Origin of the sequence: Bradyrhizobium jicamae, assembly GCF_018130695.1 — a bacterium.
Classification (GTDB): Bacteria; Pseudomonadota; Alphaproteobacteria; order Rhizobiales; family Xanthobacteraceae; genus Bradyrhizobium; species Bradyrhizobium jicamae_B.
In genome coordinates, this window is record NZ_JAFCJX010000035.1 from 1 (window position 1) to 57,671 (window position 57,671).

At 64.5% G+C, this 57,671-nt stretch carries 48 protein-coding genes and 1 pseudogene (1 of these 49 running past the window's edge); 21 read left to right on the plus strand and 28 right to left on the minus strand.

Annotated features, from left to right (window positions below):
- Positions 1-60: 60 nt before the first annotated feature.
- The 4 genes from JQ604_RS35070 to JQ604_RS35085 form a co-directional block, all read right to left on the minus strand.
- Positions 61-999 (minus strand): tripartite tricarboxylate transporter substrate-binding protein, encoded by a 939-nt coding sequence (locus tag JQ604_RS35070; RefSeq protein ID WP_212365302.1) that lies wholly within the window; start codon positions 997-999, stop codon positions 61-63.
- A 51-nt stretch (positions 1,000-1,050) separates the two neighbouring features.
- Positions 1,051-1,422 carry a dimethylsulfonioproprionate lyase family protein gene (locus JQ604_RS35075; RefSeq protein WP_212365303.1) on the minus strand — a complete coding sequence of 124 codons (372 nt, stop codon included), beginning with the start codon at positions 1,420-1,422 and terminating at the stop codon, positions 1,051-1,053.
- A 28-nt stretch (positions 1,423-1,450) separates the two neighbouring features.
- Positions 1,451-2,092 (minus strand): RraA family protein, encoded by a 642-nt coding sequence (locus tag JQ604_RS35080; protein WP_249159114.1) that lies wholly within the window; start codon positions 2,090-2,092, stop codon positions 1,451-1,453.
- A 345-nt stretch (positions 2,093-2,437) separates the two neighbouring features.
- Positions 2,438-3,946 carry a flavin-containing monooxygenase gene (locus JQ604_RS35085; protein ID WP_212365304.1) on the minus strand — a complete coding sequence of 503 codons (1,509 nt, stop codon included), beginning with the start codon at positions 3,944-3,946 and terminating at the stop codon, positions 2,438-2,440.
- 76 nt (positions 3,947-4,022) lie between these two features.
- Here JQ604_RS35085 and JQ604_RS35090 point away from each other — a divergent pair, with 76 nt between their 5' ends.
- From JQ604_RS35090 to JQ604_RS35100, 3 genes are all read left to right on the plus strand, one after another.
- Positions 4,023-4,658 (plus strand): TetR/AcrR family transcriptional regulator, encoded by a 636-nt coding sequence (locus tag JQ604_RS35090; protein WP_212365305.1) that lies wholly within the window; start codon positions 4,023-4,025, stop codon positions 4,656-4,658.
- Between the two features lie 139 nt (positions 4,659-4,797).
- Entirely contained in the window at positions 4,798-5,895 is a 1,098-nt protein-coding gene (locus JQ604_RS35095; protein WP_212365306.1) for a helix-turn-helix transcriptional regulator, read from the plus strand.
- Between the two features lie 209 nt (positions 5,896-6,104).
- Positions 6,105-6,740: a hypothetical protein gene (locus tag JQ604_RS35100; protein WP_212365307.1), complete on the plus strand. Its 636-nt coding sequence runs from the start codon at positions 6,105-6,107 to the stop codon at positions 6,738-6,740.
- 63 nt (positions 6,741-6,803) lie between these two features.
- On the opposite strand, the gene JQ604_RS35105 is transcribed toward JQ604_RS35100, so the two are convergent.
- On the minus strand, positions 6,804-7,004 hold the full coding sequence (locus tag JQ604_RS35105) for a hypothetical protein (RefSeq protein ID WP_212365308.1): 201 nt from the start codon (positions 7,002-7,004) through the stop codon (positions 6,804-6,806).
- The gene (locus JQ604_RS35110) at positions 7,001-8,011 is read right to left on the minus strand and encodes a 2-dehydropantoate 2-reductase (RefSeq protein WP_212365376.1); all 1,011 of its coding nucleotides are present in this window, start codon (positions 8,009-8,011) and stop codon (positions 7,001-7,003) included. Before JQ604_RS35110 ends, JQ604_RS35105 begins: the two co-directional genes overlap by 4 nt.
- A gap of 216 nt (positions 8,012-8,227) precedes the next feature.
- Between JQ604_RS35110 and JQ604_RS35115 the strand changes: the two genes are divergently transcribed.
- Together JQ604_RS35115 and JQ604_RS35120 are read left to right on the plus strand one after the other, a co-directional pair.
- Positions 8,228-8,812 (plus strand): YidB family protein, encoded by a 585-nt coding sequence (locus JQ604_RS35115; RefSeq protein WP_212365309.1) that lies wholly within the window; start codon positions 8,228-8,230, stop codon positions 8,810-8,812.
- Positions 8,813-8,845: 33 nt separating this feature from the next.
- On the plus strand, positions 8,846-9,124 hold the full coding sequence (locus tag JQ604_RS35120; protein WP_212365310.1) for a GlsB/YeaQ/YmgE family stress response membrane protein: 279 nt from the start codon (positions 8,846-8,848) through the stop codon (positions 9,122-9,124).
- A gap of 136 nt (positions 9,125-9,260) precedes the next feature.
- On the opposite strand, the gene JQ604_RS35125 is transcribed toward JQ604_RS35120, so the two are convergent.
- Positions 9,261-10,043: an SDR family NAD(P)-dependent oxidoreductase gene (locus tag JQ604_RS35125; RefSeq protein WP_212365311.1), complete on the minus strand. Its 783-nt coding sequence runs from the start codon at positions 10,041-10,043 to the stop codon at positions 9,261-9,263.
- Between the two features lie 240 nt (positions 10,044-10,283).
- Between JQ604_RS35125 and JQ604_RS35130 the strand changes: the two genes are divergently transcribed.
- From JQ604_RS35130 to JQ604_RS35140, 3 genes are read left to right on the plus strand one after another with little or no spacing between them, the layout of a single operon-like run.
- On the plus strand, positions 10,284-11,351 hold the full coding sequence (locus tag JQ604_RS35130; RefSeq protein ID WP_212365312.1) for an acyl-CoA dehydrogenase family protein: 1,068 nt from the start codon (positions 10,284-10,286) through the stop codon (positions 11,349-11,351).
- 18 nt (positions 11,352-11,369) lie between these two features.
- Positions 11,370-12,530, plus strand: a complete 1,161-nt coding sequence (locus JQ604_RS35135; protein WP_212365313.1) for an acyl-CoA dehydrogenase family protein — start codon at positions 11,370-11,372, stop codon at positions 12,528-12,530.
- 37 nt (positions 12,531-12,567) lie between these two features.
- Entirely contained in the window at positions 12,568-13,368 is an 801-nt protein-coding gene (locus JQ604_RS35140) for an enoyl-CoA hydratase/isomerase family protein (protein WP_212365314.1), read from the plus strand.
- Between the two features lie 107 nt (positions 13,369-13,475).
- Here JQ604_RS35140 and JQ604_RS35145 read toward each other — a convergent pair whose 3' ends face one another.
- From JQ604_RS35145 to JQ604_RS42075, 5 genes are all read right to left on the minus strand, one after another.
- Complete coding sequence (locus tag JQ604_RS35145) at positions 13,476-15,587, minus strand: acetate--CoA ligase family protein (protein WP_212365315.1); 2,112 nt, start codon at positions 15,585-15,587, stop codon at positions 13,476-13,478.
- Between the two features lie 117 nt (positions 15,588-15,704).
- The gene (locus JQ604_RS35150; RefSeq protein ID WP_212365316.1) at positions 15,705-16,457 is read right to left on the minus strand and encodes a hypothetical protein; all 753 of its coding nucleotides are present in this window, start codon (positions 16,455-16,457) and stop codon (positions 15,705-15,707) included.
- A 3-nt stretch (positions 16,458-16,460) separates the two neighbouring features.
- A complete protein-coding gene (locus tag JQ604_RS35155; protein WP_212365317.1) occupies positions 16,461-17,255 on the minus strand; it encodes an enoyl-CoA hydratase in 795 nt (264 codons plus the stop codon).
- Between the two features lie 24 nt (positions 17,256-17,279).
- Positions 17,280-18,488 (minus strand): ABC transporter substrate-binding protein, encoded by a 1,209-nt coding sequence (locus JQ604_RS35160; RefSeq protein ID WP_212365318.1) that lies wholly within the window; start codon positions 18,486-18,488, stop codon positions 17,280-17,282.
- A gap of 138 nt (positions 18,489-18,626) precedes the next feature.
- Positions 18,627-26,126, minus strand: coding sequence for an Ig-like domain-containing protein (locus tag JQ604_RS42075; protein ID WP_212365319.1), 7,500 nt, complete (start codon positions 26,124-26,126; stop codon positions 18,627-18,629).
- A 336-nt stretch (positions 26,127-26,462) separates the two neighbouring features.
- On the opposite strand from JQ604_RS42075, the gene JQ604_RS35170 reads away from it, so the two are divergent.
- Both JQ604_RS35170 and JQ604_RS35175 read left to right on the plus strand, forming a co-directional pair.
- Positions 26,463-27,200, plus strand: coding sequence for a thermonuclease family protein (locus JQ604_RS35170; protein WP_212365377.1), 738 nt, complete (start codon positions 26,463-26,465; stop codon positions 27,198-27,200).
- 56 nt (positions 27,201-27,256) lie between these two features.
- Positions 27,257-28,726: a M48 family metalloprotease gene (locus JQ604_RS35175; protein WP_212365320.1), complete on the plus strand. Its 1,470-nt coding sequence runs from the start codon at positions 27,257-27,259 to the stop codon at positions 28,724-28,726.
- Positions 28,727-28,879: 153 nt separating this feature from the next.
- On the opposite strand, the gene JQ604_RS35180 is transcribed toward JQ604_RS35175, so the two are convergent.
- Positions 28,880-29,275, minus strand: a complete 396-nt coding sequence (locus JQ604_RS35180; protein ID WP_212365321.1) for a c-type cytochrome — start codon at positions 29,273-29,275, stop codon at positions 28,880-28,882.
- Between the two features lie 79 nt (positions 29,276-29,354).
- Positions 29,355-30,644: an MFS transporter gene (locus JQ604_RS35185; RefSeq protein WP_212365322.1), complete on the minus strand. Its 1,290-nt coding sequence runs from the start codon at positions 30,642-30,644 to the stop codon at positions 29,355-29,357.
- Positions 30,645-30,856: 212 nt separating this feature from the next.
- Here JQ604_RS35185 and cyoA point away from each other — a divergent pair, with 212 nt between their 5' ends.
- From cyoA to JQ604_RS35220, 7 genes are all read left to right on the plus strand, one after another.
- Positions 30,857-32,020, plus strand: a complete 1,164-nt coding sequence (gene cyoA / locus JQ604_RS35190) for a ubiquinol oxidase subunit II (protein ID WP_212365323.1) — start codon at positions 30,857-30,859, stop codon at positions 32,018-32,020.
- Between the two features lie 7 nt (positions 32,021-32,027).
- Positions 32,028-34,034 carry a cytochrome o ubiquinol oxidase subunit I gene (gene cyoB, locus JQ604_RS35195; protein ID WP_212365324.1) on the plus strand — a complete coding sequence of 669 codons (2,007 nt, stop codon included), beginning with the start codon at positions 32,028-32,030 and terminating at the stop codon, positions 34,032-34,034.
- Between the two features lie 14 nt (positions 34,035-34,048).
- The gene (cyoC, locus tag JQ604_RS35200) at positions 34,049-34,678 is read left to right on the plus strand and encodes a cytochrome o ubiquinol oxidase subunit III (protein ID WP_212365378.1); all 630 of its coding nucleotides are present in this window, start codon (positions 34,049-34,051) and stop codon (positions 34,676-34,678) included.
- Complete coding sequence (gene cyoD, locus JQ604_RS35205; protein ID WP_212365325.1) at positions 34,675-35,052, plus strand: cytochrome o ubiquinol oxidase subunit IV; 378 nt, start codon at positions 34,675-34,677, stop codon at positions 35,050-35,052. Before cyoC ends, cyoD begins: the two co-directional genes overlap by 4 nt.
- A gap of 209 nt (positions 35,053-35,261) precedes the next feature.
- Entirely contained in the window at positions 35,262-36,035 is a 774-nt protein-coding gene (locus JQ604_RS35210; protein WP_212365326.1) for an SURF1 family protein, read from the plus strand.
- A 25-nt stretch (positions 36,036-36,060) separates the two neighbouring features.
- Positions 36,061-37,380, plus strand: coding sequence for an ATP-binding protein (locus JQ604_RS35215; RefSeq protein ID WP_249159119.1), 1,320 nt, complete (start codon positions 36,061-36,063; stop codon positions 37,378-37,380).
- Entirely contained in the window at positions 37,373-37,906 is a 534-nt protein-coding gene (locus tag JQ604_RS35220; RefSeq protein ID WP_212365328.1) for a response regulator transcription factor, read from the plus strand. Before JQ604_RS35215 ends, JQ604_RS35220 begins: the two co-directional genes overlap by 8 nt.
- A gap of 17 nt (positions 37,907-37,923) precedes the next feature.
- On the opposite strand, the gene JQ604_RS35225 is transcribed toward JQ604_RS35220, so the two are convergent.
- Both JQ604_RS35225 and JQ604_RS35230 read right to left on the minus strand, forming a co-directional pair.
- On the minus strand, positions 37,924-38,574 hold the full coding sequence (locus JQ604_RS35225) for a glutathione S-transferase family protein (RefSeq protein ID WP_212365329.1): 651 nt from the start codon (positions 38,572-38,574) through the stop codon (positions 37,924-37,926).
- Between the two features lie 114 nt (positions 38,575-38,688).
- Complete coding sequence (locus JQ604_RS35230; RefSeq protein ID WP_212365330.1) at positions 38,689-39,069, minus strand: YybH family protein; 381 nt, start codon at positions 39,067-39,069, stop codon at positions 38,689-38,691.
- Positions 39,070-39,907: 838 nt separating this feature from the next.
- Between JQ604_RS35230 and JQ604_RS35235 the strand changes: the two genes are divergently transcribed.
- The gene (locus JQ604_RS35235; protein WP_212365331.1) at positions 39,908-40,822 is read left to right on the plus strand and encodes a hypothetical protein; all 915 of its coding nucleotides are present in this window, start codon (positions 39,908-39,910) and stop codon (positions 40,820-40,822) included.
- A 97-nt stretch (positions 40,823-40,919) separates the two neighbouring features.
- Here the strand turns inward: JQ604_RS35235 and JQ604_RS42235 are convergent.
- The 3 genes and pseudogenes from JQ604_RS42235 to JQ604_RS35250 all read right to left on the minus strand — a co-directional run.
- Positions 40,920-41,122: pseudogene (locus JQ604_RS42235) on the minus strand (IS5/IS1182 family transposase); the annotation flags it as partial.
- Between the two features lie 297 nt (positions 41,123-41,419).
- Entirely contained in the window at positions 41,420-42,361 is a 942-nt protein-coding gene (locus tag JQ604_RS35245) for a hypothetical protein (RefSeq protein ID WP_212365332.1), read from the minus strand.
- A 108-nt stretch (positions 42,362-42,469) separates the two neighbouring features.
- Positions 42,470-43,882: an FAD-binding oxidoreductase gene (locus tag JQ604_RS35250; RefSeq protein ID WP_212365333.1), complete on the minus strand. Its 1,413-nt coding sequence runs from the start codon at positions 43,880-43,882 to the stop codon at positions 42,470-42,472.
- Positions 43,883-43,996: 114 nt separating this feature from the next.
- Here JQ604_RS35250 and JQ604_RS35255 point away from each other — a divergent pair, with 114 nt between their 5' ends.
- Positions 43,997-45,577, plus strand: coding sequence for a winged helix-turn-helix domain-containing tetratricopeptide repeat protein (locus JQ604_RS35255; protein ID WP_212365334.1), 1,581 nt, complete (start codon positions 43,997-43,999; stop codon positions 45,575-45,577).
- 72 nt (positions 45,578-45,649) lie between these two features.
- On the opposite strand, the gene JQ604_RS35260 is transcribed toward JQ604_RS35255, so the two are convergent.
- The 3 genes from JQ604_RS35260 to JQ604_RS35270 all read right to left on the minus strand — a co-directional run bounded on the left by JQ604_RS35260 (position 45,650) and on the right by JQ604_RS35270 (position 48,322).
- Positions 45,650-46,222 (minus strand): hypothetical protein, encoded by a 573-nt coding sequence (locus JQ604_RS35260; RefSeq protein WP_212365335.1) that lies wholly within the window; start codon positions 46,220-46,222, stop codon positions 45,650-45,652.
- Positions 46,223-46,454: 232 nt separating this feature from the next.
- Positions 46,455-47,615 carry an acyl-CoA desaturase gene (locus JQ604_RS35265; protein ID WP_212365379.1) on the minus strand — a complete coding sequence of 387 codons (1,161 nt, stop codon included), beginning with the start codon at positions 47,613-47,615 and terminating at the stop codon, positions 46,455-46,457.
- A 314-nt stretch (positions 47,616-47,929) separates the two neighbouring features.
- Complete coding sequence (locus JQ604_RS35270; protein ID WP_212365336.1) at positions 47,930-48,322, minus strand: winged helix-turn-helix transcriptional regulator; 393 nt, start codon at positions 48,320-48,322, stop codon at positions 47,930-47,932.
- Positions 48,323-48,444: 122 nt separating this feature from the next.
- Between JQ604_RS35270 and JQ604_RS35275 the strand changes: the two genes are divergently transcribed.
- Positions 48,445-49,320, plus strand: coding sequence for an SDR family NAD(P)-dependent oxidoreductase (locus JQ604_RS35275; RefSeq protein ID WP_212365337.1), 876 nt, complete (start codon positions 48,445-48,447; stop codon positions 49,318-49,320).
- 347 nt (positions 49,321-49,667) lie between these two features.
- Here JQ604_RS35275 and JQ604_RS35280 read toward each other — a convergent pair whose 3' ends face one another.
- The 5 genes from JQ604_RS35280 to JQ604_RS35300 all read right to left on the minus strand — a co-directional run bounded on the left by JQ604_RS35280 (position 49,668) and on the right by JQ604_RS35300 (position 56,374).
- Entirely contained in the window at positions 49,668-50,474 is an 807-nt protein-coding gene (locus tag JQ604_RS35280) for a CarD family transcriptional regulator (RefSeq protein WP_212365338.1), read from the minus strand.
- Between the two features lie 413 nt (positions 50,475-50,887).
- Complete coding sequence (gene fdxA, locus JQ604_RS35285; RefSeq protein ID WP_212365339.1) at positions 50,888-51,226, minus strand: ferredoxin FdxA; 339 nt, start codon at positions 51,224-51,226, stop codon at positions 50,888-50,890.
- A gap of 107 nt (positions 51,227-51,333) precedes the next feature.
- The gene (locus JQ604_RS35290) at positions 51,334-51,603 is read right to left on the minus strand and encodes an RNA-binding S4 domain-containing protein (RefSeq protein ID WP_212365340.1); all 270 of its coding nucleotides are present in this window, start codon (positions 51,601-51,603) and stop codon (positions 51,334-51,336) included.
- A gap of 67 nt (positions 51,604-51,670) precedes the next feature.
- On the minus strand, positions 51,671-55,090 hold the full coding sequence (locus JQ604_RS35295; protein ID WP_212365341.1) for a helicase-related protein: 3,420 nt from the start codon (positions 55,088-55,090) through the stop codon (positions 51,671-51,673).
- 459 nt (positions 55,091-55,549) lie between these two features.
- Complete coding sequence (locus JQ604_RS35300) at positions 55,550-56,374, minus strand: DUF3108 domain-containing protein (RefSeq protein ID WP_212365342.1); 825 nt, start codon at positions 56,372-56,374, stop codon at positions 55,550-55,552.
- A gap of 347 nt (positions 56,375-56,721) precedes the next feature.
- Here JQ604_RS35300 and rpmB point away from each other — a divergent pair, with 347 nt between their 5' ends.
- A complete protein-coding gene (rpmB, locus tag JQ604_RS35305) occupies positions 56,722-57,030 on the plus strand; it encodes a 50S ribosomal protein L28 (RefSeq protein WP_212365343.1) in 309 nt (102 codons plus the stop codon).
- 100 nt (positions 57,031-57,130) lie between these two features.
- Here the strand turns inward: rpmB and JQ604_RS35310 are convergent, their stop codons facing one another.
- Positions 57,131-57,671 carry the 3' portion of a hypothetical protein gene (locus tag JQ604_RS35310; RefSeq protein WP_212365344.1) on the minus strand. 179 nt of this gene lie beyond the right edge of the window, so 541 of the gene's 720 nt are visible here — the last part of the coding sequence; the start codon falls outside the window, past its right edge; the stop codon is at positions 57,131-57,133.

Here is a 57,671-nt window from a genome sequence, read left to right on the forward strand (position 1 = left end):
ATCGAGCTGATCAGCTTCTACAAAGAGAACCCTGGACTGCTCAAGCGGTAACCCTGCGGCCTACGCCGAATGGATACCCCAATACGCCACCTGCTTGTCGAAGAACGTCTTGAACGCAGCCCCGTCCTCGAGCAGCAGCGTCATCTGCTGGGTGTCCTTGAGCTGGGCCGAGATCGACGGCTCGCTCAAGATCTCCTTCACCGATTTCGCCATGCCGGCGACGATGTCGGGTGGCGTGCCTGCGGGCGCGAACACGCCCCACCAGGCCAGCGTCTCGAAATCCGGGAAGCCCGCCTCGATCGCCGTTGGCGTATCCGGCAGGATCGGCAGCCGCTCGCGGCCGAGCTGCAGGATCGGGCGCAGCATGTTGGTGCCGAGTTGCGCCGCGACCAGCGCGGCCGAGCCCGCGATCAGATCGACATGGCCGCCGAGGACGTCATTCATCGCAGGTCCGCCGCCGCGATAGGGCACATGCATGATCTCGACACCGGCTTTCTTGCCGAGCACGGTCATCGCGAGATGGCCGAGCGTGCCGATGCCGACGGAGGCATATTTGACCGCGCCGGGGCTCGCCTTGCAGGCGGCGATGACGTCGGCAAAGCTCTTGTAGGGTTTGCCGGCATTGGCCGCGATCACGTAAGGCGCGGTGCCGACCAGGAACACCGGGATCAGGTCCTTCTCGACGTCGACCGGCGGCTTGTCGAGGATCGTCGGGATCACGGCGTGGGAATCGAACGTCACCAGGAACGACGAGCCGTCGGGCGCGCTCTTGGCGACCTGGGCTGCACCGAGCGCACCGGCGGCGCCAGACTTGTTCTCGACCACCACGACGCGGCCGAGCTTGGTTTGCAGATTGGATTGCAGCAGCCGCGCCAGCGCGTCCGTCGAGCCGCCCGGCGGAAACGGCACCACCAGCGTCATGGTCTTGGATTGTGCCAGCGCCGGCGCGGCAACGAAGGCCGCCGACGCCGCCAGCAACGTGCGTCTTGTGATCGTCATCTGTCCCCTCCCGATGATGCCGGCGCGCTCTGTTTTGTTATTGCGCTGCCGTCAGGTCGTCCCAAAACCCGATCCCGGCTTTTTGTATTCCGGCCGCGGCGGGCTGAAGATATCGAGCACGCGCGCGCCGTCAGGTCCAGCCCGCATCGTATGCGGCACATTGCCCGGCGTGCGCCAGAAATCGCCCTTGCTCACGCTGATCTCCTCACTGCCCTGGACGCGGATCGCGGAGCCATCCAGCAGCACGCCCCATTGCTCCTCGGGATGATGGTGCAGCGTGCCCTGCGCGTGCGGCGCCAGCGTCACCACCGAGAGCATGGCCTGCTCGCCGGCAAAGATCCGCGTCGTCACGCCGGCGGCAAGCTCGCGAAACAGGCCATCATCGGGCTTGTCGAGGTTGTGGAATTCACTTTTCTGGCTCATGTCGCTCTCTTGGTTGTCTGCGTATCGGTCAGGATTTGCCGTAAGAGCCCTGGTAGCGGCCCTCGCGGATCGCCTTGAGCGTCTCTTCCTCGCGCGCGATCTGCGCACGAACGGCCTCCAGCAATTTCGGCGCGGACGCAGCGGGGAATGACACCACGCCATCCTCGTCGCCGACCACGAAATCGCCCGGCGAGATCACGGTGCCGCCGACCGAGACCGGAATGTTGATGTCGCCGGGGCCGCTCTTGTAGGGGCCCCGATGGATCACCGCGCGGGCAAAGCAGGGAAAATCGCCATCAGCGAAGGCCGCGACATCGCGGATCGCGCCGTCGATGACGTAGCCCGCGGCGCCGCGCCACTCGGCGATGTTCTTCATGATCTCACCGACCAGCGCGCGCGACTCGTCACCGCCGCCGTCGACCACGATGACATCGCCCGGCCCGACCAACTCGAGCGCGCGATGGATCGCGAGATTATCGCCCGGCCGCGTTCGCACAGTGAACGCGGTGCCGACGAGGCGTCCGCCGCGGTGGAACGGCCGCAAGCCGACGCAGCCATTGAGCCGCGCGAGATTGTCCGAGATGATCGACGTCGGCGCGACCCGAAAAGCCTCGATCAGCGCCTGATCCGGCTTCGGCACACGCGTCATCGCCGTGGTGATGTTATCCATTTGCAGATGCTCCTCCCGCTGTCCCGCGGGCACGCGAACCTGCACCGGTTCGAAGCCCCGCGGAAATTCAATCGCAGAGGATCAGCTATAATGGATTTGGATAGGCCGCGCTCGCGCGAACGCTGCGGTCTCCCATGACCGCAGCGCAGCCGCCGCATCACGCTAAGATTGTGAACCTTGCACCGGCCGTTGGCCCCTTCCCCCTGAAAGGGGGAAGGTTGGGTTGGGGGTCACGCCACGCGCACTGAACTCTCTGGAGAGACATGATCCCCACCCGGCTTGCGCTCGCGCGCAATCCGACCTCCCCTTTTCAAGGGGAGGTAAAGCAACGAGCGAGACGTGGTCCTAGACCGCCTGCCCCGCCGGCTTCGCAGCCGAACCGGCCGCGACCGGCTGTTTCCGCGCGGCCAGGAATTCCAGCGCGCCGTCCTTCAGCGCGCCGAAGCGCAGGGTCACGATATCGAGCGCGTAATTCTGGTAGAGCCGCCATGGCCGCCGCGAGCCCTGCTTCGGCATTTTCGCGATCGCGCGCTGCACATAGCCGGAGGAGAAATCGACCCACGGCATTTCGGTGATCGTGGGATCATTGCGGCGCGGCGTCACTTGCGCGTAGTCGTTGGCCTTCATGTAGTTGAGCAGGCGGCAGACATAGTCGCAGGTCAGGTCGCATTTCAGCGTCCAGGACGCGTTGGTGTAGCCGAACGCGGCGGCCAGATTCGGCACGCCGCTGTACATCAGCCCCTTGTAGTTCAGCGTCTTGGAGAAATCGATTGGCGTGCCGTCGACGCTGACATTGAGCCCGCCGAGCACCTGCAGGTCGAGGCCGGTCGCGGTCACGACGACGTCGGCATCAAGCGTCTTGCCTGATGCGAGCTTGATGCCCTCAGCCGTGAAGGTCTCGATCTGATCGGTGACGACGGAGGATTTTCCGCTCCTGATCGACTCGAAGAGGTCGCCGTTCGGCACCAGGCAGAGCCGCTGGTCCCACGGCTTGTAGCGCGGCGTAAAGTGCGTGGCGACGTCGTAATCCGGGCCAAGCGCGTGGCGCACGCCGCCGAGGATCAGATTCTTGACCTTCTCCGGACTGCGCTTGCAGAGGCGATAGAAATACATCCCGAGCAGCACGTTCTTCCAGCGCGTGATGCCGTAGGCGAGCTTCGCCGGCAGCCGGGCACGCAGCCAGTCGGCGATCTTGTCCTTGTCGGGACGCGCGACCACGTAGGTCGGCGAGCGCTGCAGCATCGTGACATGCTCTGCGGTCTTCGCCATCTCCGGCACCAGCGTCACCGCGGTGGCGCCGCTGCCGATCACCACCACCTTCTTGCCGGCATAGTCGATGTCGTCGGTCCATTTTTGCGGATGCACGACGTGGCCGGCATAGTCGGCGATGCCGGGGAAGTCAGGCGTATAGCCCTGCTCGTATTTGTAGTAGCCGCTGCACATGAACAGGAAATTGCAGGTCAGACGCTCGACCGTCTTCTCCGGCCCGCGCTCGACCTCGACCGTCCATTGCGACTCCACTGAGGACCAGTCGGCGCGCACCACGCGGTGGTTGAAACGAATGTGCTTGTCGATGCCGTTGATCGCAGCGGTCTCGCGCACATAGTTCAGGATCGACGATCCGTCGGCGATCGCCTTGGCTTCCGTCCAGGGCCGGAACGAATAACCCAGCGTGTACATGTCGGAGTCGGAACGGATGCCGGGATAGCGGAACAGATCCCAGGTGCCGCCAATGCAGTCGCGTCCCTCGAGGATCGCGTAGGAGCGATCCGGGCATTTGGTCTGCAGATGATAGCCAGCGCCGATGCCGGAGAGGCCTGCGCCTACGATCAGCACGTCGAAATGCGAGGGCATGCATCGACCTCCCTATCTGACAATCTTCCTTGTCAATATCTTGCATCTGACAATGAGGCGTGTCAATCTGGATTCCATGGCGAGCAGTCGAAATTCGCGCCTCTATGCGGGCATGGCGGCCGAGGAACGGCAGGCGGAACGGCGCCTGCGGCTGATCCAGGCGGCGATCGAGGTTTATGGCGAGGTCGGCTACCGCAACGCGACCGTAAAGGCCGTGTGCGAAGCGGCCGAGCTGACCGAGCGCTATTTCTACGAATCCTTTGCCAACAGCGAAGCACTGCTGATCGCGGCCTATATGCATGTCTGCGACACCCTGCATGCCGACATGGCGGCCGCGGCCGATGCCTGCGCCGGCGATCCCGAAGCGCGGATGACGGCCGCGCTCACGCTCTATTTCACCCGCCTGCGCGAACACCCCCGCCCGGCGCGGGTGTTCCTGCTGGAAATCTCCGGCATCAGCCCGGCGGTCGATGCCGTGAAGCTGACCGTATCACGCACCTTCAGCGAGATCCTGGTGCCGCCGCCCGATATCGCGCCGCACGCGGACCGGGGACAAAACCTGCTGTCGACCGGCATGGTCGGCGCCGTCATCAGCATTGCGCTGCGCTGGGTGTCGAAGGGCTATCCGCAACCGGTCGAGGAGATCGTGGCGGCGACGGCCGCGTTTTGCCGCGTCGCACTCTCAGGTCATTCGCACCGCGGCAAAGTGTGAACCACTTCGCAGATTGACCAATTAAGCTGATTTAACTTGCAAGTCGTCCGCCCGCTGCTTTTCTAGTCATTCTCAGCGAGCGCATGCGCGTGCGGCACGTTTCGCCTCGCGAACCAAGGTTTGATGCTGGAGCATTGGATTGGTTGACCTGCGCAAGCTTGATGATGTGGCCGCACGTCTCAGCGATGTGGTGCTCGATCCCGCGGGCTGGACCACCTTTATGGATGATCTCTGCAGCGCAGTCGGAGCGACCGGCGCGGCGATGCTCCAGAGCGACATCCGCACCGAGGACATCCCGCGCACGGAGTCGGTCACCGAATATTTCAAGAAGTGCTATTTCCCCCAGAACCTCCATCTCACCGACATTCGCGCCGCGCGCGGCGTGCCGCGCTTCCTGGCCGGTGTGGACGTCATCGCGGATGACGACCTGTTCGGGTCAGAAGCTGAGATGATGCGCGACCCTCTCTACACCAGTCTCGGCGAGTTCGGGTTGAAGTGGTTTGCCGCTGTCGGCTTCCGCGCCGGCCCGGCACTGTGGGGCTTGACGATCCAGCGCTCGCCGAAGGAAGGCATGTTCGGGCCCGACGAACTGAAGGCGCTGTCAAGGCTGGCAGGTCGGCTCACCGAAGCCGCGACGCTCTCCACCGCTGTCGGCCGCTCGGCCGTCGCAGGCGTCACCAATGCGCTCGACCTGATCCAGGTCGCCGCCATCGCCGTCAGCCGCTTCGGCGTGATCATCGGCATGAACAACCAGGCGCAGGCTTGCCTCGGCCACGACCTCGCGATCCGCAACAACCGCCTCACGCTGCGCGACCGCCACGCCAATGTCGAGCTGGCGCGATTGATCGACCAGCTCTGCGCGACATCGGACCTGCTGACGATCCCGTCTGCGCCGATCATCCTGCGCCGGATCGACAAGCGCCCGATCGTGATCCAGCTGCAGCCGGTGCCGCCGGCGGCGCGCTCGCCCTTCCTCGGCGCGCGCGCGATCCTGTTGATCCGCGATCTCGAAGGCAACGTCACCTTCGATCAGAATTTGCTCGCCACCACATTCGAGCTGACACCGGCGCAGGCGCGCCTCGCTGCAAAGCTCGCGCGCGGCGACTCGCTCGAGGATGCAGCGGAGGACATTGGCGTCGCGATTGCGACAGCGCGCAACCAGCTCAAGGCGATCTTCCAGAAGACCGGCACGCATCGCCAGGCGGAACTGGTCGCGCTGTTTCACAAGGTGCGGTGAAATAACGTCCTGCAAAAATGCCACAAAAGATGGCGCAGACTGCATAGGCCGCGAATTCCTGAGACATTCCAATAAGACAGCGCTGTGCCTCGTCAGACACAGCGGGAACTTTGTCGCGTGCGGGTCTTGGGAAATCCTGAATTCCGGGGTGACAAGCGGCGCCGAAATGGCGACAATCCGGAAAATCTGTGTCGGTTGAGTCTGTCGCAATGTCCGTGATCCCATCACGACCATCAGCGTGTGCCTTTGCGCTGGCCGCCTGCTTCGTGCTGGCGCCCCTGCATGCGCACGCGCAATGGTGGCGCAGCGCGCCGAAGGACTTTGAGGATTGCGCCGATCTCGCCGAGAAGGCGAAGACCAAGGAAGACAAAACCGCGCAGCTCGCCGAATGCAACGCGAAGTTCGCGGGACGCCGCAAGCTGGGCGGCGGTTACACCTATTACGACTTCATGCAGGACCGCACCTTCGATATCGCCGGTCCCAATCCGACGCCGGACGAGCAGAAGAAGATCGACCAGGAATATACCGGCTATCTCGAAGGCCAGCGCCGTTCGAAGATCGCAGCCGCGCTCAACGCCAAGCAGTTGCAGCTGCAGGAGCAGCAACAACAACAGCCGCCTCCTGTGCCGCAGCCGCCGATCCAGCAAGTGTCGCTGCGGAGCGAGACCGAGAAGGTGCCGGTCCCGGTCGCAAGCCCGGTCAAGCAGGCCGCACGCATCAAGGCAGCGCAATGCGCCAAGAACGCGTTCTCCTGCGAATGGCCGCGCCTGTCGCAGAGCATCGACGACATCAAGAAGCTGTTCACCTCGCAGCCGTCACAGAGCAAGCCCGCCAAGCGCGGCTAACCGCCCTGCCCCACCTTTCTTCCGTGATCCCGACGGCAGGCTGCTCGAACTGTACGCGGAGATTTAACGCTGTATCCGACGTTGCTTGTGGTGGCGTGGCGCGACCCGCTTGACGACAGGCTCACTCGTCGCGGCGGACGACGCCGCGCGCTGCTCCTGCAGCCGCGCGTCATAGCCGGGGGACGGGACCACCGTCGGCGGCGCGGCATGCGCGGACGCGGTGACTGCGGCGAACGCGATGCAAGCGATGCAAATCTTCTTCATGATGTGCTCCCGCGAATCTGCTCCGGCGACAGGCCCGGCGAGCCCTTGCCGTCGGCTTCGGCTTTCTTCACCAGTTCAACGATGCGCCGCGACAGCGGCGCTTGCAATCCGCGGCGCGCGGCCATCTCGGTGATCACGCCCTGCAGATAGTCGACCTCGGTGCGGCGGCCGCGCTGCAGATCCTCCCACATCGAGGAGCGCGCCTCGGGATCGATCTTCATGGTGCGGCCGAGCAGCATCTCGAACAACGCATCCGGCAGCCGCAGCAGCGGCGGCATCCAGCCCGATGGCAGCGGTGTCGGCGACACCGGCGTGATGCCCTCGGCGCGGATCACGGCCAGCCCCTCCGTCATCTGGTCGGCAAACAGTCTTCGCCAACTGCGCTGCGCGAGCTGGCTTCGCAGCGGGATGTCGGAGAGCGCATTCAGCGCGTTGTTGAGATTGACGATCAGCTTGCCCCATTGCACGCCCTCGAAATTGTCGGTGGCGCGCATCGTAAGGCCGGGCACCGAAAGCGCTTCTGCAGTCCCGGCCTCATCCTGCGCGACCACGATCTCGCCCGACGTCGAGCGATGGAAGCGGCCTTCGCCGAGCGAGACCACGTTGAATGGCACCATGCCGCCGAGCACGCACCGCCCGGGGAGATGCTCGCGCAGCGTCGCGACATTGCCGACGCCGTTCTGCAGGCTGACGACCACGACATCATCGGGCGCGTGGCGCGCGATAGTCGCGGCCATCTCGCGCGTATCGGCGCTCTTGACCGTGACCAGCACGACGGCTGCATCGCCAAAGATCGAAGGATCATCCGACAGCGTCAGCGACGCTGCCGGGATCGTCTGCGCCACGCCATCGAAATTACTCAGCCGCAAGCCGTTCGCCGTGATCTCGGCGACCACCCGCGGCCGCGCCAGCAGCGCGACCTTGCGTCCCGATGCCGCAAGCATGCCGCCGACAAAGCAGCCGATGCTGCCGGCACCGGCGACGCCGATGGTTCGATCCTTGCTGATTTCTGTACGTCCGTTCATCTGCGGCAGCCTACGGCATGATCCGGAAAAGTGTGAAGCGGTTTTCCGAAAAGATCATGCCCAAACAAGGAGCTAAAGTGCGATGAAACTTCATCGCGCTTTAGCGAAGCTGCGCCGTCTTGTCGTGCCCGCCTTGTAACCGTCATGGGGCACCGTTATGTTTTCCCGCGTGGGGGCTGACCGCTGCAGGAGACAATTATGGGTTTACTCGACGTCCTCAATGGCATGCAGAACGGCCCGCGCGGTCCGAGCGCGCCGAGCTCACAATCCGACAGCGGCGGCGGCATGTCGCCGATGACCATGGCAATCCTGGCACTGCTTGCCTGGAAAGCCGTCAAGCATTTCACCGGCGGTCAACCCGGCGCGCCGGCGCCCTCGCCTGCACAGGCGCCAAAACTTCCCGGCAATGTCACGGCTAGCCTGCCCGGCGGCGGTGGCGGGCTGTCTGACGTTCTCAAGGGCGGCCTCGGCGGATTGATCGCAGGCGGCGCGGCGGGCAGCGTGCTGAGCGGTGGCCTCGGCGACCTCCTCAACCAGTTCCAGCAGAAGGGCCATGGCGACACCGCCAGCTCCTGGGTCAGCAACGGACCGAACAAGCCGATCTCGCCCGGCGATCTCGCCAGTGCGCTCGGCGCCGACCAGATCGACTCGCTGGCCTCGCAGAGCGGCATGTCGCGCGACGATTTGCTGCAAGGCCTGAGCCAGTACCTGCCCGACGCGGTCAATCATCTGACCCCGGACGGACGGCTGCCGAGCGAAGACGAACTTTCGGGTCGGATCTGACGACGCTTCTTGGATCAACAGAGGACGACAATCATGGGCGGCATCATCTGGGTCATCGTCGTCGGCTTCGTCGCCGGCATCATCGCGCGACTCCTGTCACCGGGCCCGAACAACCCGTCAGGCTTCATCCTGACCACCGTGCTCGGCATCGCCGGCGCGTTCCTCGCGACCTTCATCGGCCAGGCGATCGGCCATTACGGTCCGGAGCAGGGCGCCGGCTTCATCACCGCTACGATCGGCGCGCTGGTGGTGCTGTTCATCTGGAACCGGCTGGTCGCAAGCCGCGTGATCTCCGACCCGGGTAACAGGTAGAGACGACTGCACGACTGCTTCAACATCGTCATGCCCGGGCTCGTCCCGGGCATCCACGTTCTTTGTAGCGACGCATCAAAAGGAAGACGTGGATGGCCGGGACAAGCCCGGCCATGACGCAGAGAGCGCACTGCCTTCACTGAATCAAATGCATGCCGGCGTCCATGCGGACGAACTCGCCGGTCATGTTGCTCGACGCCGGGCTCGCCAGGAAGCAGACGAGATTGGCGATGTCCTCCGCGGTCGACGCCACCTTCAGCGGCACCCGCGCCACCACGGCATCGCGCACCTGCTTCGCACCCGCCTCGCCGCGGCCCTTGGTGAACCAGGGCGTATCGATATAGCCGGGACAGACGGTGTTGACGCGGATCAGCGGCGCGAGCGCACGGCCGAGCGATTGCGTCATGGTGTTGAGCGCGCCCTTGCTCGCGGCATAGGCAACCGAGGAGCCGCCACCGGAAATGCCGGCGACCGATGACACGTTCACCACCGCCGACGGAATGCCTGATGCCTTGGCGCCGGCTTCCAGCAGCGAGCGCGCGGCGCGGATCATCTGGAACGGGCCGATCGTGTTGACGGCATAGATGCGCTGAAAATCCTCCGCCGACAGGCCGTCGAGATCATGATGCGGCACATGCTTGGTGGTGCCGGCATTGTTGATGAGCACGTCGAGCTTGCCCCAGCCTTGCGCGGCAGCTGCGATCTTCTTGCAGTCCTCGTCGCGCGAGACATCGCCCTGCACCACCAGCACCTCGGCGCCCTGCTTGCGGCAGAGCTCGGCAGTCTGCTCAGCCTCGGTCTTGCTGTTGGAATAGTTGACGATGATGCGCGTGCCCGGCTTGGCAAGAATTTGCGCGGTGGCGGCGCCAAGTCCCGACGCCGACCCCGTCACGATCGCGCACATACCATCCTTCGACATCGACGTTTCCTTGTTGTTTTGGGCTGAATTGGATTTGGGTGGGATACCATACCGCGCGCGCAAGTCCCTGCAAATCTGCGAAATCCGCTGAGCGGAATTTGATCATCGCATGGCTGATCGCATGCCGCCGGAGCACACCGCCCTGCGGGCAGCGCTTGTCACGGCTATGGCTTTTCCGCATCATTGAGCGCAAGACAGAACAATGCGGGCACAACCCCGCCAATCAACAAAGGGAACGCCGTGGCGGAGAGTGAGAACATTGTTGCCGAGACCGCGGAGAAGATCTTCGCCGATCTCGCCGATGCGCAAGACATCAATCGCGACAAGCAGGGCGCATGGAAGGCGCCGCTGTGGCAGGCGCTGACCGAAGCCGGCCTGCCGCTCTCCTGGGTGCCTGATGATCTCGGCGGTTCCGGCGCCAGCCTCGCCGAAGGCTTTGCCGTTCTCAACGTCGCCGGCCGCCACGCCATCGCGATTCCCCTGGCCGAGACCATGCTCGCCGGCTGGCTGCTGGCGCAGGGCAAGATGTCTTCGCCCGAGGGCGAGATGACGGTGGTGCCCGCAAATCCGAAGGACCGCGTCACGCTGAACGCCGACGGCAGCCTGTCCGGCCGCGCCCGCGGCGTCCCCTTCGCCAAGGAAGCAAAACACTTTGCGGTGCTGGCGAGCGGCAATAGCGGTAACTCGATCGCGCTGGTCGACGCATCAAGATGCCGGATCGAATCCGGCATCGGCCTCGGCGGCGATCACAGCGATACCGTCACGCTCGACAAGGTGCAGCCGATCACGACCAGGCCCGCGCCAGCCGGATTCGACCAGACCCAGCTGATGCTGATGGGCGGCGTGGTGCGTGCCTTGCAGATCGCCGGCGCGCTGGAAGCGATGCTCGACATCTCCGTGCGCTATTCCAACGAGCGCATCGCCTTCGAGAAGAAGATCTCGAAATTCCAGGCGGTGCAGCACAACCTCGCCCGCCTTGCCGGCGAATCCGCAGCCGCACTGGCTGCGGCCACGTCCGCCGCCGACACCATCGTCCACGCAAGATCGCTGAAGGACGACGCCGTGTTCCTGGAGGCCGCCTCGGCAAAGATCCGCTGCTCGGAAGCGGCCGAGAAAGGCGGCGGCATCGCCCATCAGGTGCATGGCGCGATCGGCTTCACCATCGAGCACATCCTGCATCGCTACTCGCTGCGCGCGCTGGCCTGGCGCGACGATTTTGGCTCCGAGAGCTACTGGGCGGTCGAGCTCGGCAAGCTCGTTGCCATCAGAGGCGCCGACGAATTGTGGCCGCTGGTGGCGTCACGCTGAGACTGGAAAGAGACAGAGATGACCGCAGCCCTTCGTTTCGATCCGATCCGCCTGCCCGAAAAATGCGAGCAGCTCCGCAAGGAAGTCCGCGCCTTCCTCGCTGAGGAGATCGCCGCCGGCACGTTCGATCCCCATGCCCCGAACCGCGAGGACAATGACGCGCCGGAATTTTCCCGCCGCGTCGGCGCCAAGGGCTGGCTCGGCATGACCTGGCCGAAGAAATATGGCGGCCAGGAGCGCTCGTTCCTCGAGCGCTATGTGGTGACGGAAGAGATGCGGGTCGCGAACGCACCGACCCGGCGTTTCTTCGTCGCCGACCGCCAGAGCGGGCCGGTGCTGCTGAAGTATGCGCCCGAGCATATCAAGATGGACATCCTGCCGCGGATCTGCCGCGGCGAGATCTGCTTTGCCATCGGCATGAGCGAGCCGAATTCGGGCTCGGATTTGTTTGCGGCAAACACCCGCGCGACCAAGACCGACGGCGGCTATCTGATCAACGGCACCAAGATCTGGACCTCGTCGGCGCATATCGCCGACTACATGATCGCGATCTTCCGCACCTCTCAGCCGACCAAGGAAAACCGCCGCCACGGCCTGACCCAGTTCCTGGTCAAGATGAAGCAGCCGGGCATCAAGGTGAACCCGATCGGCCAGATCACCGGCCAGTTCGAGTTCAACGAGGTCGTCTTCACCGACTATTTCGTGCCCGACGATCATGTACTCGGCGAAGTCGACGGCGCCTGGAAGCAGGCGACGAGCGAACTCGCCTATGAGCGCTCTGGCCCCGAGCGCTTCCTCGAGACTTACTATGTGCTCACTGAGCTCGTGCGCGCCGTCGGCAAGAATCCGGACACCCGGAGCGCCGAGGGCATCGGCCGGCTGGTGGCGCAGGTCCACACCATGCGCCGCATGTCGGTGTCGGTGGCGGGCATGCTGCAGGCCGGCAAGGAGCCAGTGGTGGAGGCCTCGATCGTGAAGGACATCGGCACGGTGTGGGAGCAGCAGCTGCCGCATCGCGTGCGCGATCTCGCCGCCTTCGTCGAGGAGACCGCGACCAACCGCGAGACGCTGGAAAAGCAGCTCGATTTCGCCATCAAGACCGCGCCCAAGCTGACGATCCAGGGCGGCACCACGGAAGTGCTGCGCGGCATCATCGCCCGCGGTTTGGGCCTGCGCTAGCGCAGGCGCGCCTGCACGAATTCAACGAGGACAGATCATGACCAAATACACTGATATCGGCGTCGAGCTTCACGGCCATGTCGGCCTGATCGAAATTCGCAAACCGCCGCTGAACTTCTTCGACGTCGCGCTGATCAACCAGATCGCCGACGCGCTGGAAGAATTCGACAACAATATCGAGATTCGCGCCTCGGTGCTTGCCGCACAAGGCAAGGCGTTCTGCGCCGGCGCCAATTTCGGCGACCCGGCCCGACAGGAGCAGGAAGAGCGCGCCAAGACCGACCCGGCGTCGAACCTGCCGATCAATCATCTCTACGTGCAGGCGGTGCGCATCTTCCGCAACAAGAAGCCGATCGTCGCCGCGATCCATGGCGCGGCCATCGGCGGCGGCCTCGGCCTCGCAGTATCGGCGGACTTCCGCGTCGCCTGCCCCGAAGCCCGCTTCTCGGCGAATTTCACCAAGCTCGGCTTCCATCCGGGCTTCGGCCTCACCACCACGCTGCCGGAGCTGATCGGCAAGAACAATGCCGAGCTGATGTTCTACACCAGCCGCCGCGTCACCGGCGAAGAGGCCTATCGCTGGGGCCTCGCCAATGTGCTGGTGCCGCAGGACCAGGTGCGCGCTGAGGCGATGAAGCTCGCGGCTGAGATCGCCGAATGCTCTCCGCTCGGCCTCGTCTCCACCCGCGCCACCATGCGCGGCAACCTCGCCGACCGCGTGCTGGCCGCGACCAACCATGAACTGGTCGAGCAGACCAAGTTGCGCGCGACCGAGGATTTCAAGGAAGGCGTGAAGGCTACAGCGGAACGGCGGGTGGCGAATTTCAGGGGCAGATAAGCAGCTTGCTTCGTAGGGTGGGCAAAGCGAAGCGTGCCCACCTTCACGAGCACACCGCGGATGGTGGGCACGGCGCAAGCGCGCCTTTGCCCACCCTACAATTCCAGCTAACCCTTCGGCACCACCAGCGCATCGACGATGGTGACGCCCTGGCCTTCCGGGTGCACCAGCACCGGATTGACCTCGATCTCCGCGATCTCGTGTGCGTGGCTCGCCGCCAGCACTGATATCTCCGAAATCAATCGCGCCAGCGTCGCGACATCCGCCTTCGGCGCGCCGCGAAACCCCTGCAGCAACGGCGCGGCCTTCAGCGTCTGCAGCATTGTCGCCGCCTCATCGGTGCTGACCGGCGCGGGACGATAAACGACGTCCCTGAACAGCTCGGTCGTGATGCCGCCGAGGCCTACCATCACCATCGGCCCGAATGTCTCGTCCGTCATGGTGCCGACGATGATCTCGACGCCCTTCTTCGCCATCGGCCCGACCAGCACGCCCTGGATATTGGCATCTGGTCGCTGCTTCTGCACGGCCTCCAGCATGTCGCGATGGGCGGTGAACGCCTGGCCCTTGGTCGCGATGTTGAGGCTGATACCGCCGACCTCGCTCTTGTGCGGGATATCCGCCGACTGGATCTTCATCACCAGCGGAAAGCCCGCAGCTGTGATCGCGGCATCGAGCTCGTCGCGGTTGGCGACCAGCGTCTCGTCCGGCACCGCGATGCCGGCATCGCGCAGCAGCGACTTGCTGTCGAATTCGGAGAGCGTCTTCCCTGTCAGATGCCACGACAGATCGCGTGCGCCCGATGTCTGCGCCACGTCCGGCGCCAGCCGAAACTTCGCATACTCCGTCAAACGCTTCATCGCGACGCCGACATGGGTCAGACCCGACAGCACGACCACGCCGGATTTCGCAAACTCGCGCCGCGCAAAGTCCGACGGCAGCGTGTAGGAGTAGAACACCACCGGCTTGTTCTGCGCCGCGATGACCGGCTTCAGCTCGGCCTCCTTGAACGGCATCCGCGTCTCGCTCGACAGCGACAGCACCACCAGCGTCGCATCCACTTCATCGGATGTGTCGAACAGCTCGATGCTCTTCTGCAGGCCGCCGGAGGTGACGCCCTGCGCGGTGACGTCGATGGGATTGCCCGCAGCGCCATAGGACGGCATCCACTGCTTGATCTTGCCTTGCGCCTCCGCCGACAATTCCGGCACCCGCAAGCCCTGCAGCGACACCGTATCCGCGCCCCAGATGCCGGCGCCGCCGGACACGGTCAGCACGGCGACGCGGTCGCCTCTCGGCAAAGGATTGCTCGCCAGCACAGCCGCGATGGTCACGGCCTCGTCGAGATCGTTGGAGACGATGAAGCCATATTTCGCGAACACCGCATCATACGCCGCTGACCAGCCGGCCATGCTCGCGGTGTGCGAGGCCGCCGCGCGCTCGCCCGCGCCGGAGCGGCCGACTTTCGTGACGATGACGGGCTTCTTCATCTCAGCCGCCCGCTTCGCCGCCGACAGAAATTTGTCGACGTCGCGGATACCCTCGATGAACAGCATGATCACATCAGTCGAGGCGTCCTGCACCATATAGTCCAGGAATTCGCCGGCGCCGAGATCGCTCTCATTGCCGGCGCTGACGACGTAGCTGATCGCGACCCCGATCGCCTTGGCGCGGTGCTTGATGGCAAAGCCGATGCCGCCGGTTTGCGCGACAATGCCGACCCGGCGTCTGGTGGCGACCAGCGGCACATGGCCCGGCTTGACGTCGACCGTCGGGCTGAAGGTGGCCGCGACCTTCTGCACCTCGCTCATGAATCCTTCGGCATTCGGGCCGGAAATCCGCATTCCCGTCCGCTTCGCCAGCGCGACGATCGCATCCTGCATCGCAGCGCTGTCGCCGCCCTCCTCCGCGAAACCGGAGGAGATGATGACGGCGTTCTTGACGCCCGCCGCCGCGCACTGCTCCAGCGCCGGCAACACCGCACGGGCAGGAATCACGATCACGGCGAGATCAATGGGCGCACCGATCTCGCCGACCGATTTGTAGCATTTGAGCCCGTCGATCTCGTCGTAGTTCGGATTGATCGGATAGAGTTTGCCGGGATATTCGTTCTTCCGCAGCATCGACAACAGCCGCCCCGGAATCTTCTCCTGATCGCGCGAGGCGCCGATCAGCGCGATGCTTGCGGGAGCGAAGAAGGAATCGAGCGGGTGCGACATGCGGGGCGTTCCGTGTTTTTCTTCTTGTAGCCCGGATGGAGCGAAGCGCAATCCGGGGCTGGATCATCCGCCGAGAGTGGCCCCGGATTTCGCTTCGCTCCATCCGGGCTACGGTCGTCATGCCAGGCGAAAGTTCACCCCACACAGGAAGAACTCGTCCCCCTGCACCTTGCAGCCCCGCACCTTCGCCGCCGCCAGCACCTTGGCCTTGTCGACCACCTTGAACGTCAACCCGCTCATGATCTCGGCATCGCCCTTCACGAAGCGAAACGTGCTGTTCGGCAGCTTCACCGTGGCCCCATCGGCTGATACCCCGACGATCTTGCCCCAATGCGCCGCCAGCGCCGCGGGCTCCGGGCTCTGCAGCTCGACCTCGGTCAGCGCCAAGGTCGTGTCCTTGCGGATTGCTTTCTGCCAATCGGGGCCGGCCGGCGGATACGGGCCCAGCACATCGTCGCTACCGTCGGTGTGATTGAACTCGATAAAGGCGGCGCGGCAGTCGCGGGGGTGCAGTTGCACGCCGTGATAGGGCGCATGCGTGATGACGTTGGCGGTGCGCACGCCCATCGCGTTGGCTTTCGCGCCGCGCGCATCGGGATCCTCGCAGCAGAAGATCGCCATATAGCCGCCGCGGCCGCCGGTCTTCTCGATGAAGCGGCCGGCTGCGGTGTCCGGTCCCATCGTGAAGGGCGCGACGACCTCCAGCAGGATGGTGTCGACCGGCATCAGCGCATTCTCGAGTCCGTACTTCGCGACATTGCCGTCGCGATAGCAGACGTTAAGGCCCATGATCTCGGTGATATCAGAGATCACGGGCGCCAGCTGCGGCGCCACCAGGCAGATCTGCCGCAGCCGCATGTACTCAGCCATGGTCTACTGCCCCAGGAACGACGGTTTGCGCTTCTCGACGAAGGCCTTCGCTGCTTCCTTGTGGTCGGCGGTCTCGCCGGCGCGGGAGTGATGGATCGCCTCGCCGTCGAAGCAGGCCTCCAGCGACATCGACTCGGCATTGTTGATGTTGCGCTTGATGTAGCCGAGCGCGACCGACGGTCCGTTCGCAAGCGACCGTGCCAGATCGAGCGCCTCCGCCTCGATATCGGCATCGGGCACGACCTTGCTGACCATATTCAGATTGTAGGCCTCCTGCGCCGACAGCACCGGCGACAGCAGATAGAGCTCGCGCGCTTTCGCGCTGCCGAGCATCTGGGTCAGGAAATAGGTGCCGCCGTAGTCGCCGGAGTAGCCGACCTTGGCAAACGCGGTGGTGATCTTGCAGGAGGCACTGGCGATGCGCAGGTCGCAGGACAGCGCGATCGACAGACCGGCGCCGGCCGCCGCACCGTCGAGCTGCGCCACCACGGGCTTCGGCATCTGGTGCAGGATGCGCGAGACCTCCATGCCCTTGCGCAAGGTCGCCGTCTTGGCTTCGAACGCCATCGGCGCGCGCCCCTCCGCCATCGACTTGACGTCGCCGCCGACGCAGAACGTGCCGCCAGCGCCCTTGAGCAGCACCGCGCGCACCTCGGGATCATCCTGCGCCCGCCGCGCCGCCTCGACCAGGCCGCGCGTCATGTCGGGATTGAGCGCATTGCGGCGCTCGGGCCGGTTCATGGTGATGGTGAGCAGGCCATGCTCGAGGGATTGAAGGACCATCTGGTTGTCGCTCATGGCTTTCAGCCTTTCGTTGTTGGATTATTTCTTCACCAGCGGGCAGCGCGAGATGTCCAGCGACTGGAACGCCTCATTGCCCGGCACGGTCGCGAGCAGCTTGTAGTCGTCCCAGCGGCCCTTCGACTCCGACGGCTTCTTCACCTCGAACAGGTACATGTCGTGCACCATGCGGCCGTCGTCGCGGATCTTGCCGTTCCTGGCGAACATGTCGTTGATCGGGGTCTCCTTCATCAGCTTCATGACCGCGGCCGCATCCGTGGTGCCGGCAGCCTTCACGGACTTCAGATAATGCAGCACGGAGGAATAGACGCCGGCCTGCGCCGAGGTCGGCACCCGCCCCTTGTTGCGCTCCATGAAGCGTTTTGAGAAGGCGCGGCTGTCGTCGTTGAGATCCCAATAGAAGGCTTCGGCGAGCAAGAGACCCTGCGCGGTTTCGAGCCCGACGCTGTCGATGTCGGTGACGAAGGCGAGCAGCGGCGAGATTTTCTGGCCGCCCTTGGTGATGCCGAACTCGGCGCCCTGCTTGATCGCGTTGATAGTGTCGCCACCGGCATTGGCAAGCCCGATCACCTTGGCCTTGGAGGACTGCGCCTGCAGCAGGAAGGAGGAGAAATCGGACGTGTTGAGCGGATGCCGCACGCTGCCGAGCACCTTGCCGCCGGACTTCACCACGACATTGGTGGTGTCCTTTTCCAGATCCTGGCCGAACGCGTAGTCTGCGGTGAGGAAGAACCAGCTGTCGAGGCCGGACTTCACCGCAGCAAGGCCCGTGACATTGGCCTGCGCAAAGGTGTCGAACACATAATGCACGGTGTAGGGGCCGCAGGCCTCGTTGGTGAGGCGGATCGAGCCCGGGCCGTTGAAGATTACGATCTTGCCCCGCGCCTTGGCGATCTCGCCGGCGGCGAGCGCCGTTGCCGACGCCGCGACGTCAAAGATCATCTCGACGCCCTGGTTGTCGAGCATGTCGCGCGCGATGTTGGCGGCGAGATCGGCCTTGTTGAGATGATCGGCGACCACAATCTCGACCTTGCGGCCGAGCACTTCGCCGCCAAAATCCTCCACCGCCATCTTGGCGGCGAGCTCGCTGCCGGGGCCGGTGATGTCGGCATAGAGGCTCGACATGTCGAGGATGCCGCCGAGCTTGAGTGGAGGCTTGCCTTGCGCCAGCGCCGCCGTGGCCGAGATCGCAAACACGCCAGCCAATGCACCGGCCAAAACTCGCTTCATCCAAAGCCTCCCTTGATTGACGGACCTCGTTCGCTCAGGGTCCGTTTCGAGGGCAGGATCATGCCGCATGGCCTGCACTGCAGCAAGCCACAGCGACAGCGATGAATTTTCCGCTAGCCGGGATGAGGCCGTGCGAGATCAAAGATGCAGATCGGCGACCGGGTGATACGTCGTGCCGGACGGCAGGCCGAGATACAGCATTTTCAGGCCGTATTGCTCGGCGAATGCCGTTGCCGTCGAATCCATGATGATCGCCCCGCTCAGGTCCAGATGGATCGCCGGGCGCGTGATGCTTCCGAGCGTCACGGCGGGCGCAGTCGTCTCGTTGATCTCGAGCGCGTTGAACGCGGCGGTGACCGACGACAGCGAGGCCGCGTTGCCGGCGAGGTCGACCACGCTTGCGCCATTCGCGGCGAAGCCGGTGACGGCGAGCGAGGCGGCGCGATTGGACGCGCCCACGATGTGATCGAACACCAGCTTCGAGGGATCGCCGAGCAGCGCGGTGGCGGCGGCATCGTAGAGAGCCGTGCCGCCATCGTTCAGCGTCAGGCTCGGCACGCCGCCGCCGACGCGGACTGCCTCGTTGAAATCGAGCGTCAGCTGAACCAGCGAGCCCGTCGCCGCCACACCGCCGGACGGCGTCGCGGTGATGGCGTCCAGATGCGGCGCTGACGTGTCGAGCGTGAAGGTCAGGCTCGAGAGCGCGCTGACATTGCCGGCGGCGTCGACCTCCTGCACCGTCACGGTGTGCACGCCATCGGTGGTGAAGACCGGCGCGACGCTCGAGAAGCTCGACGCGCCGTCAGCCTTGAAGCGCAGCGTGTCGGCTGCATCGAACTTGATGTAGTCGATCTGCGCATTGCTGGTGATGTGGTCGGTGGCCGAGACGCCGGTATCGCGGTGCAAGGCCAGCGTCGGCGCCGACGGCGCCTTGGTATCGCCCGTGAGGTTGATGGTGCCGCTCGCGGCACCGGCGTTGCCGGCGACATCGGTATAGCTCGACGCATTGACCTGCACCGAGCCTGCTTCGGTGTCGGTCACGTCGGGCGTGAAGATCGCGGTGTAGATGTCCTGCCCTGAGCCATTGACGCCGACATGGGCGAGGCTGCCGAGCGCACCACCATGGACCGCGACATCGCCGAGCGCAAAACCCGCGACCGCCTCCGAGAAGGTGAAGGTCATCAGCGCCGCATCGCCCGCATGCAACACGGTATGATCAGCCGCCACCGACACCGTCGGCGCATGGGTGTCGCCGCCGATCGTGGCCGTGTTGCTCGCCGTTCCGGCATTGCCGGCCGCGTCGCTGTAGCTCGCGGCGATGATCCGGACCGAGCCCGCCAGCGTATCGTTCACGTCGGGCGCAAACGTCGCCGTGTAGATATCCTGGCCCGCGCCGTTGAGGCCGACATGGACGAGATTGCTCAGCGCGCCGCCGGTGACCGCGGCATCGCCGAGCGCAAAGCCGGTGACTGCCTCCGAGAAAGTGAAGGTCACGGTCGCGTTCTGGCCGGCCAGCACCGTGGCCGGGTTGATTGCGACCGAGGCCGTCGGCGCCTTGGTGTCGCCAGTAAAGCTGATCGTGCCGCTCGCCGCGCCCGAATTGCCGGCGACGTCGGTGTATGTCGACGCCGCGACCTGCACCGAGCCTGCCTCGTTGTTGCTTTCGTCGGGCGTGAAGGTTGCCGTGTAGACGTCCTGGCCGGACCCGTTGACGCCGGTATGGATGAGATTGCCGAGCGCGCCACCGTGTACGGTGACGTCACCGAGCGCAAAGCCTGTGACCGCCTCGGAGAAGGTGAAGGTCACCTGCGCCGTCTGCCCCGCCAGCAGCGTGCCGTGATCGGCCGAGACCGACACGGTCGGCGCCTGCGTGTCGCCATCGAGGGTCGCGGCATTGCTCGCCGCGCCGGCATTGCCGGCTGAGTCGCTATATTCAGCCGCGTTGACCTGCACCGAGCCGGTCTCGGTGTTGCTGACATCGGGGACGAAGCTCGCGGTGTAGATGTCCTGACCCGAACCGTTGAGCCCGACATGGATGAGATTGGTCAGCGTGCCGCCGTGAACCGTCGTATCGGTCACCAGGAAGCCGGTGATCGTCTCCGAGAAGGCGAAGGTCACGACAGAGTTCTGTCCGGCCAGCACGCTGTCCGGAGTCATCGTCACCGTCACGCTGGGCGAGAGCGTGTCGCCGGTGAAGTTGACGGAGTTGCTGGCCGCGCCGGCGTTGCCGGCAGAGTCGGCATAGCCTGACGTATTGACCTGCACCGACCCGGTCCCGGCGTTGGTCGCATCGGGCGTGAAGGTCGCAGTGTAGATGTCTTGACCTGCGCCATTGACGCCGGTGTGGACGAGATTGCCGAGCGCGCCGCCGCTCACGGCCACATCGCCGAGCGCGAAACCGGAGACTGCCTCGGAGAAGGTGAAGGTCACCACCGCAGTCTGGCCGGCGAGCAGCGCGGTATGGTCCGCCGCGATCGAGACCGTCGGCGCCAGCGTGTCGCCGCTGAAATTGATCGCCGAGCTCGCCGCGCCGGAATTGCCGGCGATGTCGGTATAGCTGGACGTATTGACCTGCACCGATCCGGTCTCGGCATTGGCCGCATCGGGCGTGAAGGTCGCGGTGTAGACATCCTGCCCGGAGCCGTTGACGCCGACATGGACGAGATGGTCGAGCGCTCCGCCGCTCACCGCGACATCGCCCAGCGCAAAGCCGCTCACCGCCTCGGAGAAGGTGAAGGTGACGGTCGAGGTCTGCCCGGCCTGCAGCGTGGTCCGATCGGCCGCGATCGACACCGTCGGCGCCAGCGTATCGCCGGTGAAGCTCACCATTGCGCTCGCCGCGCCGGCATTGCCGGCGGCGTCGGCATAGCTCGATGCATTGACCTGCACCGAACCCGCTTCGGCATCGCTCGCATCGGGCGTGAACACGGCGGTGTAGACGTCCTGATGCGATCCGTTGAGCCCGACATGCACGAGATTGCCGAGTGCGCCGCCGCTCACCGCGACATCGCCGAGCGCAAAGCCGGTCACCGCCTCGGAGAAGGTGAAGGTGACGGTCGAGGTCTGCCCGGCCAGCAGCGCGGTCGTATCAGCCGCAACCGACACTGTCGGCGCGATGGCGTCGACCTGCAGATGGAGGTCGGCGGCCGCGTTGTCGAGCACGGCATCCTGCCCTGAGGGATCCTTGATCGTGCCGCCATTGAGCGCGACGCCCTGCACCTGCAGATCGGCCGAGCTGTCGCCGTCCTGCACGGTATAGCTGAACACCAGTGCCTGCGAGCCGCTGCCGCTGACATAGCCGGCGACCTTGCCGTCACTGAGCTGCAGCTCCGGCGTACCCGTCACGCTCACCGCATTGTTGAAGCCGAGCGTGATGGTGACGACCTTGCCGGTGTTCAGCAGCGTCAAATGATTGGTCGTATCAGATGTGACCGAGGTGATGCTCGCCTGCGACCGTATCTCCAGATGCGGCGACGCCGAACCATCGGAGGCGAGGATCAGCGAGGCGGCCGAAGCCCCCGACCCAAAGCTGAGATTCAACGACGCCAGCGTGGTGCCGGCGCTGTTCTTCACCAGCAGCACACCGTTCGAATAAGACAGCGTGTCCGTTGCGTCATAGGCGATGCCAGCGAAGTCGATGGTGTCGCCGCCGGAAAAGCCGGTGATCGACGTGCCGAACGACATGCCCGAGAAGGCCGCCGCATCGAGCACGAGCTTGTCGGTGGTGCCGGCTGTGAAGGCAATCGCGCCCGTTCCCGCCGCGCCACTGGCCGCGAGCTCGAGGATCGCGCCCTCGATCACCGTGCCGCCCGAATAGGTGTTGTGCGCCGACAGCACCAGCCGCCCGCCGCCGGTCACCTCGACATCGCCAGCGGTCGTGCCATCCGAGATCACGCCGCTCTGGATCACCGTCTCGCCGGCCGCGACGTTGAAGATGGGATCGCCGGCAACGGTGATGTTGTGGGTCTGGGTAAAGCCGTCGGTGAAGCTGATGCCGGTGCCGTCGCCGAGCTTCAGCACGCTGGTGACCGCGCCGAGATTGACGTTGGCCGAGATCGAAATCACGGTCCCGCTGCCGCTGACCGCCGTGTTGCCGGTGAAGCTATTGCTGCCGCCGAGAACGACGGTGCCGCCGCCGCTGATGAGCAGCCCGCCGGTGCCGGCATTTCCGCCGGTGCCGCCACTGCCGCTCTGGTCCGCGATGTCGTTGGCAACCGTCAGCGTCTCGCCGCTCGCCGGCGTGAAGCTGAGATTGTTGTTGCCCTGGATGAAGATGCCGGAGCCGTACGCCGCGCCGCTGGCCTGGCCGGCGCCATTGGTGCCGCCCTTGATGGCGTTGAAGCCCGAATCGTTCGACAGCGAGCCGCCCTTGAAGATCAGCGAGCCGCCCTGCTCGACAAAGACCGTGCCGCCGGCGCCAAGACCACCGCCGCCAACCGTGCTGGTGCCGTCTCCGCCACCGAAGCCACCCGTGCCACTGACACCGCCACCGCCGCCGAAGCCACCATCGGCGCCATAGCCACCGCCACCGCCGAAGCCGCCATTGCCGAACGCGCCGCCGCCACCGCCGTAACCGCCATCGCCGCCGTCAGCCGCATCGGCGCCGCCGATGCCACCGCCCGCGCCGTGCGCGCGGTTATTGCTGCCGTAGAAGCCACCCGCACCGCCGCCACCGCCATTGGCGCCGCCCGTTCCGCCATACCAGTAAAGAATCGTCCCGTTCCCGTACGGGATCAGGTAGCCGTCGACTCCCTTACCGCCGCCGTCGGCGTTGGGGACAATGCCGGCCGAACCGTTCTGGAACGCAGCCGAGTTCGCGCCCTGCGCGCCAAGGCCGATGCCGCCGCCGCTGCTGTTTCCGCCCTTGCCGCCCATGCCGCCGCCGCCGCCGAAGCCGTCGACGTTGTAGGCGGTCGCGGTGCTGCCGGTTCCGCCGTTGCCGCCGATCGCGGCGCTGTTGTGGAAGGTGACGTTGTCGATCGTGGCACTGCCGTTCGACGAGACGAACAGCGCGCCGCCAAGCCCGGCGCCGCCGCCACCGCCGCCACTTATGACGCCGCCGCCGGCCGCGACGGTGTTCTGGATGGTCAGGTTCTCGAGATTGAGGTTGCCCGCATAGACGAAGAAGCCGCGCTGGGCGTTGAGGCCGTCGATCGTGTACGTGCCGCCATGACCATCGCTGCCGTTGATCGTGACGGTCGACCCGCTCAGGAGATTAAGCGCGTACAGCTCCGACGTCAGGCTGAAATTCGCGGTGACGTTGATCGTGTAGTTGGCATTCGAGGCGGCGTTCTGTCCGCCGGAGTCAATCTGCAGAATCGCGGCATTGAGCTCGGCGACGTTGGAGACGTTGAAGACCCGCGTCGAGACGATCTGCACGATCGTTCCGCCACCCGCATCCTGCGAGAGCTGGAAGCGGGCGCCGCCGTCGAGCCCGCTCAAGGTCAGTGTGTCGGTCGTGGTGCCGTTCGAGACCGACAGCGTATTGCCGGACAGGCTGACCGTGTTCAGCGACGGGTTCTGGGTGTTGTACTGCAGCCCGGTCAGGTCGATCGACTGGCCGGGATTGAAATTCGCGATCGTGTTGCCGAAGCTGTTGCCGGTCAGCGCGGCATTGTCGATCTTCAGCGTGCCGACGATGCCCGTCGTGAACGAGATGCTGCCCGTTCCGGCTGCGCCTGTTGTGGTGAGCCACATCGTGCCCGAAGAGATCGTCGTACTGCCGTAGCTGTTGGCATGGCCAAGCACGAGCGTGCCGCCGCCATCGATGCCGAGATTGCCGCTGCCGGTGACGAGCGCGGTGTCGGTGACGGTCATGCCGTTCGCGATCGACAGGAGCGAGTTGCCGGAGACCGAGATCGTGTCGTCGAAAATGCCGCCCGTCGTCAGCGACAGATGCCCGCCGTTCAGGCCGAGCGTGCCATTGAGCCCCGAGAACTGCCCAAGGCCGAGTTGCAACATGCCCGCGCCGCTCAGCGTGAACGTGCCGGAGCCGCTGATCGTGCCGGTGTCGACGAGCGTGCCGGACGAGACGTCGAAGGTGCCGCCGCCTCCGCTCAGTTGAATCGCGTGCGTGAAGGTGTAGCCGCCGGTCGTGGTCAGCGTGCCGCCATTGAGGATCAGCGCGCTTGCCGTGCCGCCGATATTGTTGTCGGCGGTGATCGAGACGACATTGCCGCCGTCGATCTGGGTGCCGCCGACATAGCTGTTCGCACCCGTCAGCGTGAGCGTGCCGCCGCCGGACACCTCGAGCTTTCCGGTCGTGCCGCTGCCGCTGATGCCGCGCTCGTCATAGATGGTATCGCCGATCGTGAGTGTCGTGACGGTATCCAGGCCGGTCCCATGCGAGGAGAACACCGTGTGCGTCGGCGTGACGACCATCGTGCCCTGGATGAAGATGTCGCCATAGGCCGAGCCATCGCCCGCGCCGTTGGCGCCGGTGCCGCCGGTTTCGGTCGCATCCGCCAAGGTGCCACCGATGACGGTGAGCTGGCCGCCCTGCTGCACGAAGATGTCGCCGCCGAGGCCGGCGCCGCCGCCACCGCCACCGGCGAGCGAGCCGCTGCCGCCGCCGAATCCGCCGGCGCCGACCGTGCCGTCCGAACCGCCGCCACCACCGCCAAATCCGCCATTGCCGCCGCTGTGCGCGTAGCCGCTGCCGCTGCCGGAGCCGCCACCGCCGCCACCGAAACCACCGTCGCCGCCGGCGAAGATGCCGCCGCCGCCGCCACCACCGACGCCGCCGTCGCCGCCGAAGCCAAGCAGGGTGCCGCCGGGACCGCCGCCGACCGAGTTGGCGCCACCGATGCCGCCGCCGCCGCCTCCGACGCCGCCGCCACCGCCGCCGCCATCGGCGCCGCCGCTCGCATGCGCGCCATAACCGGAGCCGCCGTAATTGTCGGCGCCCTGCCCGCCGCCCGCGCCGACCACCGTTGCCGGCGTGCCGCCGGCGCTCGACGCGCCGGTCGAGGGATGCTGGCTGTCCGAGCCGGCCTCGCTGTAGCCGGTGCCGCCAATGCCGTGATAGCCGAAATAATCCTGGCCGCCGAAGCCGCCACCACCACCGCCGCCGCCATTGCCGGCACCGCCATCGGCGCCGATACCGCCACCGCCGCCACCGCCGCCGAGCGGATCGACCGCGCCGCCATCGCCACCCTTGGCGGTGTTGCTGCCGAAATTGACGTTGATGAGCGTGACATCGGCATTCGCACCGACGAACAATCCGCCGCCGAGACCGGCACCCCCGCCACCACCGCCGGTGCCGCCATTGCCGCCGCTCGCGACCGCATTGACGATGGTCAGATTCTTGAACGTGACTGTGCCGGAGACGACGACAAAACCTTGATAGCCGCGCGCGTCGATGACGTCGTTGTAGTTTTGCAAGCCGCCGAAGTGATTGTTGTAGTCGGAGTTGCCGTCGAACGTCAGCGTCGAGCCGCTCATCAGGTTGATGGCGGGCAAATCGTCCAGCAGCTGCAAGGTGCGCGCGCCCGACGAGAGCGAGAAATTGATGATGTAGTCGGTGTTCGCGGCGGCCATGCCGCCACCGACGCTGATCGCCTCAATTGCCGTGTAGAGCTGGAGATAATCGTGGAGCGGATCGCTGGTCGTCAGCGTCAGGACAACGGGGCTAGACACCAGGCACCTCGGCAATATGCGCGCGAGCGCGACGGCGATTCATCGCCAGAAACAATTGCCGGTTAATTAGCTTGCGTCGCAAGTCATTGGCAACACTAATGAATTCTCATTCCGCGCACGATTTGCGGGATGGTGAATCGGCGCATGCGAAACAAGCCGAAACGCGTGCGCGTGATGAGAAGTTTGGTGTGTGCGTTCGGCTCTGGCTCGTTGACGGAGTTTTCGCCAGACTGCGTTCGTGATGATCACGCTGCACCGAATGAAGCACGCGAGAGTGACGAGCAAAGCATGATGCGTTCACGCGATGGAGCAAAGCGTCATGGCCGACGTATCCTCATGATGACGGCATGCATGCTCGCGATGCCTGCGTCCATCGGACGGAGCGAAGCGGCGGGCTGCAATTTCGACGTACAAGGCGCAGGCCGCGTCGCAGCCGTCGTCGATGCGCGGAGCTTTCGTCTCGACGATGGCAGCGAGGTGCGCCTCGTCGGCATCGAGGTGCCGGACAAGGCGAAGGCGAACGCGGCGCTGTCGACGCTGCTCGTCGGCCGCGACGTGACACTGCGCGGCAGCGACGACACGCCGGACCGTTACGGCCGCCAGGGTGCGTTCGCCTACGTCGCCGAAACGCTGGTTCAGGGCGAGCTCCTGAAGCAGGGTCTCGCGCTGGTTTCCACCGAGATCGCCGACAAGGACTGCGCGGCCGCCCTGATGGCCGCGGAGGCCGAGGCGCGGCAGGGCAAAAGGGGAACCTGGGCCGAGTCCACCGTCATAAAAAACGCGGAAAGTCCGGGCGATATTTTGGCCGGGATCGGGCGCTTTACGGTGGTCGAGGGCAGGGTTTTGTCCGTGCGGCAAGCAGGGGCGACGACCTATCTGAATTTTGGCCGAAACTGGACACAGGACTTTGCCGCGACTATTTCAAGGCGCATAGTCCCTGCCTTCGAGGCGGCCGGGCTTGCGCCTAAATCCCTCGAGAATCGCAGGATTCGGGTCCGCGGCTGGGTGGAAGCGCGAAACGGGCCGCGAATCGAGTTGCTCCGGGTGGGGCAAGTGGAAGTGTTGGGGAACTAGCTTTCAGGCGATTGTGGGTTTTTGAATTGATTGAGCGTGCAGGACGGCGCCAGGGAATGACAGGCCTCCGGCTCTCGGCTGCGCCGGCGCTCGTCTGCGCCACACTGATGCTGTCGGCCTGCGGCAATCTCGGCAGCCGGTTCGAGACCGCAGCTCCCACAACGCCGACCGCCCCCACCGCCAAGCCCAACCGCGTCGTGCAGCAGACGCCGGCCAGCGAGCGCGAGCATGAGCGCATCCTCGCCTCCTACGGCGGCGCCTATGACGATCCCCGGCTCGAGCAGCTGATCAGCAAGACCGTCGAGCGGCTGGTCGCGGCCTCCGACCGTCCCGACCAGGCCTACAAGGTCACGATCCTCAATTCCGGTGCGGTGAATGCCTTCGCGCTGCCGACCGGCCAGCTCTATGTCACGCGCGGCCTGATCGCGCTGGCCAGCGACACCTCCGAATTGTCGTCGGTGCTCAGCCACGAGATGGCGCATGTGCTGGCCAAGCACGCCTCGATCCGCGAGGACCAGGCGCGGCAGGCCGCGGTGGTGACGCGCGTCGTCACCGACATGAGCAACGATCCCGATCTCACCGCGCTGGCGCTGGCGAAGACCAAGCTGACGATGGCGAGCTTCTCGCGGCAGCAGGAGTTCGAGGCCGACGGCATCGGCATCGGCCTCGCGGCGCGCGCGCATTTCGATCCCTATGGTGCCGCACGCTTCCTCACCGCGATGGAGCGCAATGCGGCGCTGAGGGTCGGCAAGACCGCGCTCGATCCGCGCGCGCAGGATTTCACTTCCTCGCATCCGGCGACCCCCGAGCGCATCCAGAACGCGCAGGCGACCGCGCGGCAATACACCTCGCCGGAAAGCACCGAGCGCGACCGCGAGGCGTATCTGGCCGCGATCGACAACATCGTCTATGGCGAGGATCCGAGCGAAGGTTTCGTCCGCGGCCGGCGTTTCCTGCATCCCAAGCTCGGCTTCACCTTCCAGGCACCCGACACGTTCACGCTCGACAACACCGCGCAGGCGGTGATCGGCGTCCGCGAGGGCGGTACGCAGGCGATGCGCTTCGACGTGGTGCGCGTCCCGGCCGAGCAGTCGCTCGGCGAGTACCTCAATTCCGGCTGGATGGAAGGCGTCGACAAGTCGTCGACCGAGGACATCACCATCAACGGCTTCCCGGCCGCATCGGCCACCGCGCGCGGCGACCAGTGGCAGTTCAAGGTCTACGCGCTGCGCTTCGGCACCGACGTCTACCGCTTCATCTTCGCGGCCAAGCAGAAGAGCACCGAGAGCGAGCGCAACGCGCGCGAGACCGTCAACTCGTTCCGCCGCCTGACACTGGAAGAGATCCAGGCCGCGCGCCCCTTGCGCATCAAGGTCATCAACGTGCAGCCCGGCGACACCGTGGAATCGCTCTCCCACCGCATGGCCGGCGTCGATCACCCGACCGAGCGCTTCCGCATGCTCAACGGCCTCGAGGCCCACGCGCAGGTCAAGCCGCGTGATCGCGTCAAGATCGTGGTGGATTGATCTTACCGCCTCCCCACCGGTCTTTCCCCTCATCCTGAGGAGCTTGCGCAGCAAGCGTCTCGAAGGACGAGGCCACCAGCCGGGCCACATGGTTCGAGACGGCGCAAGGGGCGCCTCCTCACCATGAGGGGATGGATTACTCACGCCGCGCGACTACTTCGCCTTCTCCTTCAAGAACGCGATGATATCCGCGCGATCCTGCGGGCTCTCGACGTCGAAGAACATCTTCGTCCCCGGCACCAGCTTCTCCGGATCAGTCAGCCATTTGTCGAGGTTCTCCTCGTTCCAGACGATGTTCGAGTTCTTCAGCTCCGGCGAATAATCGTAGCCCGGCGCCTTGCCGGCGAGGCGGCCGAATACACCCTTGTGGGCGGGGCCGGCGCCGTTCTCCTGGATCGAATGGCAGGCGCCGCAATCCTTGTAGAGCCTTGCGCCGCGCGTGGCGTCGCCCGCCGCGTGGGCGCTGGTCGCGGCCAGCATGAGGGCGGCCGCGGCAAGGGCATTTGCGCACGGCGATGCGGCGCGGCGGGCGATCGATTGCAGTTTCATGACTCTGCTCCTGTTGGCTCTGCGCAACGGGAGCGGTCGTGGGCCGGGATTATTCCCGCAACCGGCGGGGTAAGGCGCGTTAGCCCTCAGCCTCGCGCAAGCCACTGAGCCACAGCGCCAGCAGCGTCCACACCGCGCCGGACAGCAGATACGCGCCGGCCGAGATCAGGCCGAACTGCGTGGCCAGCAGCAGCGCGGCGAGCGGCGCGAAGCCGGCGCCGAACAGCCAGGCGAAATCCGAGGTCAGTGCGGAGGCCGTATAGCGATAGGTGCGCGCAAAGCTGGAGGCGATCGCGCCCGAGGACTGGCCGAAGGACAGGCCGAGCAGGATAAAGCCGAGCACCATGTACACGGTCTCACCGAGCGCGCCGGCATCGAGCAGCTGCGGTGCAAAGCCGCTATAGACCGCGATCGCGATCGCCGAGCCCAGCAACAGCGATTTGCGCCCCACCCGGTCGGCGATCATGCCGGAGGCCACGATCGCGGCGACACCAACGGCGGCGCCGACCATCTCGATGATCAGGAAGCGCACCGGGCTTTCCCTGGTGTACAGGAACACCCAGGACAGCGGGAACACCGTGACCATGTGAAACAGCGCAAAGCTCGCCAGCGGCGCGAAGGCGCCGAGCAGGATGTGGCGGCCCTCGCGTCCGACCGTCTCCATCACCGGCGCCGGCTGCAAATCGCGGCTCTCGAACAAATCGGCATATTCCGGCGTTGCCACCATGCGCAGCCGCGCGAACAGCGCCACCACGTTGATCGCGAACGCGACGAAGAACGGATAGCGCCAGCCCCAGTCGAAGAAATCCTGCGCCGAGAGATTGCCGGCAAAGAACGCGAACAGTGCGCTCGCCACGATCAGCCCGAGCGGCGCGCCGAGCTGCGGGATCATCGCATACCAGCCGCGATGCTGCGGCGGCGCGTTCAGCGCCAGCAGCGAGGCCATGCCGTCCCACGCGCCGCCCCACGCAATGCCTTGCGCCGCGCGCGCAGCGGCGAGCAGCCAGATCGCGGCGACGCCGATCTCGCTATAGCCGGGCAGGAACGCGATCGCGACCGTGGAGGTGCCCAACAAAAACAGCGCGATGATTAGCTTGGCACTCTTCCCGTAGCGGCGGTCGACCGCCATGAAGATCACGGTGCCGAGCGGACGCGCGACGAAGGCCAGCGCGAACAGCCCGAAGGAGAGCAGCGTGCCGGTCAGCTCGTTGACGAACGGAAACACCAGCCGCGGGAACACGATCACCGAGGCGATCGCGTAGACGAAGAAGTCGAAGAATTCCGAGGTGCGGCCAATGATGACGCCGATGGCGATCTCGCCGGGCTTGGCTTGCCCGTGCTTGGCCGTCTCGGGGAGTCCGTGAGTCATTGCAGGGGCCTGCGCCATCGCCAATCGCACCGTAAAATCATTGATCTGATCGACCGCAAGCCGGGGTCTGGCAGGCGGTCCCGAGTCTATTCTTGGCGTCTATCCTTGGCCTCCCATCCCGCAGTGCAACATTGGACAAATTGTCCAATGGGCGGAATGCTGCATCGCAGCTACCCCTTGGTCCACCTGATAAAATTCGATCGGACCAAGCCGTGCGCGCATTGAAATTACTGGCATTATTGCCCTTCGCGGCCGCCCTCGGCGGCTGCGACTTCGTCGTCCTCGCGCCTGCCGGCGACGTCGCCGCCCAGCAGCGCGACCTCGTCGTCATCTCCACCGTGCTGATGCTCCTGATCGTGCTGCCGGTGATGGCGCTGACCGTACTGTTCGCCTGGCGCTACCGCCAGACCAACACGCAAGCCGCCTACGATCCCGAGTGGGATCACTCCACGGGCCTCGAGCTCGTGATCTGGTCGGCGCCGCTTCTGATCATCGTCTGCCTGGGCGCGCTGACCTGGATGGGCACCCACCTGCTCGACCCCTACCGCACGCTCGGCCGCATCGACTCCAACCGCCCGGTCGTGGCCCAGGACGCGCCGCTGAATGTCGAGGTGGTCGCGCTCGATTGGAAGTGGCTGTTCATCTATCCCGATTACGGCGTCGCCACCGTCAACGAGCTCGCCGCCCCGGTCGATCGTCCGATCCACTTCCGCATCACGGCTTCCTCCGTGATGAACTCCTTCTACATCCCGGCGCTCGCGGGCCAGATCTACGCGATGCCGGGCATGGAAACCAAGCTGCACGCGGTCGCCAACAAGCCTGGCTCGTTCAAGGGCTTCTCGGCGAACTACAGCGGCGCCGGCTTCTCCGGCATGCACTTCACCTTCAAGAGCCTCGCGAGCACCGAGTTCGACGGCTGGATCGCCAATGTCCGCGCCAGCGCCGCCAAGCTGACCCGTGCCGACTATCTCAAGCTCGAACGCCCTAGCAGCAACGAGCCGGTGCGCAAATACGCCGCCGTCGACAACGATCTCTACAAGGCCATCCTCAACATGTGCGTCGAAGCCGGCAAGATGTGCATGAGCGAGATGATGGCGATCGACGCCAAGGGCGGGCTCGGCCATCAAGGCCTCAACAACACGCTGCCGCTCACCTACGACAAATATGCCCGCCGCGGCGCCCCGCTCGGCCCCGAGCCGACCTATGTCGCCGGCATCTGCAGCGTCGACGAGTTGAAGGGCCGCACCAGCCCGGACCTCGCAGCGCCGCTGGACATGACGCCTTTGCGCGGCATCGGCCTCACCCGTCCGCCATTCTCCCCGGCCAATTCCTCGACATCGCTGCTGCTCGGCCAGCGCCAAAAGTCTGATTCCTGAGGTCCGCATGTTCGACAATCCCGCTCTCATCAAGGCGATCTTCGGCCGGCTGACGCTGGAATCGCTGCCGCTGCATGAACCGATTGTGGTCGGCACCTTCGCCGTCGTCGCCCTCGGCGGCGTCGCGCTGTTCGGCGCCGTCACCTATTTCAAGCTCTGGGGCTATCTGTGGCGCGAGTGGTTCACCACCGTCGACCACAAGCGCATCGGCATCATGTACATGATCCTCGGCATCGTGATGCTGCTGCGCGGCTTCGCCGATGCCATCATGATGCGCGGTCAGCAGATGCTCGCCTTCAACGGCTCCGAAGGCTACCTCAACGCCCATCACTATGATCAGATCTTCACCGCGCACGGCGTGATCATGATCTTCTTCGTCGCCATGCCGCTGGTGACGGGCCTGATGAACTATGTGGTGCCGCTGCAGATCGGCGCCCGCGACGTCTCCTTCCCCTTCCTCAACAATTTCAGCTTCTGGATGACGGTCGGCGGCGCCGTGCTGGTCATGGCCTCGCTGTTCATCGGCGAGTTCGCGCGCACCGGCTGGCTGGCTTATCCGCCGCTGTCGAACCTCGGCTACAGTCCCGACGTCGGCGTCGACTATTACATCTGGGCCCTTCAAGTCGCAGGCATCGGCACCACGCTCTCAGGCATCAATTTGATCTGCACCATCGTCAAATTGCGGGCGCCGGGCATGACCATGATGAAGATGCCGGTCTTCACCTGGACCTCGCTCTGCACCAACGTCCTGATCGTCGCCTCCTTCCCGGTGCTCACCGTGGTGCTCGCGCTGCTGTCGCTCGACCGTTACGTCGGCACCAATTTCTTCACCAACGATTTCGGCGGCAGCCCGATGATGTATGTGAACCTGATCTGGATCTGGGGTCATCCCGAGGTCTACATCCTGGTTCTGCCCGCCTTCGGCATCTTCTCCGAGGTGACCTCGACCTTCTCGGGCAAGCGGCTGTTCGGCTACACCTCGATGGTCTACGCCACCGTCGTCATCACCATCCTGTCCTACCTGGTCTGGCTGCATCACTTCTTCACGATGGGCTCGGGCGCCAGCGTCAACTCGTTCTTCGGCATCACCACGATGATCATCTCGATCCCGACGGGGGCGAAGATGTTCAACTGGCTGTTCACGATGTATCGCGGCCGGATCCGCTTCGAATTGCCGATGATGTGGACCATCGCCTTCATGCTGACCTTCGTGATCGGCGGCATGACCGGCGTGCTGCTGGCGGTGCCGCCGGCCGACTTCGTGCTGCACAACAGCCTGTTCCTGGTCGCGCATTTCCACAACGTGATCATCGGCGGCGTGCTGTTCGGCCTGTTCGCCGGCATCGGCTACTGGTTCCCGAAGGCGTTCGGCTTCAGGCTCGATCCGTTCTGGGGCAAGCTGTCGTTCTGGTTCTGGGTCACGGGCTTCTTCTTCGCCTTCATGCCGCTCTATGTGCTGGGCCTGATGGGCGTGACCCGTCGCCTGCGCGTGTTCGACGATCCCTCATTGCAGATCTGGTTCATCATCGCGGGCTTCGGCGCCTTCCTGATCCTGCTCGGCATCGGCTGCATGCTGATGCAGTTCGCGGTGAGCTTCCTGCGCCGCGAGCAGCTGCGCGACGTCACCGGCGATCCCTGGAACGGGCGAACGCTGGAATGGGCGACCTCGTCGCCGCCGCCGGATTACAACTTCGCCTTCACGCCGGTTGTCTATGACAACGACGCCTGGTTCGACATGAAGCGCCGCGGCTACAGCCGCCCGCTGACCGGCTTCAAGCCGATCCACATGCCCAGCAACACCGGCACCGGCATCATCCTCGCCGGGCTTGCCACCGCGATGGGCTTCGCGCTGATCTGGTACATCTGGTGGCTCGCCGCACTCTGCGTCATCGGCCTGTTCGTCGTCGCGATCGGCCACACCTTCAACTATCACCGCGACTTCGACATCCCGGCCGACGAGGTGGTGCGGGTCGAAGAGGCGCGCACGCGCCTGATCGCTGCGGGAGCCAAGTGATGACCGTTCAGACCATGAATATCGCCGCCGGCTCCTCCGAGACCTCGCAGCCGGTCTTCCACGTGCTCGACGAGCACGCGCATCCCGAAGGCTACAGCACCTCGCTGGGCTTCTGGATCTATCTGATGAGCGACTGCCTGATCTTCGCGATGCTGTTCGCGGTGTTCGGCGTGCTCGGCGGCAATTACGCCGCCGGCCCCGCGCCGAAGGATCTGTTCGATCTGAAGCTCGTCGCGGTCAACACCTCGATGCTGCTGCTGTCCTCGATCACCTATGGCTTCGCCATGCTGACGATGGAGAAGTCGCAAGTACGCGCCACGCAGATGTGGCTCGCGATCACCGGCCTGTTCGGGCTCGCCTTCATCGGCATCGAGCTCACCGAATTCGCCCACATGATCCATGAGGGCGCCACCCCGCAGCGCAGCGCCTTCCTGTCGTCGTTCTTCACTTTGGTCGGCACCCACGGCCTGCACGTCTCGTTCGGCCTGGTCTGGCTGGTGACGCTGATGGTGCAGGTCGCGCGTTACGGCCTGATCGAGGCCAACCGCCGCCGGCTGATGTGCCTGTCGATGTTCTGGCACTTCCTCGACGTCGTCTGGATCGGCGTCTTCACCTTCGTCTATCTGCTGGGAATGCTGCGATGAAATCCGACACTCACGCTCTTCACGCCGACGCTCACGGCCATGACACGGCGTCCCACGGCACGCTGTCGAGCTATCTGATCGGCTTCGGCCTCTCCGTCGTCCTGACGGCGATCCCTTTCTGGCTGGTGATGTCAGGCGTCATCGCCAGCAAGGCGGCTACGGCGATCGTGGTCATGCTGTTCGCGGTCGTGCAGATCGTGGTCCACATGATCTACTTCCTGCACATGAACACGCGGTCGGAGAATGGCTGGACCATGATGGCGCTGATCTTCACCGTGATCATGGTCGTGATCGCGCTGACGGGATCGCTCTGGGTGATGCACCACCTCAACATCAACATGATGCCGGTGCACAATATGAGCCAGATGCCGTGATCGGTCACCGCGACGGCGGTCCTTCCTCACCTCTCCCGCTTGCGGGGGAGGTCGACGCGCGCGCAGCGCGTGGCGGGTGGGGGCTCTCTCCGCGCGAAGGCTCTCGCAAGCGGAAACACCCCCACCCCAACCCTCCCCCGCAAGCGGGAGAGGGGGCGCACTCCCGACGCGGCCACAAGCTCTCTTCCTATTTCCTGCTCGCGCTGGGCATGCTCGGCGTGATCACACTGACGTCGCTCGGCGTCTGGCAGATCGAGCGGCGGACCTGGAAGCTGGCGCTGATCGAACGGGTCGAGGCGCGCATGCATGCGGCGCCCGTCGCGGTGCCGCCGCCCGCATCCTGGCCGACCGTGACGGCAGCCGGCGACGAATATCGCCGCGTGACCGTGAGCGGCCGGTTCCTGCACAGCGACGAAACCCTGGTGCAGGCGGTGACGGACTATGGCCCGGGCTTCTGGGTGCTGACCCCGCTGCGCGCGGCCGATGGAACCATCATCCTGATCAATCGCGGCTTCGTTCCCCCAGACAAGCGCGATCCCGCGACCCGTGCCGCCGGCAATCCGGAAGGCCCGGTCGCCGTCACCGGCCTGCTGCGGATCACGGAGCCGAAAGGCGGCTTCCTCCGCGCCAACGATCCCGCCGCCGGCCGCTGGTACTCGCGCGATGTCGCAGCCATCGCCGCGACGCACGGATTGTCCGGTGTCGCGCCCTTCTTCATCGACGCCGATGCCGCCGCGAATGCCGGCGGCCTCCCGGTCGGTGGGCTGACCGTGGTGCGGTTTCCCAACAACCACCTGATTTACGCGCTGACATGGTTCGCGATGGCCCTTATGCTGGGCCTCGCACTCCTGCGCCTCGTCAGCAGGGGCCCGGTCCGCCACGCGGACAAGCGGCGCAGCGCCGTGCGGGGCCTGATGGGTGCGGCGCGCAACCTGTCTCGCACCCCAGGCCCAGATGCTCGAGCGCACATCGGATCTGCATGACGGACAAGACCCGGACGGTGCAGCAATGACCGCGGCGGCCGCGCATATGCCGGTCGCGCTCGGTGCGCCCTCGCCGACCGACGCTGCGACCAACCGCAAGAACATGGCGCTCTTGATCCAGCTGCGCTGGACCGCCGTGATCGGCCAGGTCGTGACCATCGGCTTCGTGCAGTTGTGGCTCGGCATTGCCCTGCCGCTGGTGCCGATGGCGAGCGTGATCGTGGCGCTGGTCGCGCTCAATCTCGTCAGCCTCGCCTGGGTCCGCGACCGCGCCGAGATCGGCAGCCGCGGGCTGTTGCTGGCGCTGATGATCGACGTCGCAGCCCTGACCGCGCAGCTTTATCTGGCCGGCGGCGCCACCAATCCGTTCACCTCGCTGTACCTGCTGCAGGTCACGCTCGGCGCGGTGCTGCTCGATGCCCGCTCGACCTGGTCGCTGGTGGCGCTGGCCTGCGCCTGCTTCGCCGGGCTCACCGTGGCGTTCCGGCCGCTGGCGCTGCCGAGCTTCAGCGATCCCTTCAGCCTCTACATCATCGGCGCCTTCATCGGCCTCGTGCTCAATGCCGTGCTGCTGGTCATCTTCGTGACCCGGATCAATCGCAACCTGCGCGACCGCGACGCGCATCTCGCCGCGCTCCGCCAGAACGCCGCCGAGCACGACCACATCGTCCGGATGGGCCTGCTCGCCTCCGGTGCCGCGCATGAGCTCGGCACGCCGCTCGCCTCACTCTCGGTCATCCTCTCCGACTGGCGCCGGATGCCGGCGCTCTCGGCCGACAAGGAGCTGTCGCACGATCTCGGCGAGATGGAGACCTCGCTGCAGCGCTGCAAATCGATCGTGACGGGCATCCTGCTCTCGGCCGGCCAGGCGCGCGGCGAAGGCTCCTCACCGACCACGGTCACAGCGTTCCTCGCCGCGCTGGTGGAGGAATGGCGCACAACGCGCCCGTCGGCGACACTGTATTTCCGCAACGCCTTCGGCAACGATCTGCCGATCGTTTCCGACATCGCGCTGAAGCAGGCGATCTTCAACGTGCTCGACAACGCCGCCGAAGTCTCGCGGGACTGGATCGAGCTGATGGCCGAGCGCGAGGACGATCGCCTGGTCCTCTCGGTCAGCGACCGTGGCCCCGGCTTCGCCGCGGAGATGCTGGCGCATGTCGGAAAACCCTACCAATCGACCAAGGCGCGGCCCGGCAGCGGCCTCGGCCTGTTCCTGGTCGTCAATGTGATCCGCAAGCTCGGCGGCGTGGTGACGGCGCGCAACCGGCGGGACATCGGCGCCATCGTCCGGCTCGAGCTGCCGCTGTCGACGCTTGCGATCGGAGACGGTCTCGATGGATGAGCGCCAGCTCCTGATCGTCGAGGACGACGCCGGCTTCGCCCGCACGCTGAAACGCTCCTTCGAGCGGCGCGGCTACGGCGTCGCGGTCGCCACGTCGCTGGAAGAGGTCCGCAAGCTGCTGGACGAGCAATCGCCCGGCTATGCCGTGGTCGACCTCAAGCTCGCCGGCGGCGCCTCGGGGCTGGCTTGTGTCGAGGCGTTGCACGGGCACGATCCGGAGATGCTGATCGTCGTGCTCACGGGTTTCGCCAGCATCGCCACCGCCGTCGAAGCGATCAAGCTCGGCGCCTGCCACTATCTGGCAAAGCCGTCCAACACCGACGACATCGAGGCCGCCTTCCAGAAGGCACAGGGCAATGCCGACATCGAAGTCGCCGCGCGTCCGACCTCGATCAAGACGCTGGAATGGGAACGCATCCACCAGACCCTGATCGAGACCGACTTCAACATCTCCGAGGCCGCGCGCCGGCTCGGCATGCATCGGCGGACGCTGGCGCGGAAGCTCGAGAAGCGGCAAGTGAAGTGAGTACACTGCCGGAGATCCTACGTAACCCTCGCCGCCGGCGATCGTCCGACCGGCATCAACTCATATGGCGGCTTCCAGCCCGGCAGTGACGCGAGGCGCTGGCGCCAGGCATGGATGGCGGGAAACGTCGTCTCGATATCGAAGCCGGTCTCTTCCTTGGGATAGTAGATGTAGCCGGCCAACGAAAAATCCACGATCGTCAGCCGATCGCCGAGCATGTAGGGGCGATCGACGAGATGCTTCTCGACGATCGCGCAGGATGACACCACACGCGCACGCAGGAACGCCAGCACCGCCGGATGCACCGGCTCCGGCGTCAACGCGTTCTGAAAGCGGTGCATCGCATAGTTCGCGGTGAATTTGTGATTGTCGAACATCAGCCAGCGCAGCACGTCGAAACGGTCCGCAGCATTGGCCGCGAAATGGCCGGTCGTCTCGGCAAGCCAGATCAGGATCGCACCTGACTGCGACATCAGGCGGCCGTCAACCTCGAGCACCGGCACCTCGCCCATGAGATTGGTCTCGGCGCGCCACGTGGCATCGCGGGTCTGGCCGCCGGCGAAATCCACCCCGACCGGCTCCCAGTCGAGCCCGGCGCAATTCAGATACAGCGCCAGCTTGTAGGAATTGCCGGACCCACCCACGCAATGCAGCCGGTATCGCGCCATGTTGGACCTCGCGCTGATGTCGCATCATCGGCGCGGATTGTGGCTGAGGGCTGCTGACAGCATGGTGTCAGCAGCCGCACAACCCGGAATTCCCGCGATGGTCCCGTTCGATGATCACTGCGTGAGGTTGACGTTCCACGTATGCGCCTTGATCCGCAAGGCGCGCCCTTCCCTCTCGGCGATCAGCAGGAAGTTTCCGCTGATATCCACCGTCTGCTTGTCGGGCAGGTTGACGTTCCCGGTCCACGTCCCCTGCTCCCACACGACGGCTCCATCAGCCGAGCAGCGCCCCTGCTGGATTTCCAGGTGATTCCAGATCTTGGTTGCAACTTCGCCCCACGCTTCGATGCTGTCCCGGCCGCTGACGCTCGGCTGCCCGGCCGGTACAAGAACCGCGTCCTTGCAGAACAAGGCCGCCCAACGGTGCGCGTCGTGGGCATTGACCGTCTCGACGAATTTCGAATTCAAGTCAGCAAACGCCTGTGAAACATCCATCCTCGCCTCCCGAATATGCGATGAGATTTTGCGATGAGACTTGCCATTTCCAGATGCGTGGTGACGATCACACCGACGCGTACCGCACACGGCGGACTGCGTCTGTGATGGTCACGCGGCGAGAGCTTACTCCTGCCGAACGGCGCCGTCAGCTTGCATTGTCCAACCATCAGCGGAACGCAATCGTTGGTCCGCGTTTGAAACGCGAGAGCCGCTCTGTCGCGCTGGCGAAGACCGCAACGACCTTGGTTGGCAACGGAATCCGGTATCATGATGCGCGCACATCGCGGCTCGCGCCGAATGGGCCGATGTCTGTGTAGCCGCCGTACAACATCCGCCATGTTTCGTCGCCGGGAACAGATCTCGGGACTTCAAACAACCGAAGAGTTCTGGAATCGTGGCCTGACCGGGCTGGAAGTATTGCATTGCACGGACGCTCAATTTTCCCGGACACAGGCCGCAGCGCGCAACGCCTGCGGCCTTTTTCATTGTCCGTCCTAGAGCATGATCCGGAAAAGTGTGAAGCGGTTTTCCGAAAAGATCATGCTCAAACAAGGAGCTAAAGGCGCGATGACGATTCAACCCAATCTCATCGCGCTTTAGCAAAATCGATCCACGTGCAAATCACCGTACCGGGAAGACCGCGCAAGCTCTCGCAATTCGACGGTGAGTGTGGGTACCCCTTTGGCAGTATTCCGCTGCCTGCCCCAATTTGCTCCTGTCGGCGTCCTAATACGGACAACGGCCATCGCCATGGGCGGCCACGACGGCGCATCCATCATCAGGCTGCACGTGCGTGCCGGTGAGAACCATCTGCCAGTCCGATGCGGAGCACCACATGGAGTCCACTCCGAACGACAAGCTCACGGAAGAGCAGGTTGCGAGCCTGGAGGAGCAGCTCGTGAACCTGGCGCGCGCCAGGGTGAGTCCTTCGGACAGGCCGCCAGGCGTCACGGCGTCTCGCGCCCCGACGGCAACGCATCACCGCCCGCTGGAGTTACGTTCCCTCGCGTTTGCCGGTGCGCTGCTGGCCGCAGCCGTCGGTCTCGCAACCTGGTGGTGGTCGTCCCCCGCTCCCAAGCCGAAGACGGCAGCCCCGGAAGCGACGACCGTGCAGCTGGCTGCAAAAGAAGACGTCACGCCGACTGCCGCGCCTGCACCTTCGGAGTCGATGCAACAGCTCGAGGCGACTGCGCGTGATCTCGCCGCCTTGAAGCAGACCGTCGAACAGCTGCAGGCGAGGCAGGATCAATTGATCCGCGACAACCAAGCCGTCGCAAACCAGCTCAAGGCGAGCCAGGACGAGATGGCCCGCAACAACAGCAATGTGCTCGACCAGCTCAGGGCAACCCAGATGCAAATGGAGCGCGCGAACGCTGCCGTCACCGAGCGGCTCAACGCCAGCCAGGAACAAATCCAGGGGCAACTGGCCCGCGTCATGTCGAATGCTCCGGAGCCAAGGGCAGCACCCGACGCGCCAAAGGCAATAGCCGACGAGCCGAAGGTACCCCCCGGGCAACCGAGCACGATGCCCGAACAGCCGAGCGCAATGCCCCAGGAGCCGAGCGCGACGCCTCAAGAACCAGGCCTGACGTCCGAAGCACCAAGGGTGATGCCCGGGACACCGCTGCCGCGTCCACGGCCGACGAGTTTTGCTCAGGCAAGCAGGCCGGCAGCGCCGCAACAGGAAACTGCGCGGCCGCGCCCCAGGCAGCCGCAACTGTCATGGCCATGGTCACAACAGGGACGCTAGAGCATGATCCGGAAAAGTGTGAAGCGGTTTTCCGAAAAGATCATGCTGATAGAACGAGCTAAAGCGTGATGACGATTTAACCTAATCTCATCGCGCTTTAGGGCGTGGGCTGATAACGCGCGGCACAGCCATAGCCGGATAGACGCGAATGGACGAAGACAGGATAATTCCCGCAAGCCTGTCGTAGCGCGTCGTCATACGACAATTGCTTGATCCTGTTGAAGAACCGCTCGAGTGATTGCGAGCGCGATAATGGGACGGACTGAAGCAGATCGGATCGCTACGATTGCTTTTCGGGGGATGTTGGCCTACGCGCCTTCTTCTTGGCGTGTTCTCGCTTCCGAGCAGGCCTCGGTCGGACGCTTACGGGGTAGAAGCGGACGCCACCCAGCCGACCAATCTCCGCTGAAACCGTCGAAAATGACCCACAGCGGACTTGCTCTTGCCCGGGCGCGTGTTCGCGCAACCAGTCGGCTCCATCCGCGCTGCGCTCGCTGAAAACCCCCGCAACGTGCGGGGGTTTTCATATCTGCAGCATCGCGGTCGTACGGCGGTCAGCCGCGACATTCGGTCAGTCGCAGCTTCACGCGGGCGGAACTACTGCAAGGCGTAAGTTCCTGAAAAAGTACCGTTGGTGCCGTTGCCTTGAACCGTATTGCCACCGCCCGAGAGCAAAAGGCCTCCGCTCCCTGCGGCGACACCGGTGCCGTTACCGGTGATCTCCGAGTTCTTCACGCGAACCGTGACGCCCGGACCAAGCGAGCGGATTCCGAATCGATTATTGGCGGATATCGAGTTCGTGACCAAAACGCCGATAGGGGCTCCACCGCTCGGCGTAGTGGCAACAATTGCGTCCTGCGAGTTATCCGACATCACGCTGTCAGCGATCGTCATGTTGATGCCGCCGCTGCTGCCGGTGCCGTCGGCTGCGATGCCAAAGACATTCTTGCTGACGCTGACCCGCTTCAAGACGACTTGGGCGGTTCCGCCCGATTGAGGGTTCACCACGATGCCTCCGCCCGTCGAACCGCTGCCGTTGTTGCTCAACTGGCTGTCGGTCACCATCAGCCTTGAACCGGAGGCTATGGGCCGGAACCTGATTCCGACGGCAGCCGCCGAGGTGAAATTCTCGATGAGGCAATTCTCGACGATCAGCGCTGCGCCGTCGACAAAATCAATGCCGGGGATGTCATAGAAATTACCGCCGTTGATCGACAGATTGCGAATCCGCACGATAATGCCGGCTCCCTGCACCTGGAGAGCAGTGCTTGACGCGGCCGTGCCGGCACAGTCGATGGTCAGCGATCTGTCAATTGTACCACCCCCGATGATGGCGGAATCGACACAATTGATTTCGCCGCCTGAGACCGTTGCGGCGACAGCGTTCCCAATGCTGGAACATGGGGCTGCCTGGGTGCATGCGGTGCCGCTTCCTGCGCCCGACACATAACTCCTGGATTGCAGCGCCTGCGCCGGCGCTGCGGCCAGCAACGCGAGCGCGGCCGTAACGCCGAAAAACAAAAGTCCGGTCCTGGTCATGACGAGCCCCCTCTACGGATAGATGAAATGAAATTCCTGTCTTTCCCGGCGAAAGGCCGCGCAAGATCGATCCGCAGCAGCGTGCGACCCGACTCCGCGCGCCGGACTTCAACGCGCTGCCGTGTGGGGTAGCGATGCCGTCGGCTTGATATTCTGGTTGAGGCGGAAGAAATTGGTCGGATCGTATTTGTTCTTGAGCACGGCCAACCGCGCATAGTTCTCGCCATAGGCTTCGCGGACACGGTCCTCGCCCTCATCGCCGAGATTGTTGGCGTAGACGCCGCCGGTCGAATAAGGCCTGACGGCGCTCCACAGCTCGCGCGCCCAATGCATGTTCGCGCCGTCATCGGCCGGATCGTCCCAGATCGCGATCGGAAAGCAGTCGAACGCTGCATCGCGGTTTGCGTAGGGCGATTCGGGCGTTGGAACCCGCGCGATTGCGCCGCCGACGTGCTGGAAAACCAGTAACGACGAGGCGTTGGGCGCTGTCGCATAGGCGTCGAGCAGCGCGTCGATCGCGCCCGCACTGATCTCGCGCAGGAACTGCGCCTTCCAGTAATAGCGACGTCCTCGCGGAAACAGGGCGTCGCCTCCCGACTGAATCGCAAGATAAGGGACAGTTGCGAGGCTGGTCTCGGCGGGCGAGCCGAACTTAACCATCGGTGACAGGGCGCGCTCACCGTCATGATGCGAACCGACATAGCAACCGGTGATGCTGAAGAACCGGTCGCCGGACGGCAACGTTACAAGGGCTGCATCGACGTTGACCTCATCGGCCGCGTTGCGGGCGAATTCATCATAGAACTGCATGGCCTCGCGCGCCTGATCGTACGGATGAAGCGCCGACGCGACCAGCAAAGAAGTGCCGATGGAATGGAGCCGGTATTCGAACGCAGTCACGATGCCAAAATTGCCGCCGCCACCTCGCAAGCCCCAGAACAGATCGGGGTGTTCGGTCGCGCTGGCCTTCAAGATCTTTCCCTCGGCTGTCACCACTTCGGCGGCAATCAGGTTGTCGCAGGTCAGCCCGTATTTGCGTCCGAGCTTGCCGAAGCCGCCACCGAGCGTGAGCCCGGCGATGCCGGTATCGCTGTTGATGCCCATGGTGGTCGCCAGGCCGTGCGCCTGCGTGGCGCGATCGAATTCGCCCAGATCGACGCCGGCCTCCGCGCGCGCTGTCCGACGGACCGGATCGACCTCGATGCGTTTCATTCGCGACAGGTCGATGACCATGCCGCCGTCGCAGACCGACAGGCCAGCGACATTATGGCCTCCGCTGCGAACCGCCACCGGGAACGCGCCGGATTTCGCTGCTATCACGGCCTCAACCACATCCTGGGCATCCGCGCAGTAGGCGATCATGGCCGGCTTCTTGTCGATAGCACCGTTCCAGACCTTGCGCGCCTCGTCGTAGCCGGCGTTCCCCCTGAGGACGACATTGCCCTTGAGCCGTAGCTGTGGGGTGGACCGAGGTTCGGAGTGCGATTTGCCCGTCAAGTGATCATATGTCTGCCGCTGCATTCGATTAGCTCCGTGCCACCAATGCCCATGCGGTCATCTCACGGAGCGCCAAATCGAGTCCTGAATCCGATCGGAAAAAGTTGCAAAATTCGCTAAAAATGGTGTCTCTAGGCGATGGCGGCGATCTACGAGTTCGGTCCATTTCGTCTCGAGGCAGACGCTGACACGCTGTTTCGCGGAGCCGAGCCGGTTCCTCTTGGCGGGCGAGCGGTCGCGCTGCTTCGGTTGCTTCTGGACAAGGCGGGCAAGCCGGTTGCCAAGGACGCCTTGATGGAGGCGGCCTGGCCCAGGCTGGCGATCGAGGAAAGCAATCTAACCGTCCAGATGGCGGCACTGCGCCGGGCGTTTGCAGCTGTCGAAGGTGGTAGTAGCTGGATCGAGACGCTGCCGCGTCGTGGTTACCGTTATGTCGGCCCGCCGGCCACCCTGTCCGATGGCAGCCGACAGACATGGCTTCCGTCCGCGGCCTCCGACAAACCATCGATCGCCGTGCTGCCATTCCTGAACTTGAGCGGCGATCCCGCGCAGGACTACTTCTCCGACGGGATCACGGAAGACATCATTACGGAATTGTCGCGTTTCCGGTCGCTCTTCGTCGTGGCCCGCCATTCCAGCTTCGTCTACCGGGCCAGGTCGTTCGACATCCGAGAGGTCGGCCACCAACTCGGCGTCCGATATGTCGCGGAAGGGAGCGCGCGCAGGATCGGAAAGCGGGTGCGGGTGACCGTCAAGCTCCTGGATGCCGCGAGCGGTTTCACTCTTTGGACGGAGCGCTACGACGGCGAGATCGAAGACATCTTCGCGATCCAGGACGAAATCGTGGGCAAGGTGGTTTCGGCACTGCCCGGCCGACTTGAGGACGCAGGCCGCGAGATCGCGAGAGGCAAACAGACCTCGAACATCACGGCCTACGATCTCGTCCTGTTGGGGAATGAGAAATGGCGTCAATTAACCGTCAGGAGCATGGAGGAGGCGCGCGGCTACTTCAAGAAAGCCATCGGGCTCGATCCGGCGTATGCTCGCGCTCACGCCAATGCAGCCTGGACGGTGGTCTGCGCCGCGTTTCTGGAGTCACCTGCCGCCCCTCCGCTGGATGAGGCTCGTCGCGAGATCGAGATCGCCCTCGATCTGGATGAGCACGACGCCTGGTCACACAGCATCTTCGCGCAGCTTCTTTTCCTGCAACATCGTGATCAAGAGGCCGACACTCATTTCAAACGCGCTCTGGCGCTCAATCCGAACGACGCCGATGTCGCCGCCGCTTTTGCAAATATTCTCACCTACTGGGGGCACTGGCAGGAAGCGCTGACATGGATCAAATCGGCCAAACGGCTGAACCCGTTTCCTCCCAACATCTACCATTGGTATCACGCGTTGGCGCTTTATTCGGCTCGCGAATACGAACAGGCGATCAAGGTTTTCAAGGAAGCGCGATCGGGCGACCGCTGGTCGCACGCGCTCCTTGCGGCGTGCTACGCGCAAACCGATCGACCGACAGAGGCAAGTGTCGAGGCGCGCGTATTCATTCGAGAGAGATGTCTGGAATTGAGCGAGAATGGCGAAGCCCTGCCCTCAAATACGCTCGAACTCGCTTGGATGCGCGCCAATAGGTATAGAGACCCCCTCGACCGGGATCATTTCCTCGACGGATTGCGCAAGGCCGGCCTAACTGATGGACTTTCCAGCCTAGCATAGCGAACCTTTCTCTTCGCCAGATTTCATTGCGCTCACCCGAGCAACACAGGATTGAAAGGGATCGCGCCTTGTCTACTTCTTTTCCTCGCCCCGCGACATCACCGTGATGTCGACACCCTGCTGGTCGAAGCGCGTAATGATCTCGAAGCGGCAATGTTTGCCCGCGTTGCATGCCGTGCGCCATGTCGTCAGGTCGCTGTAGCTATCGGCGACGGCAAAGATATCGTTTGGCTTCGATACCAGCGTTGCCTGGAGATAGTAGGACACACGCGCCGGAAGCTGGGCGGCCATGTCGAGAGCAAGTTGCGCAGCGCCGTTGGGATAATCCTGGGCCCAGCGCCGCTTCCAGCTGACGCTGCAGGCGCCGTCGGGAAGCTTTGCGGTCGGCAGCATGAGATCGATGATCGGATAGCCGCCGGCGATGTCGCTGTCCTCGTCGCCGGTCTTCGACAGGATGGCGGTATCCGGAAACGAGCCGTCCTCCTTGCCCCACATGTGCACGGCGCGGGTGACCACGCGATAGCCGTCGGGAACGAGTTGCGCCGGCAGCGCTGATGTCAGGGGCTCGGCGAGGCACGCCGCGCGAAACGCCGTCATCACATTGACGAGGCCGCGCAGGTCGGCGGCGTTTTCAAACCTGAACACGATGCGCTCGGCCGCTGAGGCCTGGAGCGTCGTGCAGCACAGAAAAAGGCAGGATGGAAGGACGCGGGAAATGAGGCGGGCCATGTCTGTGAAAGCTGCTTTGCGCATTGCCTTCATCAGTGCCTGCAGCCCTGCTCCCGGTTCACCGCAAAGCGCCACGCGAGATGCAAACAAAAGCCCGGTCTTGCGACCGGGCTTTTCGTTTTTCAGGCCGTCTCGACCGCGATCTTCCTCACTTTACATCGGGATGCCCCGGGGCAAATCCCATGTTCGCCTGGGACCTTGCATGCGCGGGGGCGACCTGAGGCGGAATGACCAGAAGAAGGCTGACCGATTCGATCAGCAGCTCATGGGCACGGTCGACGATATCGTCCAGGGATATCGTCTTGGCGAACATGCGCTGGGCTTCGGCCAACAGCTGCTCACGCGTTGGCATGCTCGGCAGGTGCAAATCGGTGGGATGCCGCAGCAGATGCAGCGCGTCGCGAACCGACAGCCCGGTTTCATGGAGCGATGATGTGATCGCCAGCGCGATGGACTCAGAATTGAACCGGGCAGCGAGCTGCGCGGCCGTCCGGCTGATCACGCGCGATCCCAACTGCTGCTCATTGCGGAGGACCTGCCTTGGCGGCTTCTTCAAATCCCAGACTAGTCCGAGCCAGGACAGGGCCACGAGAACATAATAGGTCACATCGATCTCCCACCAGCGGAAGCCTTGCCGGGCGCTGCTTTGGTAGGCGTGATGATTGTTGTGCCAACCCTCGCCCATCGTCAGCAGCGCCAGCAGCCAGTTGTTGCGGGAGTCATCACCCGTCACATAGCGCTTGCGGCCGTGCACATGCGCAAGCGAGTTGATGCAGAACGTCGCGTGGTACACCAGCACGGTGCTCCAGAGGAAACCGACCACGAGCCCTGACCATCCGGCAATCAGCCAGCACAGACCCGCGACCACGACCGCCGGCAAGACCTCGAATTTGTGCAGCCACATCAGCTCGGGATACGACGCGAAGTCCGAAACCTTCACCAGATCGGTCGCATCGTGCTGCCGATAGAAGATCCAGCCGAGGTGGCTGTACACAAAACCCTTGTGCCGGGGAGAATGCACATCCTGCTCGGTATCCGAATGAAGATGGTGGTGTCGATGTTTCGCAGCCCACCAGAGCACACTTTTCTGGGCGCTGCTCTGGGCCAGGAATGCGAGGATGAACTGGAAGATGCGGCCTGTTGCGTAGGCGCGATGCGAGAAGTACCGATGATAGCCCGCACCGATCGCAAACATCCGCAACCAGTAGAGGACGACGCAGATGGCGATCGCCGGCCCTGAGATGCCCGTCCAGAACGCCGCGATGCAGCCTGCATGGACCAGGAGGAATGGCAGGACCTGCGGGTACATGATGTCGTCGTGTTCCTGAGCAGGAACGGTATCGGTGGACACTCTGGCAACCTCAATCGCTTGAATGCGCGCGCCACCCACCAGCAGACCGGACATGCGCTGGTCTTTGGCAAGCATTGCGCGCGGGGGACAAGAAGAACCCCGCGGCCGGGTACACCAGTCGCGGGGTCGCGAAACCAGAGGCTTTGCCAGTACATTCGTGGTCAAAGCAGCATGGCGTCGATTACGGCAGAGTATGGAACTACCCTCGTGGCCACGGCAAGCCAATTCGAGGTCCGGAGGGTGCGTCAGTCAGGCGCGCCGTGTCCGCCTCGTTAGGCGTCAGATCGCCGGCGCGCGGCGCGGATCTCCTCGCGGTGCTCGCGCGCCCATTTCGACAGCGCGCGAACTGGGTCGGTCAAGGTGAGGCCGAGAGGCGTCAGTTGATATTCGACGCTGGGCGGGACGGTGGGGAAAACCGTCCGCTTCACCAGGCCATCGCGTTCCAGCAGTCGCAGGGTCAGGGTCAGCATGCGCTGTGAGATCCCACCAACGCCGCGGCGCAATTCGTTGAACCGTCGAGGCCCTTCGCTCAGCAACCCGATCACCTGCAAGCTCCACTTGTCGCCAATGCGGTTCAGCACCTCACGGATCTCGAGGCATTCGTCGCCGGGGGGCGGGTGGGCAGGTGACAAAAATGTGCCTCCTTCTGGCGCCGCGAGCGGCATGATAGCCGGTGGTTCCGATAAGTAACCAGAGCGGAAACCGGAACCAACCTAGCACGCGCGTCGCCTGAGGTCAGGCGCGTGGCGACGGCCGTCGGTGTGGTCCCGCGGCAGGGAGATCAGAGATGAGCGATCAGGCTGGCAAGGCGGTCCTGGTGACCGGCGCAAGCCGGGGCCTGGGCCGCGGCGTGGCCCGTCAGTTCGGGCGATTGGGCGCGACCGTCTACGTCACCAGCCGCGCTTCGAGCGCGGTCCTGCTCGCCGAAACTGCGGCCGAAGTCACTGCGGGCGGCGGCAAGGGCGTCGCAGTCCCGATGGACCAGCATGACCCGACCGCCGTGGAGGCCCTGTTCCGGCGTATCCGGGAGGAGACTGGCAAGCTCGACATTCTCGTCAACAACGCCGCGGCGGTCGCTCCCGAACTGGCCAGGCCCGGCGCCTTTTGGGAGAAGCCGCTGGCCGTCGGCGACATCATCGAGGTCGGCCTGCACACCAACTACATGGCCGCCTATTTCGCCGCGCCCTTGATGGTCGAGTGCCGGCAGGGGCTGATCGCCAACATCTCGTTCTATGGCGCCGTCACTTATTTTCATGGCCCCGCCTATGGCGCGGCCAAAGCCGGCACTGACAAGATGAGTTTCGACATGGCGCTGGAGTTGCGCGCGCACGACGTAGCCTGCATCTCGCTCTGGCCCGGCTTCGTCTACTCCGACGAGCTCGCAAAATTTGCCGAAACGCTCCCGAAGGACAGGCTCCCGCCGACGCTCGCCGCGGCCCTGCCTCAGTTCGAACGGCCAGAGTTCACCGCCCTTGTGCTCAACGCTCTGCACGACGACCCGAAGCTGATGGAGCTCTCCGGCCAAGCCTTGATCGGCGCGGAGCTGGGCCAGCGCTATGGCCTGCGGGACATCGACGGCAAGCAGCCCGCGGCCTACCGCGAGACCATGGGCGCGCCGCTCACCTTCCTGCCGCCCGATCCCAAACGTCCGATGGGCGCCTGATCCCGCCTGCCGCTTCCTTGGCGGCCCAGGATCCACAGGCCGACGGGGCAAGTCCCCGCGAGGTGAATAGCGACCGCTTTCAACCCCCTCGGACCTTCAGACGAAATTCTTCGTCGAAGTCGTTCAAGGGGGGCCACCGTCATCGTTATGCGAAGTTCGCAAATTCAGCGACGGACCGACACGCGACGTTGCGATCGGCGGAAGGCGGCACTCACCGGAGGGTTAGGCGTGACCAGGTGGTTCAGCGATTGCTCGGCAGGCGAAGCACAGAGCCAAGGCAAAAACGCCCGCCCAAACAAAAAGCCCGGTCTTGCGACCGGGCTTTTATCTCAATCCGTCGAACCCTTTCAGGCGGCTTCGTCGGCCGCGACGGCATCGTCGCCGTCGGAGTCGAGATCATCGCCCTCGGCATCGCCTTCCGCGTCACCCTCGGCCTCGGCCTTGGCGCCGCGGCGCGGGCTCTTGGCGAGCTGGCTCTCGATTTCCTTGACCGCTTCGGTCTCGGTCGAGTGCTGCACCACCGCGATCTCGCGGGACAGGCGGTCGAGCGCTGCTTCATACAGCTGGCGCTCGGAGTAGGACTGCTCGGGCTGCGATTCCGAACGGTAGAGGTCGCGGACCACTTCGGCGATCGCGACGATGTCGCCCGAATTGATCTTCGCTTCGTATTCCTGGGCGCGGCGCGACCACATGGTGCGCTTGACGCGAGCGCGGCCCTTCAGGGTTTCCAGCGCCTTCTTGACCAGCGCGGGATCCGACAGCTTGCGCATGCCGACATTGGCGACCTTCGCCGTCGGAACGCGCAGGGTCATCTTGTCCTTCATGAAATTGATCACGAAGAGCTCGAGCTTGGCGCCCGCGATCTCCTGCTCCTCGATCGCCAGGATCTGGCCGACGCCGTGGGCCGGATAGACCACGAATTCGTTGGCCTTGAAGCCCTGACGCTGGGTCACGACCTTCTTCTCTTCCGGGCGGGCCGGCGCGGCCGGCTTCGCAGCAGCCTTGGGCGGAGCGACGGCGGCAGCCGGCTTCACGGGAGCAGCGGCCTTCGGGGCAGCCGGCTTGGCAGCCGCGGCGGCGGTTTTCGGGGCAACTTTCGCGGCAGTCTTCGGAGCTGTCGCTTTCGCGGCAGTTTTCGCGGTCTTTTCTGGCATCACGCTTCTTTTCTTAGAGGACTTTGCGGCCGCAGCCTTTTTGGCGTCCTTCACCGACGCCTTGGCACGGCCCTTGGTTGCGCTGCGAGAAACGACAGCGGCTTTTTTTGTCGACGTCTTGGAAGCACTCTTTTTACGCGTTTTCTGTGACACAGCCTGCGCGCGGAAACTGCCACGCCCCTGTTCGATGTTTTGCGAAAACCTACGGGGCCAAAGTTACGCATGGCCAGGTTCTGGCTTTAATGTGCCATATATAGCACATTTTCCGCAAAAATCAATGATTTACGCCTGATTCCGGACCTTTCCAGAGACCTTTCGGTCATATGTCCGTCATTAGGGTTAAATCGGCAGGCATTTCAGGGCCGGGACGGGCTTGAAACCGTCCGCGAAGGGCCCTCAGGGCGAGCGGCGAATCAGTCGCCGCTGCCGGGATTCGGAGAAAAATATTTCTCGAACTTGCCTTCCTTGCCCTCCCACTCCTTGGCGTCTTCGGGAGAGTCCTTCTTCTGGGTGATGTTCGGCCAGCTCTTGGCGTACTGGGTGTTCACTTCGAGCCACTTCTCCAGGCCGGGCTCAGTGTCCGGCTTGATGGCATCCGCCGGGCATTCCGGCTCGCACACGCCGCAATCGATGCATTCGTCGGGGTGGATGACCAGCATGTTCTCGCCCTCGTAGAAGCAATCGACGGGGCAGACCTCTACGCAGTCGGTGTATTTGCACTTGATGCAGGCTTCAGTGACGACGTAGGTCATCCAGAACTCCGAAACGGTCACAATTTTTCTGGGGTTGCGTAGCGCAGGAATACCGCAGCCGCAAGGGAAGCGAGACCCGAAAAATGCAAGGCCCGTGCCCTAGATAGCTACTCCTTGCCGGCTTGCAAATCCTCATAGAGCACGCGGGCTGAAGCGGCATCGCCACGCCGCTCGGCAAAGCCTGTTACCTTCATCACGCGCACGCTGTTGTCGAGCGCAACAGTGACGACGTCGCCGAGCTTGACGCCATGGCCCGGCGATTTCTCGCGCGTGCCGTTGATGCGGACGTGACCGCTCTCGACCAGTTCAGCAGCACTGGTGCGGGCCTTCACCACCCGCGCGTGCCACAGCCATTTGTCGAGGCGCTGTCGGTCCAAGTTGTCTCTTTAGTTGACGCGTTTTCTTGACGCGAACCGGTACCCACTTCGCTCGAAAACGCTACGTCTATTCCTTCCGCCCGGCGAGCTGTTCCTTGAGCGCCGCGAGCTTGGCGAATGGCGAGTTCGGATCGATCGGCCGGTCGCGCTCGCGTGGGGCGCTGGAGGCGTAGGGGCGATGCGACGGGCCGCCCTCGCGCTTGTCGCGATCGCCCTTGCCGCGGAAATCGCGGCCGCCACGGTCGCGCTCGCCGCGATCCTTGCGTTCGCCGCGATCGCCGCCGAACTTGTTGTCGCGACGGCGCTCATTGTCGCGATCGCGTCCCTTGCCCTCGAAACGCTCGCGGCGCTGGCCGCGATCCTCACGCTGCGGTGCGCCCTCGGCGGGTGCGGCAGAAGCTTCCGCCGGCGCACCCTCGCGGGCTTTACGGAAATCCTGGTGGCGACGCGGCCGGCGATGATGCTCGCGCTTCTCGCCGCCCTCACCGCCCTCGGCCGGAGCAGCAGCCTGTGCACCTTCGGCAGGCTTGCCGTGATGGCGCGGGCGGTTGCGATCGTGATGACGCTGCGGACGGCGCTCTTCCGAGCGGCCGCCGGGACGCCAGACTTCGACGAGCTGCGGCTCGGCGGGCGCTGCAGCCTCAGTGGGCGCAGCTTCAGCGGCAACAGCTTCTGCGCTGGCGGTCTCAGCAGGGGCTTCAGCGGCGGCCTCTGCTGGCGCTTCAGCAGGGGTTTCAGGTGCGGCCTCGGCAGCAGGCTCCGGCGCGGCTTCTGCCGCAGGCTCCGGCTGCATCTCGACGATGACGGGCGTCTCTTCGCTGGCGGCGGGCGTGAAGCCGACATCGGGCAGCAGCGCTGACGACGGTGCGGGATCACCGGAGACCGGAATCTCGGCGGCGGCTTCTGCAGCGGATGGTGCTTCCAGCGCGGCTTCAACAGCGTGCGCATCGGTGGCTTCCGCACTCGCCTCGACCGGCGGTGCATCGGCGGAGACAGTCTCCGTCACGACAGGCGCGGCCTCGACCGGCTTCGGCGGCAAGGGCGGGCGGCGGTCCATACGGTAGCCGAGCGCGCGCAGGATCGAGGCAAAATCCTCGCCGGCCGAACCGGTGAGCGAGGTCATCGCCTGCGTCACCACAAAGCCGCGGCCGTCGAAGGCGCCGGCGGGCTTGTCGCCTGGCGAGGTCTCGCGCCAGGCCAGCGCCGGGCGGATCAGATCGGCGAGCCGTTCCAGGATGTCGACGCGCACCGCGCGCTCGCCGCACTGGCGGTAGCCGAGCACGCGGTAGGCATCGCGCGGCAGGGTCTTGTCGACCGGGAACGAGGTGCGGCCCGATGACGCGAGGTGCTGCGCATTCGACAGCGCAGTCATGTCAACGTTGTCCTGCTTCTCCGCCCAGAGCAGCGAAGCCAGCGAGCGCGCCGCGGGCTTCAACAGCTGCGGAAAGTAGATGTGATAGGCGCCGAAGCGCACGCCATACTTGCGCAAGGTGGCGCGCGAGGGCTGGTCGAGATCCTTCATCTCGGCCTGGATCCTGGTGCGCTCAAGCACGCCGAGCGCTTCGACCAGCTGGAATGCGATGCCCCGCGCAATGCCCTGCAGATCCTCGGCCTTGGCGAGCTCGAACAGCGGGCCGAGCAACTTCTCGATATGCGTTTTGAGCCAGAGGTCGAGGCGGGTCTGCACGGCTTCGCGCGAGGCGCCGGTGAGGCGCTCGTCGGAGATGATGCGTAAGCGCGGATGCAGGGCATCCTCGGCGGCGACGAGCTTGGCCACCGCGTCGCCGGTCCAGCGGATGGTGCCGTCGGAGGTCAGCACGAACTGGTCGTCCGGTGCTGCGCCCAATTTCTCGGCACGTGTATCGATCTCTTTCGCCAGCACTGCTTGCGCCGCCGCCTGCAGCGCTTTCGCGTCACTGCCGGCTTCCGCCGCATCTGGTGCAAAGGTGAAACCATCGAGCCGGCCGATCACATGGCCTTCCACGATCACTTCGCCGGTCTTGCCGATTTCCGTATTCAAAACTGAGTTCTCCCGCAGGCGGCGCATCAATACACTGGTCCGCCTGTCAACGAAACGCTCCGTGAGCCGTTCATGCAGCGCATCGGATAATTTATTTTCGAGGTCGCGCGTGATTCCCTGCCAATGATCCGGGTCGGACAGCCAGTCCGGCCGGTTGGCGACGAAGGTCCAGGTGCGGATCTGCGCGATCCGCCCCGACAGCGTATCGATATCGCCGTCGGTGCGATCAGCCTGGTCGACCTGGGCGGCAAACCATGCGTCCGGGATACGCCCCTTTTGCATCAGGAAGCCGTACAGCGTGGTCACAAGCTCGGCATGGGCCGCCGGTGAAAGCTTTCGATAGTCCGGGATCTGGCAGGCCTCCCAGAGGCGCTCCACCTGGGCCGCGCCATGCGCCATGTCGCGCACATCGGCGTCGCGCGCGACGTGATCCAGCACACGCAGATCTTCCGCGATCGGCGCGCGCGTCAGCCCCTCGTAGCCGGGCGACAGCGCCAGCGAGACCTGCAACGCACCGAGCGAGGAGAAGTCGAGCTTCGAATTCCGCCACTGCAGCATTTTCACGCTGTCGAAGGTGTGGTTCTGCAGCGCATTGACGAGCTCGGGCTCGAACGGCGCACAGCGGCCTGTCGTCCCGAAGGTGCCGTTGCGCGTGGCGCGCCCGGCGCGGCCGGCGATCTGCGCGAATTCGGCCGGCGTCAGCCTGCGGAACTGATAGCCGTCGTATTTGCGGTCGGAGGCGAAGGCGACGTGATCGACGTCGAGATTGAGGCCCATGCCGACGGCGTCGGTGGCGACGAGATAATCGACATCGCCGTTCTGGAACATCGCCACTTGTGCGTTACGCGTGCGCGGCGACAGCGATCCCAGCACGACGGCCGCGCCGCCATGCTGGCGGCGGATCAGCTCGGCGATCGCATAGACTTCATCGGCCGAAAACGCGACGATCGCAGTGCGCCGCGGTTGCCGCGTGATCTTGCGGTCGCCGGCGAATTCGAGTTGCGACAGCCGCGGCCGCGTGATCATCGAGGCGCCCGGCAGCAGCCGCTCGATGATCGGACGCATCGTCGCGGCGCCCAGCAGCAGCGTCTCATCACGGCCGCGGCGATTGAGGATGCGGTCGGTGAAGACATGCCCGCGCTCCAGATCCGCCGCGATCTGGATTTCGTCGACCGCGAGGAACGAGACGTCGAGATCCCTGGGCATCGCCTCGACGGTCGAGACCCAGAAGCGCGGCGCCTTCGGCTTGATCTTCTCCTCGCCGGTGATCAGGGCTACGCTCTCGACCCCCGTGCGATCGACGATCTTGTTGTAGACCTCGCGCGCCAAGAGCCGCAGCGGCAGGCCGATGATGCCGGACGAATGCCCAAGCATCCGCTCGATCGCCAGATGCGTCTTGCCGGTGTTGGTCGGGCCGAGAACGGCAGTGACGCCAGCGCCCGGCGCGCGGTCAGTTGAAAAAGGCATGTTTTGCAGGTGTTTTTGACGTCGCGGAGGTCTGTTGCTGTTTCATAATGCGACGCAGATTGCCGCGTTCGGTAAGCTTCGGAACGAGTCTAGAACGAATCGCGGCCGAATCGCTGACTCCATTCCATGTCCATTTCGTTCACCGCAACATCTCGCGTAGGGTCAAATGCGGCGGCACTAGATCAAGTTTGCGAGGGCTGCACAAGCGACGGATATAGGTGCGATTTCCTTAAAGTCCCGCGAGGGCGGAGTCGAATCAGAAGCAGGCAAGAGTCAACCGGATTCCTCTGCCGCCGCGATCCGGGTTTCACCTCGCCCCGCTTGCGGGGAGAGGTCGGCGCGAAGCGCCGGGTGAGGGGGACTCTCCGCGAGCACGGTGCGTGGAGAGCCCCCCTCACCCGGCTCGCATCTCACGATGCGATCCGGCCTCTCCCCGCAAGCGGGGCGAGGCTACGTGAGCTACTGCGTCTTCGCCACCCGGGGCGGCGCGGCTGTGGTCACAAAACTGGTCGCCTCCAGCATGGCCTGGCCGAATGGGGTCGGAATCGTCATGCGGAACGGCACCAGGATGCGGGTTCCGGCGATCGGCACGAAGGCGATCTCGATATTGCGCTGCTGGGCCAGGTACTTCACCACCGGGCGATCCGGGATGTAGCCGGCGATCGGCGTGAAATAGACCGCGCAGACCAGCGCCGGGCCGTGATAGCCGCGCTCGGCCTTGACGGTCTCGACCCGCTTGAAATCGAGCTTGAGGTCGTAGCGCATGCGGCCGTCGAACACGCCGGCGCCGGTGCGGCAGGAATCCGGGCTCATCAGCTCGGCATTGCCGGGCACGCGCAGCATCGAGCCGGTCATCGGATCGTAGACGCCCTTGCGATGCGCCTCGGTGACCGGGATGCGGTCGGCATCGACCGGCGGCTCCGGCTCGATCGCATAATCCTTGATATTTCCGCCCGCGAGCACCATGCGGATGGTCTCGCCCTTCTTGGCGGTGGTGGTGGTCGCGGTGTAGCTCGTTGCCACCAGCGCGCCGTTGACGACCCGGCCCTGCGAGGCACCCGTGCCGGTGCCGCCGGAAAACGCTTTCAGCAGCCCGGCCGTCCCCCCTTGGGCGGACGCCGAGAACACGTCATCTCCGATTTCGATGGTCCAGGAGCCCTTGCCGACCGGAATTCCGGCCAGCGAAGCCTCATACTGCGCATCCAGCCGCCCCTGGGCTGCCGCCCCGCCGGGGGCGAGCCACAGCATCGCCCCGGCGCACAGCGCCGCGAGCCGCCCGATCATGGGCCAAAAGGCAATCCTGGTAGTCACGAAGCTGACGGTCCTGCTATTCCAGCGCGAGCGTCCTGGTCATTTAGGCAGCCAAACCGGCCGGACAACGCTCTTATTGTATGGGAACCCGTTCTGAGCGGGGAATACGCCCTTTATATGGTGCCTGACCGGGGCGTTAAGTGGCTGGAACGCCTTATGAACCGCGTTTTTCCGCACCCCGGCGCCCGCCATTAAACCTTGACGCTCCGCCCCATCCACCCTATACACCCGCGGTTCCTGGAAATGGACACGATTTACAACCCCCGCGCGGCGTGCGGCGCGCACGCTTTTGGCGGCGGGGATGGAAGAGGATTTGCAACATGTCTCGGCGCTGCGAACTGACGGCCAAGGGCCCCCTGACCGGCCACAAGGTGAGCCACTCCAACATCAAGACCAAGCGGCGCTTCCTGCCGAACCTGACCAACGTCACGTTCATCTCGGAAGCCCTCGGCCGCAACGTGCGCCTGCGCGTCTCGACCAATGCGCTGAAGAGCGTCGACCACAATGGCGGCCTCGACGCCTATTTGATCAAGGCCAAGGCCGACGTCCTCTCGCCCCGCGCGCTGGATCTCAAGCGCGCCATCGAGAAGAAGGTCGGCAAGCCGGCGCCGGTGAAGAAGGCGAGCTGAGTTAGCTGCAGCGCGACAAGCGCGGAGAGAGTTTTGAACGGCCGGGTCGAAGGACCCGGCCGTTTTTGTTTGGGCAAGACCGACTAGCACGCGTGCAAAGTCACTCGTGCTCACGCCAAATACGCCTCGCCAATGAAGGCATCGAACGTAAGATGATCTTCTTGTCTTCGCTCTGGAAGCGCTCCATCTGCGCACGGTGAAGCATTGCCAAGACGAAGTTCGTTGCCTCAGCTGTTTTGACGAGCGCGTTGGCCAACTTTACTGCGGTCGCTTCGTCATACGTTAGCCGACCGAGCGCAGTCTTCATTTCAAGGTCTCTAACAGTGCGCCCGTGAACTCCCGCAGACAGTTCGCTGTACAAACTGCTCACGTTGTTGAACACCGAGTACTGATCCCCGATCTCGAAAAAAGTCGGGTGAGCCTTCCCGTATTCGATCAGAGCATCGATGGTCATAAACCACTTTGCCTCACGGTTCATCCTGTGAAATTCGATTGGATGATCCAAGAAATACAAATGCCTTAGGACGTTCTCCAAAATTCCCCGTGTTAGCAGAGTTGCGGGCTTTCCAAATCCCATCAACACCTGAGGCAAGACTTGAAGCGCGTCGGACGCTATCTCTTCAACGAAGACACTTCCATGT

Excerpts from the sequence above, each read along its gene's own strand:
- JQ604_RS35220 (WP_212365328.1), top strand. The coding sequence starts at position 37,373 with ATGGATGAGCGCCAGCTCCTGATCGTCGAGGACGACGCCGGCTTCGCC.
- JQ604_RS35255 (WP_212365334.1), top strand. The coding sequence starts at position 43,997 with ATGGCGGCGATCTACGAGTTCGGTCCATTTCGTCTCGAGGCAGACGCT.
- cyoB (WP_212365324.1), top strand. The coding sequence starts at position 32,028 with ATGTTCGACAATCCCGCTCTCATCAAGGCGATCTTCGGCCGGCTGACG.
- JQ604_RS35085 (WP_212365304.1), bottom strand. The coding sequence starts at position 3,946 with ATGCCCTCGCATTTCGACGTGCTGATCGTAGGCGCAGGCCTCTCCGGC.
- JQ604_RS35270 (WP_212365336.1), bottom strand. The coding sequence starts at position 48,322 with ATGCCGCTCGCGGCGCCAGAAGGAGGCACATTTTTGTCACCTGCCCAC.
- JQ604_RS35105 (WP_212365308.1), bottom strand. The coding sequence starts at position 7,004 with ATGAAGAAGATTTGCATCGCTTGCATCGCGTTCGCCGCAGTCACCGCG.
- JQ604_RS35100 (WP_212365307.1), top strand. The coding sequence starts at position 6,105 with ATGTCCGTGATCCCATCACGACCATCAGCGTGTGCCTTTGCGCTGGCC.
- JQ604_RS35235 (WP_212365331.1), top strand. The coding sequence starts at position 39,908 with ATGGAGTCCACTCCGAACGACAAGCTCACGGAAGAGCAGGTTGCGAGC.
- JQ604_RS35265 (WP_212365379.1), bottom strand. The coding sequence starts at position 47,615 with ATGTACCCGCAGGTCCTGCCATTCCTCCTGGTCCATGCAGGCTGCATC.
- JQ604_RS35280 (WP_212365338.1), bottom strand. The coding sequence starts at position 50,474 with ATGCCAGAAAAGACCGCGAAAACTGCCGCGAAAGCGACAGCTCCGAAG.
- JQ604_RS35275 (WP_212365337.1), top strand. The coding sequence starts at position 48,445 with ATGAGCGATCAGGCTGGCAAGGCGGTCCTGGTGACCGGCGCAAGCCGG.
- JQ604_RS35230 (WP_212365330.1), bottom strand. The coding sequence starts at position 39,069 with ATGGATGTTTCACAGGCGTTTGCTGACTTGAATTCGAAATTCGTCGAG.
- cyoD (WP_212365325.1), top strand. The coding sequence starts at position 34,675 with ATGAAATCCGACACTCACGCTCTTCACGCCGACGCTCACGGCCATGAC.
- JQ604_RS35225 (WP_212365329.1), bottom strand. The coding sequence starts at position 38,574 with ATGGCGCGATACCGGCTGCATTGCGTGGGTGGGTCCGGCAATTCCTAC.
- fdxA (WP_212365339.1), bottom strand. The coding sequence starts at position 51,226 with ATGACCTACGTCGTCACTGAAGCCTGCATCAAGTGCAAATACACCGAC.
- JQ604_RS35150 (WP_212365316.1), bottom strand. The coding sequence starts at position 16,457 with ATGGCTGAGTACATGCGGCTGCGGCAGATCTGCCTGGTGGCGCCGCAG.
- rpmB (WP_212365343.1), top strand. The coding sequence starts at position 56,722 with ATGTCTCGGCGCTGCGAACTGACGGCCAAGGGCCCCCTGACCGGCCAC.
- JQ604_RS35155 (WP_212365317.1), bottom strand. The coding sequence starts at position 17,255 with ATGAGCGACAACCAGATGGTCCTTCAATCCCTCGAGCATGGCCTGCTC.
- JQ604_RS35170 (WP_212365377.1), top strand. The coding sequence starts at position 26,463 with ATGATGACGGCATGCATGCTCGCGATGCCTGCGTCCATCGGACGGAGC.
- JQ604_RS35080 (WP_249159114.1), bottom strand. The coding sequence starts at position 2,092 with ATGGATAACATCACCACGGCGATGACGCGTGTGCCGAAGCCGGATCAG.
- JQ604_RS35180 (WP_212365321.1), bottom strand. The coding sequence starts at position 29,275 with ATGAAACTGCAATCGATCGCCCGCCGCGCCGCATCGCCGTGCGCAAAT.
- JQ604_RS35070 (WP_212365302.1), bottom strand. The coding sequence starts at position 999 with ATGACGATCACAAGACGCACGTTGCTGGCGGCGTCGGCGGCCTTCGTT.
- JQ604_RS35245 (WP_212365332.1), bottom strand. The coding sequence starts at position 42,361 with ATGACCAGGACCGGACTTTTGTTTTTCGGCGTTACGGCCGCGCTCGCG.
- JQ604_RS35185 (WP_212365322.1), bottom strand. The coding sequence starts at position 30,644 with ATGACTCACGGACTCCCCGAGACGGCCAAGCACGGGCAAGCCAAGCCC.
- JQ604_RS35160 (WP_212365318.1), bottom strand. The coding sequence starts at position 18,488 with ATGAAGCGAGTTTTGGCCGGTGCATTGGCTGGCGTGTTTGCGATCTCG.
- JQ604_RS35075 (WP_212365303.1), bottom strand. The coding sequence starts at position 1,422 with ATGAGCCAGAAAAGTGAATTCCACAACCTCGACAAGCCCGATGATGGC.
- JQ604_RS35300 (WP_212365342.1), bottom strand. The coding sequence starts at position 56,374 with ATGATCGGGCGGCTCGCGGCGCTGTGCGCCGGGGCGATGCTGTGGCTC.
- JQ604_RS35125 (WP_212365311.1), bottom strand. The coding sequence starts at position 10,043 with ATGTCGAAGGATGGTATGTGCGCGATCGTGACGGGGTCGGCGTCGGGA.
- JQ604_RS35145 (WP_212365315.1), bottom strand. The coding sequence starts at position 15,587 with ATGTCGCACCCGCTCGATTCCTTCTTCGCTCCCGCAAGCATCGCGCTG.
- cyoC (WP_212365378.1), top strand. The coding sequence starts at position 34,049 with ATGAATATCGCCGCCGGCTCCTCCGAGACCTCGCAGCCGGTCTTCCAC.
- JQ604_RS35090 (WP_212365305.1), top strand. The coding sequence starts at position 4,023 with ATGGCGAGCAGTCGAAATTCGCGCCTCTATGCGGGCATGGCGGCCGAG.
- JQ604_RS35210 (WP_212365326.1), top strand. The coding sequence starts at position 35,262 with ATGCTCGGCGTGATCACACTGACGTCGCTCGGCGTCTGGCAGATCGAG.
- JQ604_RS35250 (WP_212365333.1), bottom strand. The coding sequence starts at position 43,882 with ATGCAGCGGCAGACATATGATCACTTGACGGGCAAATCGCACTCCGAA.
- JQ604_RS35115 (WP_212365309.1), top strand. The coding sequence starts at position 8,228 with ATGGGTTTACTCGACGTCCTCAATGGCATGCAGAACGGCCCGCGCGGT.
- JQ604_RS35175 (WP_212365320.1), top strand. The coding sequence starts at position 27,257 with ATGACAGGCCTCCGGCTCTCGGCTGCGCCGGCGCTCGTCTGCGCCACA.
- JQ604_RS35140 (WP_212365314.1), top strand. The coding sequence starts at position 12,568 with ATGACCAAATACACTGATATCGGCGTCGAGCTTCACGGCCATGTCGGC.
- JQ604_RS35215 (WP_249159119.1), top strand. The coding sequence starts at position 36,061 with ATGACCGCGGCGGCCGCGCATATGCCGGTCGCGCTCGGTGCGCCCTCG.
- JQ604_RS35135 (WP_212365313.1), top strand. The coding sequence starts at position 11,370 with ATGACCGCAGCCCTTCGTTTCGATCCGATCCGCCTGCCCGAAAAATGC.
- JQ604_RS35295 (WP_212365341.1), bottom strand. The coding sequence starts at position 55,090 with ATGCCTTTTTCAACTGACCGCGCGCCGGGCGCTGGCGTCACTGCCGTT.
- JQ604_RS35120 (WP_212365310.1), top strand. The coding sequence starts at position 8,846 with ATGGGCGGCATCATCTGGGTCATCGTCGTCGGCTTCGTCGCCGGCATC.